This window comes from Fodinibius salipaludis, from assembly GCF_002287075.1.
Taxonomy (GTDB): Bacteria; Bacteroidota; Rhodothermia; order Balneolales; family Balneolaceae; genus Fodinibius; species Fodinibius salipaludis.
Genome location: NZ_NSKE01000001.1, coordinates 519,042 through 576,712, shown reverse-complemented (window position 1 = coordinate 576,712; position 57,671 = coordinate 519,042). Strand labels below are relative to the sequence as shown.

Below are 57,671 nucleotides of genomic sequence, written 5' to 3'. Positions count from 1 at the left end.
GTTTGATTCGTAGGGCATCACTGTTGTCATCGGACCAAAAGCCTCGACCTTATGGACGTCATCCACTTCCAAAGGCTTGTGGCACAGCAGGACTTTGGGACCGGTAAAAGCACCATCATGTTGTTGTCCATTCCCATTACTGTATACAGATTCTGTTGTTTCTAAGAGTGACGAAACCTGCTCTTCAAAACGTTCAGCTTGCGTGGCACTGGCCAGCGGACCCATTTTCGTTTCCTTTTGGGTGGGATCGCCAATAGAAGTTTTATCTAATCGTTCTTTTAGTGCGTTAATTACATTTTGGACTTGCTTTTTAGGAACTAACGTTCGGCGGATAGCCGTACATTTTTGTCCCGTTTTTACCGTCATTTCATCGGCAACTTCATCCACAAACAGATCGAATTCTTTCATATTCGGGGTGACATCAGCGCCAAGAATAGAGCAGTTTAGGGAGTCGGCCTCAAGGTTGAAGCGCACGTTGTTGGCAACAATATTGGGATGGGATTTCAGCTTTTGCCCCGTAGCAGCGGAGCCGGTAAAAGAAACAGAATCTTGGCTGGTAAGATGATCCAGCAGGTCGCCCGGCACATCAGCGGCAACAAATTGGATGGATCCTTCGGGAAGCAGATTGGACTCCAGCATATCCTTAAAAACCTTGTAGGCTAAGTACGAACCTGTGGGAGAAGGTTTTATGATAGCAGGCATCCCAGAAATGATACAAGGAGCAAGCTTTTCCAGCATTCCCCAAACCGGGAAATTAAATGCATTGATATGCACCGCTACACCGTGACGGGGCACGCAGATATGTTGACCGACAAACGTACCTTCTCGCGACAGCCGCTCGTGGTCTCCTTCAACATGATAGGGTAGATCAGAAAGCTCAATACGCGATTTACTGGAAAGAGTAAACATACTGCCGATACCTCCTTCGATATCAATCCAGGAATCCTGTCGTGTTGCACCAGTGTGGGTTGATAGCTTGTAATAATCCTCTTTTCGTTCCAGCAGATATTGAGCCAGAAACTTAATTTTGAACGCTCTTTTGTGGATGGACATTGCACGAAGTTTTGGTCCTGCTTTTTGGCGCGCATATTCACACATTCCCTTGTAGTCGAGATCTGCTTCAACTAATTGGGCAACAGGATCTCCATTTACAGCACTTGTAAGATCTGTTTCCTTTCCATCCTCAATCCATTGACCTTTTGAATAGCTTTGTACTTTCATTTCTTTTAGTGTTTTGTATTAAATTCCTTGCTTAATATGAAATTCAGGAGTCATAATCCAGAACAAGACATTCTAACTTTTAGGATTCTGAATTCTTAGCCTTTCCCCACGTTTCGTACTTTTTTGACTGGCTTGGTCGATCTTCCGGTTCCTCTCGCAGTGGTTTGCATTCTTTCAGCGAGTCATGAAGCTGTGCGGGAAGCTGCTGATACAATTCGGTCCCTTTCGTTTTCCATTTGATCATCTCGTCGGAAACATCTTTGATAATTTTTGCGGGATTGCCAACTACGAGCTTTCGCGTTGGGATTTCCATTCCTTCCTTTAAGAATGACATGGCTCCGACAATGCATTCATCTCCCAGCTCTACATTATCCATCACTACGGAATTCATGCCTACAAGACAGTTGCGTCCAATATGTCCGCCGTGAATGATAGCTCCGTGTCCGATATGGGCACTATCTTCCAGCACAACGGTTACACCCGGGAACATGTGAATAGTGCAGTTTTCCTGCACGTTACAGCCGTCTTCGATCACAATCTTACCCCAATCACCGCGAATAGCCGCTCCCGGTGCAATATAGACGTCTTTGCCAATGATAACATTGCCAGTTACAGCAGCTTGAGGGTGAACATAGGCACTTTCATCTACAACCGGTTTGTAACCTTCGAACTCGTATATGGCCATTTTGTTATTAGTTAATGGTTATTTGTTATAAGGTATCTGGGTTTGAGTCATATAAAATAGAAGGTTCCTTCGTAATGTGATTTTGCTTGGCTTTCTTTAGATAGAAAATGTAGCCATTTAGCAATTTGATACAATTGGTTATTTGTGAGTTTATATTTTCTACAGCATCGGGGGATAAATATTCTTCATCAAGAGCACAGCTTAAATGATCCAAAAGTTCATAGAGTGATCCTCTTGCTTGCCTACAGAACTGAATATTCTCTTGATAATGGAATCTTCCATATCCCTCAGCAATATTAGCGGTCACGGATCGCGAAGCACGAATCAGTTGATCCTTGAGTCTAAACTTTTCCTCTTTGGGTAAAGTCTCAACAAGATTGGAAATATGCTGTCTTATCCTTCGGCTTTCTTTCCAAACTTTTAGATCTTTGAAAGATGATATGTTTTTTGAACTACTCACTAATAACCATTAACAAATAACTAAGCTACGTTCTTTCTAAAATAACAGCCATGCCTTGTCCCACGCCCACGCAAAGTGTGCAAAGTGCATATTGTTTATCCTGTTCGTGTAATTCAATGGATGCTGTTTGCAGTAGTCGGGCGCCAGACATACCCAGCGGATGTCCCAGTGCTATAGCTCCACCATGTGGGTTCACGCGCGGATCATCATCGTCGATGCCCAGCTCACGCAAAACCGCTAAGCTTTGAGCCGCAAAAGCTTCGTTGAGTTCAATAATTCCCATATCATCGAGTGATAAGCCTGCTCGTTTCAAAACTTTCGTTGAGGCACCAACAGGACCCATTCCCATGATACGCGGCTCCACTCCAACAACGGCTGAAGCAACAATGCGTGCCATCGGCTGTAAGTCAAAATCTTGGATGGCGGAATCTCCGGCTACCAGCAACGCACATGATCCATCATTGATACCGCTTGCATTGCCCGGAGTCACGGTTCCCCCATCCCGAAAAACAGCGGGCAACTTACTTAGTACTTCAACTGTAGTCTCAGGACGGATAAACTCATCTTCTTCAAAAACTTCAGGCTCACTTTTTTTCTGTGGGATCTCCACCGGCATAATCTCCTTAGCCATGCGTCCGTTTTTTGTGGCTTTGGCTGCCTTCTGTTGCGACCAAGCCGCAAATTTATCCTGATCCTCGCGGCTTACATTAAATTTCTCTACGATATTTTCAGCTGTTTGGCCCATTGCCTCACTGCCGTACTGCTCATCCATTTTAGGATTTACAAAACGCCACCCAAAAGTAGTATCGTGCATTTCAGTGGTTCCGGAGTAGGGGGCAGATCCTTTGTCTAAGACCATCGGTCCGCGCGTCATGTGTTCCATGCCACCGGTAATAAACAGATCCCCTTCGCCCACTTTGATCGATTTGTAGGCCATCACGGCACTGCTCATGCCCGATGCACAGAGTCGATTAACCGTTTCACCGGGTACTGATACCGGAAGTCCTGCCAGCAGTGCTGCCATGCGAGCCACATTGCGGTTGTCTTCGCCTGCCTGATTAGCACATCCAATGATCACATCTTCGATACGCTCAGGATCGATGTTTGAATTTCGGTTCATCAATTCTTCGATCGTTAATGCCGCAAGATCATCGGCGCGGATAGGAGCTAATGATCCGCGATATTTTCCAATAGGAGTTCGTATTGCATCAATGATATAAGCTTCAGACATAGTTTTAGTTGTGAGTTTTGAGTAGTGAGTTCTGAGAAGGTGAGAGATTTTACTCATAACTCACCGCTCAGGACTCATAACTACTATTCAAAATGATATTCTTGTGTTCTGAAAACGGTTCCGCGAAAGAGAGCTACCTGTTCATCTTTTTGATTTATAACGCTGATATTGTACACGCCAATCCGTCGACCGATACTTAATTCCTCAGTTTCAGCAGTAAGCGTATCGCCGGGGAGGACCTTTTTCATAAATGAAATATTATTCTCCATTGCGACGGCTACCTGACCATAACTATTGGAAGCGAAGGCCAAGGCGCTGTCGGCCAGGGAAAAAGCAATTCCGCCATGAGAGACATTAAATCCGTTAGCCATTTCATCGCGGACCTCCATTTCCAGTTTAGTATAACCCGGTTTAATATCGAGGACTTCAATACCCAGCCATCGGCTAAAGGCATCATCGGTTCTCATTTTTTGAACGACCTTTTCGGCTAACTTATTTTTGTCCATGGCAACTCAGAATTCCGAATTCAGAACCCAGGAGAAATTAGAATATTAAGAATTCTGACTCCTGCATTCTGAGTTCTTCCTTTTTTTAATAAAACGTTTCTCCATTTCGCACTTTACGCTTCAACAACGGATTCGGTCGGTATCGATCTTCGCGATATTCTGTTTGCAATCTCGACATGCGGTCGAGTACTTCTTGCAGGCCAATTTCATCCGCCCATTTCAATAATCCTTTTGGATAGTTTACGCCTTTGGTCATGGCCAGATCCACATCTTCGACTGTAGCCACATTCATAAATACCGCATCAGCCGCCTCGTTGATAAGCATGGTTACAATGCGATCCACAATTTTTTGTCCCAGTTTCTCGTCTTTGGTCGGTTCGGGATTGTCAGCTTCATCGCCATATTCATAGAACCCTTTCCCGGATTTTTTACCCAGCCAGCCGGCTTCGACCAGTCTTTTCTGTGTAAAAGATGGCTTGAATCGAGGGTCATAGAAAAACTCCTTGAACACCGTTTCAGTCACTTTATAATTGACATCGTGGCCAATGAAATCCATCAGCTCAAACGGTCCCATCCGAAAGCCGCCAATCTCTTTCATTGCCCAGTCAATAGTGGGGATATCTGCGACGCCTTCTTCGTACTGACGAATGGCTTCACTGTAAAATGGTCGAGCTACGCGATTGACGATAAAGCCGGGCGTATCTTTTGCTAAGACCGTGGTTTTGTCCCAGTTGTCAATTTGCCGTCGTGCGGCTTGGGTGATTTCCTCAGAAGTAGCAATGCCCGGTACAATTTCTACCAGGGGCATAATGGGAGCAGGATTGAAAAAATGAATTCCCAGGAAACGTTTAGGCTTTTTAAGTGCCGAGGAAATAGAAGCGATCGAAAGAGAAGAGGTATTTGTAGCCAAAATGCAATTATGCGAAACAATGCCCTCCAATCGTTGAAAAACATCCTTTTTGATATCAAGATCTTCGACAACAGCTTCAATTACAAGACTGCATTCTCCAAAATTAGTTAAATCTTCTTCAAAGTGGATCCGATCCATAATACCATCCACCTCTTCTTGACTCATGCGTTCTTTTTCGACCTGTCGTTGCAGGATTTTTCGGAGGGCATGTTTAGCTTTACCGAGTTGATCGGGATAGGCGTCATATAAATACACTGTATGGTTGTTTTGGGATGCAATCTGCGCGATGCCTTGTCCCATAGTGCCAGCGCCCACTACGCCAATAATTTCATCATTCATCTTTATAATAATTATTTCAAATTATTGCACTCTGAAAATAATGATTTCAATTCCAAAACCAACTCAAGTTCGTTGGTCAGAGAACAGTATTATTTCCCCTTAAAATCCGGCTTCCGTTTTTCCAGAAACGCCTGAATCCCTTCGTGATAGTCATCCGTTTTGCCGGCTTCGGTCTGTAGGTCAGCCTCTAGTTCAAGATGCTCATCCAAACTATTTGATAAAGATTGATTAATAGCTTCTTTATAAAGCGCAAATCCTTTAGTAGGCATTTGCGCTAACTTTTGACAGATTGCTTGTGCTTCATCCATCAGCTGATCTGCTTCTACTGCTTTATAAATCAGTCCGATTTCTTCCGCTTTTTTGGGTGTTATTTTTTCATCCAGCAGGTACATTGCATTTGCTCGTTGTAGACCGACTAATCTCGGAAGAAAAAACGTGCCGCCACTATCGGGAATAAGTCCGATTTTACTGAACGATTGCACAAAAACAGCTTTGTTGGAAGCGAGAACGATATCACAAGCAAAAGCAATATTAGCACCGGCTCCCGCAGCGGTTCCGTTTACTGCGCAGATTACCGGTTTATCAAGTTCTCGAATGCCGTTGATGATGGGGTTATAGCTTTTTCGGACGGTTTCTCCAAGCTCATAATTATCACCTTTATCGACCACCTCTGGCAGATCCTGTCCAGCAGAAAATGCTTTTCCCTTTCCTGTCAATAATACACAGCGCACGTCTTCATTTCGCGTTGCATCTGTAAGTTCTTGTTGCAACTCATTTGCCATCGGTTCGATAAAGCTGTTGAGTTTGTCGGGACGATCTAAGAAGAGGGTCAGAACTTTATTATTAAGAGAGGTGGAAATATATTCACTCATAATAAGTCGTAATTTTGGTCTCTAATTTGACAGACTTAACAGGTTCGTTTTATCTGGTTGGTTCTGTGATCTATATACACTTGAAATGCTCAAAGGGTTCGTCGCAATCGTGGCAGTAATATTGCGATTTACAAGCTGTAGACCCAAATTCACTCTGCAATTCGGTGTTTGTAGAATCGCAATAGGGACAGGAAATAGTCCGGCTTGATCCCTTTATGTTTTTTAGAAAATCATCATCTTTTGCCGTCTTTCCGGGCGGAGCAATGCCATATTCTTTGAGTTTCTTTTTGGCCTCTTTCGGCATCCAGTCGGTGGTCCAGGTTTCGGAAAAATCTTTAACAACCTCAAAATTTTGAATGCCATTGACGCGAAGTGTTTTTTCAATTTCCTTCTCAATCGCACTCATTGCCGGACATCCGGAATAGGTGGGAGTAATGCGCACGGTCACTTTGTTTTCATCAACAGTAACTTCTCGCGCAATACCGAGTTCGATAATAGACAAGACCGGAATTTCAGGATCTTTTACCTCTGAAAGCAAATCCCAAATTTCATCTTTGTTATATGTGGTTGCTGTAGCCATAACATTTTACTAACGGTATTAAGTTATGGTTTATTAGCTTCGCAAATCCAATAGCTAATAACCAATAACGATAAACTACTCCCAGTCTGCATCGGGATACGAGCGACGCAGGTGCTGCATTTCAGCCAGAAGGTGTCCCAGGTGTTCAGTATGCAATCCCTGACGACTGCCTTCTACCATAAATTGATCCCAATCCGGAACATCCAGAGTTGCTTCATTTAGTGTATCGGAAACGAGGTCTTTCCAGTCGGATTTGAAGCTTACCGTATCGGCAGCCAAACCTTCATTCTGCAGTACTTCGTCAATATCATCCTGATGAAACAATTCACCAACGTAGGTCCATATATCGTCGAAAGCATCCTGAATGCGCTCGTGACTTTCTTCCGTTCCGTCACCGAGTCGGAGTACCCATTCGCGACTATGCCGCAAGTGATACTTCACTTCCTTAAAGTGCTTCTCAACCATTCCACAGAACTGCTCATCTTCAACATTCGATAATAACTGATATAAATAGTAGCTGTACGAGGAGAATAAAAACTGCCGGGCAATAGTATATCCGAAATCTCCTTTTGGCAGTTCAACCAACTTTAAGTTCTTATATTCAGGATCATTTCGAAAATAAACCAAATCGTCACGGTGCCGTCCTTCGCCTTCGATCTCTACAGCATATTCATAGAGATTGGCAGCATGACCGATATAATCCAACGCGATATTAGCAAGTGCAATATCCTCTTCAAGGATCGGACCATGTCCGCACCATTCCGAGAGGCGATGGCCTAAAATCAGGCGGTCATCCGCCAGGCGGACCAGATATTCAAAAAGTGCTTCCTGTTTTGTCAATTCTTTTGTAGCTGTACTCATGATCGTCGTTTTGAAACTCGGGGTACGCTGTAAAATTGAGGATGCCGATAGGGCTTGTCATCCGCCGGATCGAAAAACGGACCGGCATCTTCACCTTTGGATGCCACAATTTGATCGCTTGGCACCACCCAGATATTGACAGCCTCTTTTCGGCGCGCGTATACATCGCGGGCGTTCTCCAGGGCTTTTTCAGCATCGGGAGCGTGTAAGCTACCGGCATGTTCATGAGGTTTGCCATCACGGGGCTGGGTAAATACCTCCCATAGCGGCCATTGGGTGTCATTTGAATCGGTATCGTTCTTTTCGCTCATAAAAAATCTGTTTTTTTACCGTAAGGACGTATTGCAATACGTCCTTACTATAAGTTTACGATGCTTTTTCTTTACTCAATTTTTGTTTTCGGGCATATTCTTCAGCAGCTTCGCGCACCCACTTTCCATTTTCATGTGCTTCGCTACGTGCTTTCATGCGCTCCTTGTTCATAGGTCCATTGCCTTTTACCACGTTCCAGAACTCATCCCAGTCGATTTCACCAAACTCCCAGTGTCCTGTTTCTTCGTTGTATTCCATATCGGGATCAGGGATTTCAAGTCCAACTTCATGGGCTTCAGCAACATGACGGTCAACAAAACTCTGACGAAGTTCGTCGTTAGTTTTTGATTTCACGCCCCATTTGATAAGCTCGGCGCTGTTGGGAGAATCCTCATCATGTGGGCCAAACATCATGAGTGTTGGCCACCACCAGCGGTTAACCGCATCTTGAATCATATCTTGTTGCTCGGGAGTACCGTCAGCCATTGTGGCTACCATTTCGTAGCCCTGCTTTTTGTGAAAACTCTCTTCTTTACATATGCGTACCATAGCACGGGAATAGGGGCCATAAGAGCTCCGTGCCAGCATTGTTTGATTAATGATAGCAGCACCATCGACAAGCCAACCAATGACTGCAACATCGGCCCATGTTAGGGTTGGGTAATTAAAAATACTCGAATATTTGGCTTTGCCTTCCAGAAGTTGATCGATCAGTTCCTGGCGACTGGCGCCAAGTGTTTCAGTGGCACTGTAGAGATATAGGCCGTGTCCTGCTTCATCCTGTACTTTAGAAAGCAGTATCATTTTTCGACGAAGGGAGGGGGCACGTGTAATCCAATTACCTTCGGGTAACATACCTACCACTTCGGAATGCGCATGTTGGGACATCATCCGGATAAGCTGCTGTCGATAGCGGTCCGGCATGTCATCTTTTGGCTCAATTGTTTCTCCATCGTCAATACGTTCCTGGAAAGTTTTCATTGTGGTCTGGTTACTCATAATTATTGCTTTTCTGAAACCGGTTTCACTCGAACATATACATGAACATCAAATTAAACAAATACATTCAGTAAAACGCTGTCAAAGAATAAATCTTATAAGTAAAATATTGATATTATTAAATAATTTGAGACGTAAACCGCTGAATACTATATTAAATTATACAATACTTAAAAAAATCGAAGAGGTAAAAATACAAGATGGGAGCACAAGCTGATCAGACCGCTACGTTGAACCGACCTGTTGAAGAAGAATTTGATGACCATCTTGGACTTCAGGATGTTGATTTTATCGAGCATTATGTGGGGAATGCCAAACAGGCCAGTCATTTTTATCAAACAGTTTTCGGATTTGAGCTCAAAGCGTACAGTGGGCTTGAAACCGGGAATCGAGATCGAGCTTCCTATCTGTTGCAGCAGGGGAATATCCGTTTTTTAGTTACCTCATCGCTCAATAGTAATTCACCCATTGCCGACCATATCGCCAAGCATGGAGACGGTATTCGGGACATCGCCATGCATGTGGAGGATGTGGATCGTGCTTACAAAGAAACGGTCAAGCGGGGAGCCCATGGCGTTGAGAAGCCTCACGATCTTGAAGACGAGCAGGGTAGCATCCGCAAAGCCGCTATTGCTACTTATGGTGATACTATTCACACTTTAATTGATCGGACGAACTACGATGGAATATTTATGCCGGGTTTTGAATCTGCAGAATCGCCTATCGAAAAAATCGAACCGGTTGGTATCCAATATGTAGACCACTGCGTAGGAAATGTAGAAGAAGGAAGGATGAACGACTGGGTGGATTTCTACCGTGATGTAATGGGTTTTACGCAGTATATCCATTTTGATGATGAAGATATTTCGACGGAGTACTCGGCGCTGATGTCGAAAGTAATGGCGGGCGGACGCGGGATGATAAAATTCCCCATTAACGAGCCGGCGGAAGGCAAAAAGAAATCACAGATCGAGGAATTTCTGGATTTTTACGAAGGTCCCGGTGTTCAGCATATTGCACTGTTGACAGGTGATATCATTAAAACAGTGAAGGAATTGAAAGGTCGCGGACTCGAATTTCTTCATGTGCCCACGTCGTATTATGAAAAGCTTGAAAGCCGAGTGGGAAAAATTGATGAACCCATTGATCAGCTTGAGGAGTTAGGCATTCTTGTTGATCGTGATGATGAGGGATATCTGTTGCAGATCTTCAGCATACCGGTGGTGGATCGCCCTACGTTCTTTTTTGAGATTATTCAGCGAAAAGGGGCTCGAGGGTTTGGGAAAGGAAATTTTAAAGCCCTGTTTGAAGCTATCGAACGCGAGCAGGATAAACGAGGAAATTTATAAATAGTAATGAGTATTGAGAGTATCTCACTACTCAAATCTCAATACTTAAAAACTAACGAGGATTCAGCCATGATTTATCATCAGTTAGGAAAAATTCCACACAAGCGCCACACGCAATTTCGTCGACCGGATGGTGAGCTTTATCAAGAGCATCTGTTTGGTGCCGAAGGATTTCACGGAGTGTCGTCGTTGATGTATCACCATAATCCACCGACAAAAACATTTAAGGTGGAAAAGGGGAAGGAGGTAAAGATTGAAAAGTGGGATGAAGGTATGCTTCGTCATCATCACTTGCGTACCGCCAAGATTGAAGAGGGTGGTGATCCGGTCATGGGACGAAAAGTATTGCTTTATAATAATGATGTGCAGATCGGTGCTGTACGTCCTACAGAGCCCATGGATTACTTTTATAAGAATGGAGAACATGATGAGCTGCTCTTTATCCATGAGGGAGAAGGATATGTTCACACGATGTTCGGGAAGCTTGAGTTTGGTTGGGGCGATTATATCTACATCCCGCGCGGTACGATATATCAGGTTGTATTTGAAACCGAGAAAAATCGAATGCTCACGATAGATTCAACGGGACCGGTAGATATTCCTGATCGGTACCTCTCCGACAAGGGACAGTTCCTCGAAAACAGTCCATTTTGTGAGCGTGATATCCGACGTCCCGAGGGACCTATTTTTGTGAATAAGCAGGGTGAATTTGAAGTCCGCATCAAAAAGCAGGGCCGATATACCTCATATTGGTACGAGCATCATCCGTTTGATGTGGTTGGTTGGGATGGCTATTTATATCCCTGGATTTTTAATATTAAGGATTTTGAGCCGATTACCGGACGTGTTCATCAGCCGCCGCCCGTACATCAGACATTTGAGGGGAATAATTATGTGGTGTGCTCATTTTGTCCGCGCAAGTACGACTATCATCCCCAATCAATTCCGGCTCCGTATGCGCACTCTAATGTAGATTCTGATGAGGTGCTCTATTATGTGAAGGGTGATTTTATGAGTCGTAAGGGGGTAGAAGAAGCCAGTATTACACAACACCCGGGTGGTATTCCGCACGGGCCACATCCCGGAAAATATGAAGGCAGTATCGGCAAGGAGGCAACGGATGAATATGCGGTAATGATTGATACCTTTCATCCACTGCATCTGACGACCGAAGCTAAGAAACTGGATGATGAAAGTTATCCGTTTTCGTGGAATGAAGATAAAGAGAAGCCGAAAATAGAAGCAGAGGAATAGGTTTAGATAATTTACAATTTGAGTCCGGATTGGAGTTAGCGTGCTGGGCTTTTTCTCTAAATTAGGGATCCTATGTACCTTTTTAATCCAGAATACGGATTAGGATGGAAAAATCACTTGATATCTGGGGTTATCAAGGTATTTTTCATCTGCATAGTATTTCTCTATTTTAGTGTCTCAACTCTCTGCGCCCAGCTGGTACCCAACACCGATAGCCTAAAGTCACAACTGCAAGGAACACAGGGAGAACATCGTATTGAGGTATTGTGGGATTTAAGTGAGCATATCCAACGATCAAATATCGATTCCGCAATCACTTATGCACGGGAAGCATTACAAAATGCTCAGCTTCATACGAGAAAAAATATGCGAGCGGAAAGCCATCGTAGATTAGGACGATTGCTGTCAATGAATGGAGAACATCCAGAAGGATTACAGCATCTTTTGGCAGCGAAACGTATCTATAAACAATTAGGAGGGCCTCAAAGAGAGGCGGCAACACTTGAAAATATCGGGGCGTTGTATCGAAGGCAAAGTGACTATCCAAAAGCGCTCGAGTATTATTACAATGCTCTTGAGCTTCGAGAGAAACTGGCCGATCAGAAACAATTAATAAATACGCTGAAGAATATTGGGGTTATCAATGAGCGGCTGGGACAGAAGGAAAAGGCTATCCATTTTTATAAGCGGACATTATCAATTAGTGAGGAGTACGATAATGCCAGTGAGACAGCAATAAATGCAGTGCAGCTGGGTAATATTTATGCCTCATTAGGAGAAACAGACCAAGCCTTGCAATTTATGAATACGGCATTGGAAGCCTCCCGGCAGCTGCCCGGTGAGCATGCCTCAGCAACAATTTTATTAGAGATCAGTGATTTATATAAAAATGCGAAATCGTACCAACAGGCGTTGGAGGCAAACCAAGAGGCACTGAGTTTGGCCACGGGAATGGCGGGTAAAAGTTTGCAAGCCCTGGCAATGAAAAATATTGCTGTTATCTATGCTGAACAGGGAGAGTTATCTACTGCCAATTCGTATTTAATGCAGACGCTGGATTTATTCAGGGAAATTGGAAGGCTGGAGGAAGTGGTTAAAGCTCAGATCCAGATTGCCAGAAATTATCTTGAGGAGGAAGAACCGACACAATCTATTGCAGTGGCATCGAAGGCATTGGATACCGCCGAGGAAGTGCAGTCATTTGAACTCAGTCGCCAAGTGTTAGAAGTTTTGATTGAAGCGTATCGTGAAAAGCGTGAGTTCGAACAAGCATTAATAGCCCAGGAACAAATGATTGCCGTAAGGGATAGCATTTTCAATCAAACCAAATCGCGGCAGATTGCTGAAATGCAGACTCGGTATGAGACCAAAAAGAAAGAGCAGGAAATTGCTCTGCTTCAGAAAGAAAAAAAGCAGCAGGCTCTACTCAGAAATGCATTTTTAGTTGGTCTGATTCTAATAGGGATTATAGGAATATTAGTTTACAATCGTCAGCGAATAAAGATAAATAAGAATCGCACGCAACTGGAAAATAAGCGGCTCAAAGAAGAGCAGCTTGAGCAAGAACTGGATTTCAAGAATAAACAGCTGACGACCCATACTTTACATCTGGTGCAGAAAAATGAGACAATGAAGGAGTTGAAGGAGAAGATCAACGAAATGCGCCATAAGGAGAATGGCAACGTGAATAAATCGTTGCAAAAACTGCGAAATCTGGTAGATTATAGTTTTAGTCTGGATGAGGATTGGGAGCAGTTTCGTCTTTATTTTGAAGAGGTGCATGATCATTTCTTTGACACTCTCAAAAAGAAATATCCCGAGCTGACTCCCAACGAGCTACGTCTTTCCGCTCTGGCTAAATTGAACCTGTCTATTAAAGAGACGGCCACTATTATGGGGATTACTCCCAACAGCGTAAAGACGGCACGCTACCGACTCCGAAAAAAGTTGGATATTGAAACCGAAGAAAACCTGACGGAGTTTATGATGGAGATTGAAAAAGAGGGAAAGGAACTTAGTTGAAACTGGCGAAAGTATTTGTTTCCCCATTCATTTTCGGATTGTTTACCTATTGTTGACCTTCCTAAAATTGTCCTTTCCCACCGAGAGAGTTAGATTTTAAGCGTAATTGAGTTTAAGGGAAATTCCTTAACTCATAGATAATCGAGAGAGTATCTAAAAGCTCAAAATACCTATTATCGCAATAAATCAAACAAAAAATACCTCTATCATCATGTCTACAATTTTAAAACATATTACGTCCACAGCTATAATAATTTTCTTTTTAATTCCGGCAACTCTCTTAGCTCAAGAGCAACATGCTTCCTTTACCCAGAGTGCAGATGACGATAACCTTGAATGGGTTAACTGCCCCGAATTTATGCCGGAAAGCTGCAGTATTTCTGTTTTACAAGGGAATCCAAAAAAACCAAATACCGATATATTTTTTAAGCTGCAGGGTAATACAGCAGTGACTAATCACTGGCATCATTCGGCTGAACGTATGGTGTTGGTATCAGGAGAGATGAATGTGAATTATGAGGGACAGGATCCCGCTGTCATTACCCCGGGCATGTATGCCTATGGACCGCCCGAATTACCACATACAGCTTCATGTGAATCTGATGAACCTTGTGTGCTTTTTATTGCGTTTGAGGAGCCTATCGATGCTTTTGCAGCTAAGTAAACTGTTTCGGATAAAAGGAGGCATCTATATTGCTAAATCCAATGACAAATCTTACATATAATGAAAAAATTAATCGCATTCATCTATGGAGCTATCTGTTATTTGATTTTTTTCGTGAGTTTTTTATGGTTGATACTTTTTCTTAGAAATTTTGGAGCCTATGTCGCCACAACGGTGAACTCAGGGGCAGCCGGACCAATACTCCAATCGTTGCTTATCAATTTAGGATTGATTGCCCTGTTTAGGATTCAGCACACAGTAATGGCGCGGAAATCTTTCAAAGATTGGTGGACGAAATTGGTGCCTAAGCCGGTAGAGCGAAGCACTTATGTATTGTTCTCGTCCATTGCATTAATATTACTTCTTTGGTTCTGGCAACCGTTGCCCGAAACGGTCTGGCAAGTCGAAACAGCGTGGGCTTCGTTGGTACTGCAGTGGGGATTCTGGCTGGGATGGATGATTGTATTCCTTTCAACCTGGATGATTGATCATTTTAATCTTTTTGGATTGAAACAGGTCTGGAATTACATGAGGGATCGTAAACAAAACCCGCCGCAATTCATGGAACCGGGGTTTTACAAATACTTTCGCCATCCGCTTATGCTCGGATTTTTAATCGCATTTTGGTCTATCTCACATATGACGGTAGGGCATCTTATTTTTTCCTGTGGGATGACGCTCTATATCGTAATAGGTGTTTACTACGAAGAAAGAGCGATAGTTCGACGATTCGGAGGTAAATATGAGGATTATCGAAAACGTGTGCCCAAATTTTTTCCAGGATTGAGTATCAAGGAAAAAGAATATAAGCAAGAGGAACTTGCCTAACCATTATTGACTAAAAGTTAAAACAGGGTAGTCGTGCAATTTTTCAGATTGCTCTTAAAATTGATTGAAAAACGAGGAGAGAATTATGAAAAAGAAAATACTTATATGTTTATACGCATTAGGATTGATGATGGTCGTACCTATTCAGGAGATGAACGCCCAGTCTCAGCAGCATGGGAAAGTTGATTTTAATATTTCGTGCAATGAGCAAGTTCAGGATGATTTTAATCATGCCTTGGCCTTGATGCATCATATGATGTACGAGCAGGCTCGGGATAGGTTTAATAAAGTCGCCGAACAGGATACCGGGTGCGCAATGGCGCAGTGGGGTATTGCCATGAGCTATATCCACCCACTTTGGGGACAGCGACCATCGGATGCCGATTTTGAAGCGGGCAGTAAAGCCTTAGCAAAGGCAAAAGAGATGGAGAATCTTAATGATCGAGAAATGGCATATATCAATGCGGTGGAGCCATTTTTTGAAAATTGGGAGGCCACCTCATATGGCGATCAGCTTGTTGTCTTTGAGGAGGGATATCGCACTTTGCACGAGCAGTATCCTGATGATGAAGATGCAGCCGCATTTTACGCGCTGGGACATCTGGCTACGGCACCGCCCGATGACGAGTCGCTAAGCCATCAGCAAAAAGCGGGCGCTATGCTTGAAGAATTACATGAGCAACATCCCGAGCATCCGGGACTGTTTCATTACATTATCCACGCTTATGATAATCCAAAGTTGGCAGAGCGGGCTGTTGATGTAGCTCGGGCCTACGATAAAGTGGCTCCCGATGTGCCGCATGCCCTGCACATGCCGAGCCATATTTTTGTTCGCCAGGGTATCTGGGCGGATGTTATAAATTGGAATAAGCGTTCGGCAGAGACGGCATTGCGGCAGTCATCAGAAGATGAGATTTCGATGCATTATGTCCATGCGTTGGACTACCTGACCTATGCTCATCTGCAACGGGGAGAAGATAAAAAAGCGAAAGAAGTGGCTCAGAAAACGATTGAGGTTAGAAATCTGCAAGATCATTTAGGATCTGCCTACGCCGTTGCCGCTGCACAAGCACGCTACAATTTGGAACGTGAAGAATGGGATAAAGCGGCCCAAATTGATTTGCAGTCACCCAATACTTTTTCGCTTGAAAAATATCCCGTCGCGCAATCGATGATTTATTTTACTCGCGGTATTGGTGCAGCGCGTTCCGGTGATTTGGATGAGGCTCGTAAAGCAGTGGATTCGCTAAACAATCTGTATCAAAAGTTGAAAGAAAAAGAGAAAAGTTACTGGGCTGTACTGACCGATGCCCAACGTAAGGCCGTTGAGTCGTGGATGATTTTTGAGCAGGGTGATCAAGAAGAAGCTCTTACTCTTATGAAGGAAGCCGCTGATACCGAGGATTCCGTTGACAAGCATCCCATCACACCGGGGCATATTTTACCAGCGCGCGAACTGCTGGGAGATATGCTTTTGAAGATGGATCGGCCTGAAGAAGCCTTAACAGCATATGAGAAAAGCTTAGAGATATCTGCCAATCGATTTAGAAGTCTTTATGGTGCGGGACGTGCTGCCGAGCTGGCAGGAAATAGGAATAAAGCCAAAGAACACTACAAGGCGCTGGTTGCCACCGCATCACCCGAAGAAGTGGAGCGACCAATGTTTAAAAAGGTGCGCAATTTTCTTGCTACCAATTGAGTGAAACTAACTGTAAAAAAAAGCAATTATGGCTGATCCAAAAATGATTAAAGAAGCCTTTGAACGAAACAAAAAGGCGTTACAGATGCGTCCGTCAAAAGCGAAGAGTACGACTACAACAAAAGTGCGATTGTTTGACGGAACGACCTGTGAGGTGGAGCATAAACACTGGAAATTCAAGGTGGATATCGGCGAAGCCGAGGGAGGAAATGACGCAGGGCCGGGACCCGGAATTTTAGAACGTGGTGCCTTAGGCAGTTGCCTGGCAATTGCTTATTCGCAGCGAGCTGCCGTGCTGGGAATCCCGATAGATAACATCGAAATTGATGTCGAGTCGGATTTTGATGCTCGGGGCATGTTGCATATTACAGATGATCCGCCCGGATTTGAGGCCATTCGATACAGAGTTTACATCGAAAGTCCGGCTACGAAAGATCAAATAATGAAGATGATCGAAGATGCAGATAAACACAGTCCGGTGTTAGATGATTTTAGTCGAGCTATTCCGGTTGAGCGGGAAGTGATCATCAAATCAAAAGAGAAGGAGGCAACGTGACGCCAACTATTCTGCAAAAACTTCAAAATTATTTCAGACCTGATCCCGATCCGAAAACTATAGCCCAACAACTCCGTCAACCTTCGGGAGACTTAGCTGAAGAAGTTGGTTTTAAAATGAACGAGGCCAATAAACCTCTTTATGATGTGATGATTGATCTGATAGAGCCAAAGGATAACGACCGGATACTGGAAATAGGGTTTGGCAACGGTAAGTTTTTCGACAAGCTGTTTTCAAATGTTAACGGACTGGAAGTTGCCGGAATAGATTATTCCAAAGAAATGGTTGAGACTGCAAAGGAAAATAACAGCGCACCTATTACTTCCGGCAGGTTGGATCTTCAGTGGGGATGTAGTGATGCGCTTCCGTATGACGATCAATTCTTTGATAAAGTATTTTGCAATATGGTAATCTATTTTTGGGATGATCCTGAGCCTCATCTGCAAGAAATTCACCGTGTACTCAAGTCGGGAGGCAGATTTTATACAGGGATGAGGACCAGGGAAAGCATGCTCAATTTTCCATTCGTACAGTTTGGATTCAATCTGTATAAAGTTGAAGAATGGAAAGAAATACTAATTGAGAATGGGTTTTCCCTGCTGGAAACAACGTCAAGATTAGATCCAAAAATGGAATTTAACGGTAGTGAGCTTAGGCTTGAGTCTTGCTGCGTAGTTGCTATAAAAAATTAAAATTCAATCAACACTTAGTTCAACAATTATGAAACCGGAACTACAACGTAGAGTACAGCGATATGGATGGGATTATTCTTCCCCGCATTATGATGCAGGTTGGCAGCACCAGCTTAGTCCGGCCCAGGAGCGGCTGCTTAAAAAGTCGAACCTTCAAAAAGGAGCGAAGGTGTTAGATATATCCTGCGGTACGGGATTAGTGACGATTCCTATCGCCCGGGCCGTAGGATCGGAGGGCGAAGTTGTGGGGATCGATCTTTCCGAAGGTATGATTCAAAAAGCGGCTGAGGAAACAGAAAAGAAAGGATTTTCACATATCACTTTTGAACATATGGATGCTGAAGATCTTGATCTGCCGGATTCGTTGTTTGATATTGCTATCAACTCGCTGGGATTGATGTATTATCCAAATCCGGATAATGCGATAAAGGAAATGTATCGGGTGGTAAAACCGGGTGGACGAGCTACGGCTTTGGTTTGGGGTCGTCGCAGTGCTTGTGGATGGACAGAACTTTTTCCTATCGTAGACCGTCGGGTAGAGTCAGATGTATGTCCACTCTTTTTCCAGTTGGGAACGGGAGAGAATTTGCACAAAACATTTCAAAAAGCTGGCTTTGAAGATCTGAGGTCTGATCGATTTGATATGACACTACATTTCGATTCGGATGAACAGGCTATTACTGCCGCTTTCCTGGGAGGAGCCGTAGCCTTGGCATATCGCAAGTTTGATGAAAAAACCAAAAATGAGGTTCATGCCGAATATATAGAATCCATCAAGTCTTACAGTAATGGGTCTGGATATGAAATTCCGGGAGAATTTGTGATAGTGTCGGGTAGAAAATCCGGATAAAACATATCTAAAGAAGAAAAAGGGTTAGCAAGTTGATTCTAATTATTTAGTGGGATAGTTATATCGTTTTTAGGATAGGCATATCTATTTTTAGTTTCATCAGAGAATTTTCAAAAATGTAATCTGTAATTTTCGGAGATGCTTGGAATTCCTTTTACTTTTTTTTGTGTTTAGATGAAGCTAAATCAAAATAAAAAGAAGATAAGAAGAGATTAGAATAAGGCTATGAGCAATATTTTAATCACTGAACTGAAAAACCAAGGTCCGGGCGATATTCTTGGCGCCATTGGCGGTGAAACAGATATAGATCCGGGCATTATTGGCAATATTGATATCAACGGATCAAGAGCTCTTATAGAAGTAAATAATGGTAAGGCAGAAGAGTTGGCAACTCAATTGAATGGAAAAAAAGTGGATCATTCCAGGGTATCGGTCCGGAATATAGAAGAGGAAGATTTTAAGGATATTGAAACCATTTATGGCTATGTAGACCGGTTCAAACAACTGGTTGAGCTGGAACGCAAGGAGGAAATGCGGGAGCATGAAGAGAGTATTCGTACTCTTTCCGGCCAACAGCGGGAGGCTGAAGGAAAAGCTATTCTTCATTTAAGAGGACGTGACGAAGGCAATGCGCTCGAAGGTAAGCTGGTAAAATTTATGCGACAGCATAAAGGAGAGCCGCTCCCGGAGACTGAAATAGCTGTTGGCGATCTGGTGATGATTTCGCGCAGAGATCCGTTGCTCAGCGATAATCCCACGGGTACGGTTGTGCAGAAAACTAACTATTCTATTACTGTTGCTTTTGATCAGCCCCGGAGCTTTATATTTGACAAAGGATTGCGGATGGATCTATATGTCAATGATATTACCTACCAGCGTATGAAGGATGCATTGACAAGGGTAGAGGAAGCAACCGGACGATTGGCCGATCTTCGGAATATTATAGTAGGGTTGCGTTCACCTGAGGAACCAGAAAAAGCAGAGGTAGATAAGTGGTTCAACAAAGAGCTGAATGAATCCCAAAAAGAGGCGGTAGCCCACAGTTTGGGTGCTGAAGATGTGCATCTTATTCACGGTCCGCCGGGTACCGGTAAGACAACAACAGTTATTGAGGTGATTGAACAAGCAGTAGCCAACGGACAGAAAGTGCTCGCTACGGCTGCATCAAATATTGCTGTTGATAATATGCTGGATTTCCTGCTGGATCGTGGAGTAAAAGCCGTTCGGGTAGGACATCCGGCACGAGTAACGCCACAGCTTCAGAATCATACCCTGGACAGCCTGATCGAGGAAAATGACCAGTATCGTAAGTCGGAAGAGTTACGAGCCCAGGCATTTGAGAAGAAAGAGGAGCAGGAAAAGTTCCCCCATCCATCCGGTAAATATCGACGAGGTATGAGTAATACCAAAATAAAAGAGCTTGCTGAAGAGGGGCGCGGTTCGCGCGGGGTATCCGAAGATAAAATTCAGGAGATGGCCCGCTGGATTGAGCTGCAGAATAAGATCGAGGAGCTTTTTGAGGAAGCGGACCAGCTTCGGGAGGAAGCCGTTAATGAAATTCTGGAGACCAAGCAGGTTATTTGTACCACCAACAGCACCGCCGGCAGTGAACTGATGGAAAACCGGGAGTTTGATCTCGTCGTGATTGATGAGGCTACACAGTCGACTGAGCCGAGCTGTTTGATACCTATTACTCGTGCTAAAAAGGTGGTAATGGCCGGAGATCATCGGCAGCTGCCTCCTACGGTGAAGAATCGAAAAGCTGCTGACAAAGGATTGGAAGACACGCTTTTTGAACGACTGGCTGAAAAGCATTCTGATATCAAAAATATGCTGGATGTACAGTATCGCATGCATGAGAACATTATGGCATTTTCAAATAAGCAATTCTATGATGGGATTTTATCTGCCAATGAAAGTGTAAAAGAGTATACCCTTGAAGATTTCCAGTTGGATATCAATTTATTTGATAACAATTTGACGGAGATTCTTGATCCACGTGAACCGGTTATATTTGTAGATACGGCCGGACGCGATGCTGCAGAGCGGACCAAGCAGGGATCAACATCCAAAGAAAATCCCGAGGAAGCTCTTCTGGTAGCAAAGATGGCGGATAATTTACTGCGATCAGGGGTACAGCCGGAAGATATTGCTGTTATCAGTCCGTATAAAGATCAGGTTGATTTGCTGGACCGTAAAATTGATACGGAAAACCTGGAAACAAAATCGGTGGATGGTTTTCAGGGACGAGAGAAAGAAGTAGTTATTATATCACTGACCCGAAGCAATAAAAATGGAAACATAGGTTTTCTCGAGGATGTTAGAAGACTCAATGTATCACTGACTCGCGCAAAACGGAAGCTTATTATGGTTGGAGATAGCTCTACCGTATCATCCCATGAAGTTTACGCTGACTTTATTGATTATGTACGAGAAAAGGGAAGAGTGATTGAACTATAACTTTTCTTATAATTATTTCTTACTCATCTGCTCTGCTGCCCATAGGGCTTTATATACATTTACTACACCATCAGAAACAGATAATTTTGCAAAGGCGGTCTGTTCGGCTTCCTCGGGATTTCCCTCGCTCGGTACATTTACTTGCTGATCGGGATATTGAGTGGTGTTTTCGAGAATAACTTGCCGAACTTGCTGGGCCGATAATTCCGGATAATAAGCCATAATAAGAGCAGTAACACCCGCTACAACCGGCGATGCCATACTGGTTCCTTCCTGAAACTTGTATTCATTGTCAGGCATGGTGGAGTAAATATCCACTCCGGGAGCAAATAGGTCAACCGTTTGGTCGCCATAGTTGCTGAAGTTAGCGACAAATTTCTGGTTTGGTTTCCAGCTTGTGGCTCCCACACTAAGCCAAAGAGTGGCAGCAGAATCACTTATGGCACTGCTATATTTGTCAGTGGGATAGTTTGCCGTTGTATCAGTATTTTGAGCACTGTTACCCGCTCCGTGCACCATCAGTACATTGTTTTTGTTGGCTTGTGCCACGGCTTTGTCAACAACTTCCTTGTGGGGAGAATAGCTTTTACCAAAACTCATATTGATGATATCCGCCCCGTTATCTACGGCATAGCGGATGGCGTTGGCCACGTCTTTGTCGCGCTCATCGCCATTGGGCACGGCGCGAATGGCCATAATTTCAACATTGTTTGCCACACCATTTATCCCAACCCCATTATTGCGTTCTGCTCCAATAATTCCGGCTACATGTGTTCCGTGAGAAGGATCGGGACCCGCTACATCGTTATTACCGTAATATCGCTCCGATTTATCTTCATAGTCATCGCCCACTATATCGCGTGGATTGAAATCAGGATTGTAACCGTATTTTGCAAACTCGTAAATCTGTTTTTTCTGATCAGCAATAAGTGTAGAGTCGATATCATTTTCCATCACATACAGCATTACATTTTTGGCAAAGTTAAGATCCTGGCTGGTAGGCTGTAGATTTTGGAGATCTTTATAGGAGTAAGACGAGTCGGCAAAATGGTTATTTAAAATATTTTCAGCTTCTGCCTTACTCTGTTCTATATTTTGAATATTTTTATACTGTTGATTGATCTCTCGGATTTTGTCTTCATAATCCGATTTAATTTCCCGGTAATAGAGATATTCTTCTCTTTCTTCGTCCGTTAAAGCAGATGATTTCATTTGCCCATATTTCTCTGTCAGCTTTTGATAAAGACGGGTTAGTTCAAAGGTATCGTGATTTATATTTTCTCCGTCCGCACCGCCAATAAAATTCCAGCCATTTACATCATCCACATAGCCATTATTGTCATCATCCTTGCCATTATTTGGAACCTCATCTTCATTGATCCACATAATATCATCGAGATCTTCATGGTCAGTATCTACTCCACCGTCTATAACGGCAACTGTAACTGTTTTTTGTGGGGATCTATCAGCCAGTAACTCAAAATAAGCTTTGTCGCTGCTAATACCGCGGAATCGAGTAACTTCCTCATCCCAATGGTGCCATCCCTCAGGGGGTTCCAGCATCGTTTCAAAATTTACAGAGTCCGGAGCTTCTTCTTGCTCATATTGTTCAGTAACTCCATCATCAGACGTTGTTTGTTGTGTTGTAGAGCAGCTGTACAATGAAACAGCAAAAGCCAGAATAATTAAAAAACGCTTTTTCATATAGGTAATGGGTATAAATTGATTACAACTAAATGTGATATTGATTTACAACGACTCAACGTTGGTGATAAATCGATCAGAAGCTTCCTGAAAAGCAGTATGAATAGCTTCATTCAGGGATTCCTTAAATTCAGTTCCCGCTTCGGTAGCATAAAAATCAGCATATTTTTTGAGTTGTTCATCTTCCAGTCCGTGGTACATGACCAAGTAATTGTTGACTAACTCATTTTCTAACTGCATCTGCAGGCGGTTCTTAAAATTGTTGAGAACACCGTCAATCTGTGTCTCACTTAAGCTAAGCTTACTGCTGATTGCATCAGTACCAATAACCAAAGAGCGAAATAGGATAGTTTGAGATTCTATTTCAGATTCTTTTGTAGACCTTTGATCAATAATGTCTTTGACAATAGAAATCCGTTCTTGGGACGGTTCATCTTGTTCCAGCTCATATTTTGTGACAATCTGCTTACGGATGCCCTGAACGGTATAAAAATCGGCCTCAGTATTTAGAATAGGTTTGATTGCTTCTGAATCGAGGATGCTAAGAACGGAGTCGGAATAGCTGGGGTCAAAGTTCTCTTTAAAGTTTTTGTGAGCGATCTTGGAAAGAGAGTCAGCGTTATATGCTTCGTTGAATAGTTCTATTAGCTGCTCATTTTTTGAAGCGGATATACCAAATGGATTTTGTGTGAATTGTTGCTCCAGATCCTTTGGAATATCATTTAAAGTTTGTTGGATTGGGACTAATTCCAAAAGCTGATCTATATTATTTCCCTTATTACTACTTGAAGATTCTTGGGCAAAACCCAGAAAAGGAAGTAGGAGAAAACAAATAAAGATCGTTGACCGCGTATATTTCATGATTTATGATATTAATGGAAATAGAAAAGATGAAAAATAATCTAACGATTATTTCCAATGGTCAAAAGCTTCAAATGGTGTATTGATTATTAGTTTTTTTTAATTAGAGAGCTGATTTTTTGTATTCATAAAAACTTATAGTAGAATCAAAATAGACTGATTATTACGTATGCAAAGACAAATTCGATAGAGATGTTTTGAGGAGGATATAATAATCAAAAGGAGTTTAAAAAGAGGGGCAGAACTTGGCTAACCCTAAAAATTGGAACGTATTATTAAGATGAAGAACGAAAAAAAGAGTGCAAGGGGGCAAGATAGAGGGTATTGGCGCCCGCTGCCGTTAGGGTATTTGCTGGAAGAGTATGGGTTGTTTAGTAAAAAGGTAGTGCTGCTACTGGGCTTATGGCTTGTCTTATTTATTATTAGTTTCCTCTCCGTTATTTACTGGATACCGTCAGACTGGGATACGCTGGCAAGTACGAGACAAGCAATTTCGTTGTTTTTGTTGTTTTATCCCCCGCTATTAATATCAAACTTATTACTGTTTTGGTTGGGATTTGAATGGGGATTTATTCCTGCATATCTCTCTACATTTATGGTGGCGCTGGCTTTTAATATGCCCATGCAATGGTCTATACTATTTGGTATAGCAGTTGTTTTAGGGATGGGGATTTTTGCAGTTGTATATTACAGCACTCATTTTAATTACACATTAAACAGTGTTACGCATTTTGCGTTTTTTGTAGGTGTTGCATTGGTAGCGTCGATGGCTTCTTCTCTGGGATCCTTGATATGGAGCCATGTTCATGGTCTGACAATTGAAGAGACACTTATTGCCTGGCAAAGTTGGTGGACCGGCACCTTTCTTCAGCTCGTTTTTATTAATGCTCCCATTCTTTTTGTTGTGGGCAATAGGATAGAGCGTCTTAAGGACAAATATTTTGATGTCCCTGAACGACCTGAAATTTCACTGGGATGGGTGTATAGTGCTATTATATCCGTAGTAACCGTACTGGTGATTTTTATACTCTCTGCCGAACAATTGGGAACCCTGCGGATAGAAGAGGCATTAAGGAATACACCGTCAGATCTTGCAAATGAGATTTTAAGTGCTTCACAAACGTTTGAGTTAACTGCTTGGATTGCTATTGTGATTTTGCTTGCTGCCGGATTGGGAGGTATTCGATTGGTAGAAAGCTGGAATAAGGCGTTAAAAGAACAGGTTCGTATTAAAAGGTCACTGATAGCTGAAATCCATCATCGGGTCAAAAATAATATGCAGTTAGTATCCGGACTTATTGAGCTCCAGCTTCAAAATACAGAAAACAAGCTCGTAGAAGATGAATTGCGAAAAAGTCATTCCCGTATTTATTCTATGGGTAAAGTACATGAGCAGACCTACCAGCACGAAGATGCTGCCGATGTTAATGTAGATGTATATATAGAGAGCGTGATAAAGCAGATAAAAGGTAATTTTGGAGAGATAGATGATGTCCGGATTAAATTGTTTTGCTCCCCTTTTAAACTGACGATCAATCAGGCCGTAACATATGGATTGTTACTTAATGAGCTGTTGACTCTTATTTGTAGGTATGAGGGTAATAATTCCAATGGTACTACCAAAATTTCTATTCTTGTAGAAGAAGGAGATGAGAGTATTAAAACTGTATTTCAGGGCATTTCATCACCATTTGAAATTGCAGGCTCTGGATCTCTGGACGAAACATTAATTAATAAACTTACTAAACAGCTAAATACTGAATTAAATCAGATACAAGGTCAGGGAGAAGGTATAGTTTTAGAATTTACGTTTGATAAAAAAGATTCTCCCTCGCATTTCGGTTCCTGGGAACCTGCCAAGTAACGGTCAAAGAAAGATATAGAATACTATTGAAAAAGAATTACTGTTTTTGACTTTTGCCAGTCATTGGAACAAATCGAACCGGCATTTTTTGTTCTCTGGTTATTTCACCGTCTTTTGTTTTGGTGATTTTTGTTAAGACCTGGTTCTCGTTGACGTTACCAACCGGCGCTACTAACACCCCTTCAGGAGCCAGCTGATCAATTAAAGGCTGAGGGATATCTTCAGGTGCCGCCGTTAAAATTATTGCCTCGAAGGGGGCATGTTTGGGCCATCCCTTGTAGCCATCACCAATTTTGGTTTGGATGGTATCATATCCCAGTATTTCAAATCGCTTGATTGCCTGATCTCCCAATGGTTTTACAATTTCTATGGTATAAACATGTGGGGTAAGTTCAGATAAAACCGCCGCCTGGTAGCCGCTGCCCGTGCCAATTTCCAGTACTTTTTCACCAGATTCAATATCCAGAAGGTCGGTCATGTAGGCGACAATTAAAGGTTGAGAAATCGTTTGGTCATAACCGATTGGCAGGGGACGATTATCGTAGGCATATTCCTGATGGTTTTTGGGCACAAAAAAATGCCGTGGCACATGACGCATGGCATCCAGTACTTTTTGGTCATCTATAATACCGCGGTTTTCAATACCTTGCTCGACCATTTTGCGGCGTTCACTTTTTCGCTGATCAAAACGAGGTCGTTCCCATTCTACGGTATCTGCTGCAACAGTATCTTTAAATTGTGGTGATGGTAAATTGTCAGTCGGCAAAGGGGCAGGATCGTCGAAAGCAAGCCATATTCCGGCAGCTGCTATAATTAAAATGAGAAAACTATTCAGCGTTTTCATGAAAAATGATATTCTTTCGTGTGTATTTTAAAAACATAGTTTCTACAACAGTTCGTTCAAAATAGGGAAGTCATTTGCCTTTCCGCCCTTCAAAACCTAAAATTGAACACAGATCAATGGGGAATAAATAGGTGCTTTATGGATTTTAAAGAACTTCGGCAAAAAATTGAATACGCGCGAAATACTTCTGAACAGTTACCTCCTTTGCCTGTTAATGATATCCCAGAGTTGTTACAACAACGCTCGGATAATAAAGGTAATTATTTGACCTACATTGATGAAAATGAGAACCGGACCGAGGTTAGTTATACCGTATTTTATCAGCATGTAATAAACTGCGCGCGGTTAATGCAGAACCATGGACTAAGTCACGGTGATCGTATTGCTACGATCTCATATAATCACTGGCATACCGTTGTGCAATATTTTGCAGCCTGGCTCTTGGGATTAGTGGTTGTGCCAATCAATTTGGGGGAAGATGATGAGCGTATTGCCTACATCTTGGAGAACGGGGAAGTGGAACTGGCGTTCGTACGTACCGAATACCGGGAGCGATTTCGGGGGATTCTGGAATCCCACAAGTATTTGAAAAATGTGGAGTGGATTGTTTGTGAAGGAGAGATTGAAAATTTCACTCATGAAAAGGGAGATCTTGAACTCCCTGATGATGTATTGGATGATTCAGAAGCCCTGATTGTCTTTACATCAGGCACCACAGGTGCCCCCAAAGGAGTAGCACTAAGTCAGCGTAATTTACTTGAAGATGCCCGGAGCATTGCTGATTGGCATAATATCGATAATCAAACGCGAATGATGTGCGTGCTCCCCATCCATCATGTCAATGGGACCGTAGTTACTTTGATGACCCCATTTTTTGCGGGCGGATCCACGGTGCTCAATCAAAAGTTTAGAACCAGTCGCTTTTTCCCCATTATTAAAGAAGAGGGGGTTCACATCGTTAGTGTTGTGCCTACGTTACTGCAGTATCTCAATAATTATTATTCAGAAAAAGAGACGTCTGATACCTCAACCTTAAAGCACATAATTTGTGGGGCAGGGCCGTTAACCGTCAAAGTGGCAACGACCTTTGAAGAGCGCTTTGATATCCCAATCATCCATGGTTACGGACTTTCGGAGACGACCTGCTACTCATGTTTTCTTCCTGTCGATCTGGACGAAGAAGAACACAAAAAGTGGATTGCTGATTACGGCTATCCCAGTATTGGGGTACCTATTCCGGCAAATGAGATGGCGATCCACGACGAAGATGGTAACGAGCTGGAAGAAGAGGAGCGCGGCGAAATTGTAATCCGCGGGGTAAATGTGATGTTGAAGTATTATAACAACCGGGAAGCAAACGAAAAGACGTTTAAACACGGTTGGTTTCGCAGTGGAGATGAGGGATTCTATGTTAATGATGAGGAAGGGCGTCCGTATTTTTTTATTACCGGCCGGTTAAAGGAACTGATTATCCGGGGGGGAGTAAATCTGGCCCCCCTCGAAATTGATGAGGTGATTAATAAGGCGCCGGGTGTTCAAGCCGGTATAGCCGTCGGATTTGAAAATGATTGGTATGGGGAAGAGGTGGGCGCCTATGTCCAACTTAAAGAAGGCGCAGAGGAAGATGAGGAAGCTATTCTGGAGTATTGCAGAGAGTATTTGCCATTTTCGAAGTCCCCGAAGGTTGTTGTTTTTGGGGATCAGATTCCGGTGACCTCTACAGGAAAGTATCAGCGACGAAAAGTAACGCATCATTTCGAGCAGTGGAAAGATGTGCAGTTTCGGGATGAATAATGGCATGGGGTACGGTGCATAGAGAGTGGAGTGTGGGTGACCGATAAATATATTCTAAAATTTAAATTAAGAGAGAGGAAAGCTATGAGTCAATTTCGATTCCAGGATTTTACTCTCTGCCCGATGCCCCAAGCTCCTGGCCACCGTTTAAACAATAAAACTTGCTCCTCTCTTCGTTATTAATTAAAGTTGAAAAAAGGATATCATCTTCACTACGGTACAAAGGCAGGAGGTCACTATGGCTCATTCACTCGATCTTGATCTTTTTACACACCTTCAATCTGATTTTGAATCTCAGCAGTACAAAATATTGGCGGGACTCAAATCGATTTCTGATGATTTTCAGATGAACAAGATTTATCCGCACTTAAGTCATCTGGTAGAGCTTTATACAACCCTGGATGATATATTAAGTCGACTTCGGGATTTGCGGGATGAGTTTCCCAAACGGATCAAAAAGATCGATTTTGTAAATGAAGTTATTGAGCACGAAGTTGTTTTTGTAGATGGATCCGATCTGTCAAAAGTTGAAGATCTAATTGAGTGGGGATTACCATTGATTAAAGCAAAAATCGAAGAGGGTAAAACGATTTATGAATTTGTGAACGATGAAATCAAGCTCGAAGAAGTCGGTATTATTCCTAATTATACGGATGAGGGATATTTTTTTGTGCCTGATAACGAGGAATCGAAATTGTTACTTTTCCAGTATGAGCTCACTGTTTTTGAAAGTTCACAGGATAGATATCGATCACTGAAAACGGCTTTTCTGAAAGGATTAGAGCAGGACGGAGCTTATCGGTCTCCAAATGCTATTAAACTTAATCTCATCGATGAAAATAAGGACTTACCTAACCCGGCAACTTTTGCGTTTAACACTGATCTGGATTTCCCATTTCGGGAGACGATTTTTCCGGTTACCAAACGAAAATTATTGCAGCAGCTGTATGAGTAGAGTAGTATTGGGTGATGAGTCTTGAGTAGTGAGTATTGAGATTGTTTGGTAGTATTTTTCTATGCAGGAGTTAATTTCTTGGAGAAAGTGAAAATCATCTTTTGAAGTTGATTAATCTCACTCAATAGGATTTTGCCAGCTTTGGAAGGCAGTATATCTAAATTTTTTGCAATGATCAGTTGCGTTTCTAATTCACAGGAAGATGCGTATGCAATACTTAAGAAGCGTTTGAAATCCTTATTAGTATTTCGTCCTGCTCCTTCAGCAATATTTGATCCAATTGATACAACACATCTTCGTAGTTGAGATACTAATCCATATTTTTCTTCAGCCGGAAAGTTTGTAGTTACCTCATAAATATCAGTTGCTAAGGAGATTGATCGTTTCCAGATATCTAACTTTTTGTATCGGTGCATAATAGAAGTTTTTTAATTACTATTTAGCTTGTTAGTATGACCGAATAGTCAGACTATCCTTACAGATTATTTTATAAGAAATTGCACTGAAGTCTCATATCTCAATACTCACAACTAAACATCTACCACAGCCAGCGTACACCTTGATATACAAACCAACTTCTCATCCTCATTAAAAATTTTGGTTTCCCACACCTGGGTTTGACGTCCTTTGTGGATGGGTTTAGAAACGCCGTGCACCGTTTCTCCTTTACGGGCAGCACGTACATGATTGGCATTGATCTCAACACCCACTGCTGTTTTTCCTTCTTCCTCGATATTGAGCCAGGCCCCGACAGATGCCAAGGTTTCAGCAAGAGCAACAGAAGCTCCTCCATGGAGTAATCCGAAGGGTTGTACGGTATTTTTATTGACGGGCATAGTGGCTTTTACTTCGTCAGATTTGAAGGAAGTGAATTCGATGCCAAGAGCATCTCCCATGTTTTTTTCTGAAATAGAAAGAAATTTTTCAACACGTTTTTTAATATTAGGTTGGATATACATAAATGATTCTGTTACAATTGATTAGTGGATGCAGGTTAATTACCAAAATGGAAGATAAATTTAAATAGACTTTTAAATCATCCGCAATCGTTTAAATTATTGGTAAAGATTGTCATCAACAATTAAATATAGTACTGCTATGGCTTACGATCCGACTACTATTGTTTCAGAGATTGAAAAGGGGATACAAAAGCATGACAAAGATGTATTCATTTCTACAAAACGGAATGGAGAATGGGTTGAAACGAGTAAGGAGGAGTTCCAGGAGAAAGTTCGTAATTTTGCCCTTGGGTTGTACGAGCTCGGTGTACGAGCCGGTGATACAGTAAGCCTGCATTCTGAAAACAGCGCTGAATGGGTGATTTGCGATCAGGCAATTCTTTCATTAAGTGCGGTAAACGTTCCTATTTATACTACGCAGCCGGCAGAGCAGATTAAGTACATTTTGGAGAACTCTGAGGCAAAAGTGCACATTGTTTCTAATGATGAGCTTTTTGCCGAAACGAAGCCAATTATTAAAGAGATAGAGAATGTTAAAGCTATAATTTCCATATTTGGCTCCAAGCACGGTAAACTCAAAGAGTTTGATGACATCCTCGAAATGGGAGCAAAAAAGCATGAAGAGAATCCGGATCTGTTTGAAGAATTGCGATCAAAGGTAGGGCCGGATGATCTCGCTTCGCTTATCTATACATCGGGCACAACCGGCGATCCCAAAGGGGTAATGCTCACACACAATAACATTGCTTCGAACTTGCTGGCATCGTTGGAGCGTGTTCCGTTTGATGAAACCGTCCGAGAGCATGAAAAGATGCTATCCTATCTGCCGCTTTCGCATGTTTTTGAGCGAATGATTACCTATATGTATCTGAGTATGGGATATCCTATTTATTATATCGAGGAAGTAGATGAAATTCGTGATGACTTTGAATATGTAAAACCCTATTACTTTGCAACAGTGCCTCGACTTCTGGAAAAAATTCATACCGGAATTAAGGTAAAGGGACAGGAGATGAGCGGACTCAAAAAGCAGCTCTATTACTGGGCTATAAATCGGGCTGAGGAATATGATCCCGAAAATCCCCCCAGCGGATTGGATGCCATTAAGCATAAGATTGCGGATAAACTGGTGTATTCAAAAATCCGTGAACTTTTCGGAGGCAACCTGTTGGGAATGGTAAGTGGTGGTGCCGCTCTTTCGCCTAATTTATTCCGATTTATGAATGCCTTGGGACTCATTTGTATGCAGGGATACGGACTTACAGAGACATCGCCTGTGTTGTCCGTTAATGACAAAGATCATATGCGTGTAGGTAGTTCCGGGAGACCGCTTTCGAATGTAGATATTAAAATTGCCGATGATGGAGAGATTCTTGCAAAAGGGCCCAATGTAATGGAAGGATACTATAATAATCCAGAAAAAACGGACGAAGTATTTAACGATGACGGCTGGTTTATGACTGGTGATGTAGGTAAGCTTGAAGATGATTACTTGTATATTACTGATCGAAAAAAATCGGTATTTAAGTTATCTACCGGTAAATATGTTGCTCCACAGACTATTGAAAACTTACTCAGCGAAAGTGGATTTATTGATCAGGCTATGGTGATTGGCTATCAGCGAAAATTCTGCTCGGCCTTGATCGTACCGGATTATGGAAATGCCAAAAAGTGGTTGAAGGGACGTGGTAAGTCTGTTTCGGATCCTGCAAATGAAGACCCGGAAGTTCAAAGACTTATACAGCGTGAAGTCGATAAAGTGAATAAGCAACTTTCCCCTTGGGAAACGGTCAAAAAGTTTGTGTTGCTGGAAACTCCTTTCTCTATCGAATCCGGTGAACTTACGCCCACACTGAAAGTTAAACGCCCGGTCGTTAAAGAACGTTATGAAGATGAAATCGAATCGATTTACCAGGAAGAGGAGCCAAAGGCAAATAATTAAATACTTTTAGTGTCTTGGGGCCTTCGTGATTTTGCGTGGTTAATTTAGCAATTAATAACTTATTACATAGAACATAGATATTTATGTCCACAAGCAAATATGATATTCAGAAAGTAGCGGTACTTGGATCAGGAACGATGGGTAGCCAAATTGCGGCACATTGTGTTAATGCCGGAATGCAGGTATGGCTCCTTGATCTCAAGGATGAGGAGAGTGAGAATCCCAATCAGACGGTTTTAGATAATATAAAAAAACTCAAAAAGATGAATCCGTCGCCGCTGGGATTGCCGGAATACGCGGACCGCATCGAGCCCGGAAATTTTACCGATGATCTGGATATCATCAAGGAAGTTGATTGGGTTTGCGAGGCCATCATCGAAAAAATGGATATCAAAAAAGATATGATGTCTCAAATTGAAGATGTTCGAACTGAGGGGACGATCGTGAGTTCGAATACCTCCGGTTTGCCAATTGGAGATATTAGTGAGGATTGTTCGGATGAATTTAAAGAGCATTTTCTGGGCACACATTTTTTCAATCCGCCCCGGTATATGAAACTGTTGGAGCTTATTCCCACCGAATCCACTGCTGATGAAGTCGTAGAATATATGAGTCGTTTTTGTGAGCGTGATTTGGGTAAGGGTGTGGTGAAGTGTAAGGATACGCCCAATTTTATTGCCAATCGCATCGGAATCTTCTCGATGGCCAGTATCATGCCGCACTTTTTTAACGGGAATTTCCGTGCCGAGGAGATTGATTATCTGTTGGGAACACTTACCGGCTACTCTAAAGCAGCAACCTTTAGAACTGCCGATATGTCCGGCTTGGATGTAATTCATCACGTGGCAACGAATTTGTATCCAGCTATTCCAGATGACGAACGGCGCAAAGTGTTCGATCTGCCTGATACTTTTGAGCAGATGGTAGAAGATGGGAAACACGGCAACAAAGCGGGAGAAGGGTTTTACAAAAAGGTGCGCACCGATTCGGGCAAGGAATATAAAGTCATCAATCCCGAAACGGGGAAATACGAATCGCAGATTGAGCCTGAATTTGAAAGCGCAACCGAGGCTAAGAAAAAGTTTAAAACTTCCGAGGAACGATTGAAATTTTTAGTCAATCAGGATGACGAAGTAGGACAGTTTTTATGGAAAGTACACTGCGATTTGCTGCTGTATTCAGCTAATCGTATTCCTGAAATAACAGACTCAGTGGAAGCCATTGACCGCGCTATGAAATGGGGCTTCAACTGGGAATTGGGGCCGTTTGAGCGCTGGGATGCTATTGGTGTTAAGGAATCAGTCGAGCGTATGCAGGATGAAGGACTGGATGTGCCTCACAATGTTCTGGCTATGCTCGACAGCGGACGAGATCACTTTTATGACAAGGAAGAGGGAACGGTCTATAATTTGGCAACCGGAGACGTTGAGAAGCTGAGTCCGCCAGCAAAGGGAGCTATTCAGGTTGCTACACTTAAATCTAATAATAAAGAGGTTTTTGGCAACGACAGCGCCGGGTTGTACGATTTAGGTGATGGCATTGCACTTTTTGAATTTCGAACTAAGCAGTACACGCTGGGCTTTGAGCTCGTCCAATCACTGAAGAAAGCCTGTGATATAGTTGAGGAACAATTTGATGGACTGGTTATTAGTCATGATGGCAATAATTTTACCTATGGTGCCAACTTGATGGAGGCGATGGGGGCCTGGCAGAAAGGAGAGAAAGAACAGGTCAGGCAAGCGGCAAAGAATTTCCAGGATGTGGCCGTGGGATTACGGTATCGTCCGTTTCCTGTAGTCGTAGCACCTTTTGGCCGGTCACTTGGCGGCGGAGTGGAATTTATTCTCCATGCTGATAAGGTGGTAGCGCATCATGAATTGTATGCCGGCTTGGTGGAAGTGGGCGTTGGATTACTCCCGGCCGGAGGGGGAACAAAGGAAGTACTGCTGCGAACGATGCAAGGTTTGTTAGAAGATGAACAAGTTGATCCCATGCCGAATATTAAAGAGAAGTTTAAGACGATTGGGATGGCTAAAGTGTCTGACGGCGCGCCCAAGGCCAGAGAATATGGGTATTTGCGCGATTCGGATTCCATCATTATGAATCGGGATCTACTGATAGCCAATGCCAAAGCAGAGGCCAAACAAATGGCAGATGCTGGGTACTACCCACCAAAAAAACCAATGGTTAAAGTGCTTGGAAATGAGGCGTTAAGTTCATTGAAGATGATGCTTCATATCATGCAGGAGGCAAATTTTATTACGGATTATGACAAGGTGGTGGCTGAGAAGGTAGCCTATGTAATGAGTGGTGGTGATTTGAGCGAGCCGCAAGAGGTGCCTGAAGATTATATCTTGCGTCTTGAACGTGAGGCCTTTTTAGAACTCTTGGAAGATGAACGAACCCAAGCCCGAATAGAGCACATGCTCAAGAAAGGTAAACCACTGAGGAATTAAGAATTCTGAACTCAGAATATAGAAGAAGTTTTTCTGTGTTCTGACTCCTGAATTCTTTGATAATTTGATGAAGAAACTCCCTAAAACTTTCTACTTAATACTTTGACTTATGACTACCAAAGAAGCTGTAATTGTTGCTGCTGCGCGAACGCCAACTGGAAAAGCGAATAAGGGATCACTGCGTTTTACTGCACCTGATACGCTGGGTGGAGAAGTGATCAAGAATTTACTACAACGGGCACCAAATCTGCAACCCGAACAGGTCGATGACGTAATCATGGGTTGTGCATTTCCTGAAGCGGCACAGGGATTGAATATTGCCCGTCAAGCTGCTGCTTTAGGTGGACTTCCGCCTTCTGTTCCGGCTGCCACGATGAATCGGTTCTGTTCATCCGGATTACAAACGATAGCTCAAGCCGCTGAGCGTATCATGGTGGGAGGTGCGGACGTAATCATTGCCGGAGGCGTAGAATCGATGTCGCTTGTGCCCATGGGGGGATATGTTTCACGCTTAAATGCCGATTTGGTGGACAATTATCCCGAAATATATATCAATATGGGATTGACGGCCGAAAATGTGGCAGATAAGTATGATGTGAGTCGTGAAGACCAGGACGCTTTTGCCTATCGCAGTCACCAGCGTGCCTTGAAGGCTTGGGATGAAGGCTATTTTGAGGATCAGATTGTACCCATCGAAGTGAAAGAAAAGAAAGTAACGGCTGATGGTGAAGTAGAGGAGACCGAATTTATTTTTGATACGGATGAAGGTCCGCGGAGCGACACCTCCGAAGAAATTCTGGCTAAGCTAAATCCCGCTTTTAAGCAAGGGGGATCGGTAACGGCAGGAAATTCATCACAAATGAATGATGCTGCGGCAGCGGTAATTGTGATGAGTAGAGAAAAAGCAGATGAACTGGGACTAAAGCCCATCGCGAAGTACCACGGTTTTTCAGTAGCCGGTGTGCCGCCAGAAATTATGGGAATCGGTCCGGTTGAGGCAGTGCCAAAAGTGCTTAAGCAAACCGGATTTGATTTGGAGAATATCGATTTAATAGAGTTAAATGAAGCGTTTGCGGCACAGTCTTTAGCTGTAATTCGTGAACTCGGGTTGGATGAAGAAATCGTCAATATTAATGGCGGTGCTATTGCTATGGGACATCCGCTTGGCTGTACCGGTGCAAAGCTTACGACACAAATTCTACACGACCTTCAGCGACTGGATAAACAGTTCGGTATGGTGACTATGTGTGTGGGGGGAGGTATGGGTGCTGCCGGTATTTTTGAGAATTTAAATTAACTTTGCAATGCAAGGGCTTACTGCGATAAGCCCTTGCAAAATCTATCCTTTATGTTTACATCAGATACGTTAGCAGATCAAACGATTTTAATTACAGGCGGTGGAAGTGGATTAGGATTAGCGATGGCCAAGAAATTTGCTTCACTTGGCAGTAATATTGCTATTTGCGGTCGGACGGAGGAGAAGCTCCAAAAGGCCGTCGAGGAAATTGAAGAAGTCAGCAGTGACAGCACAGCAAAATACTATGTGGCTGATGTGCGCAATTATGATCGCATCGAAGAGATGATTGGAGAAATTGTATCCGACTTTGGCAATATGACCGGTCTTGTTAATAATGCGGCCGGTAACTTTTTGTCGGCTTCCGAGGATCTTTCGCCCGGAGGTTTTAAAGCCGTAGTTGATATCGTATTGCATGGCTCGTTTAACTGTACACACGTATTTGGCAACTATCTAATTGACGAAGATCGTAAAGGCAATATCTTGAATATGGTGACCACCTATTCTGAGGATACCGGATCGGCGTTTGTATTGCCTTCTGCATGTGGAAAAGCGGGTGTGTTGGCTATGACACGGTCGCTGGCCTATGAGTGGGCAACGTACGATATTCGATTAAATGCTATTGCTCCGGGGCCATTTCCCACCAAGGGCGCTTGGGAGCGATTGGTTCCCGATGAAAGTGCTGAGCAAAAATTCTTGTCTAAAATTCCCGCCGGACGATATGGAGATAAAGAAGAACTGGCTAACCTTGCAACGTTCTTAATGTCGGATATGGCTCCGTATATTACCGGAGAATGTGTGGTCATTGATGGAGGGGAACGTCTTTCCGCAGGACAGTTTAATTTTATTGATAAGCTTGGATCGCGCGAAGAGTTGAAGGGATTTTTTAAGATGATGCACAAAAAAGAAGGCTAAACGCGGGTCAGCCTTTTTTTAATCTTATCGATTGTTTTGTTTAACTCCCAAAGATGGTAGGCATTGTAAATGGTCTCACGATTAAACTGGATAGCTTTCAGAAAGCTCAACGCTGCTAATTCAGCTGCTTTGCTGGCATCGAACGATTTACTGTTGAAGAACAAGTGCCCATCTCTATTTTCCTCTCCCAACCGCACGGACTGTTCTAACACATCGCAATCTAAAATAAAATGATTGTTTGCGGCAAGCCGATGATGTCGGGAGTTCGTTGCTGTTACGTTGACATAAATATTGGCCGTTGCCCCGCTTTCAAAGCGTAATAGTATATGTAGTGCGTACAAATGCTGTTTTGATAGTTCGACTGTTTTTAAATCTATGTGATGTACTGATCCGTTTATCCATCGCAGGCAAAACGCAAGCTCATCAATCCAGTAATACTCAAAAGGATGATCCGACTCTACAAATTCGGAATAATTCAGCTCACGGTTAACTTGCAGAAATGAGGGTTTTGCAATCTTTTTTGACATCCATTTTGAAGCGGGAGCAAGAGTAGGCCAGTGTGAAAACTGAACAAGAACATTTGATTCTTCAGCAGCGTGATAAACTTTTTCAATCTGCTTAGTCTGGGTGGGGATGGGGGCAATCAAAAAGGTATGATATCCAGCTTTAACTGCTGCAAGTAAGCGATCCAGGTTTTTGGAGTAGTTATCCATCAGAAGGCATGCATTAACTTCACCAATTTCTGACAGCTTGCCGGCGATAACCACCTCTGAGACGGTGCGATGGGGACGCAAATGTTTTTCCCATGCAACTGCTCTGTCGGCAGGACCAACGATGCCTATTCTCATAACTATGTTTTTCGTTAAGATGGATAACTATCCATAGTTATGAAATAGGGCTATAATTTCAAAACTGATTACACCGTTCGGGAGAGAGTTATTCCGGCATTACCAAAGCGAGGATAAAATAGAGGAGAACGGGGCTACCCCATCCAAGAAAAGTGGTCACCACAAAAATAATTCTGACGATTGTGGGATCCCATCCCAAATATTCAGCAATGCCACCACAGACACCGGTAATCATTTTATCAGTTCGAGACTTTTTTAAACGAGCTCCCATAAGCAATATCAGTTAGTGGTTTTGTTGGTCTTTGTAGAAATAATACGGAAGAGTTAGTGGGATGTTTCGGGTGATTTAATATTAACAAAAAAGGAGAGTCCGAAGTAGTAGAACGGAAATAAAAAGGAACTGTAAATTAACCACGACGGAGACTGATCAAAATAATACAGTAATATAGAAAGTTGAAGTATAAACACTCCACCGAGGACTAAAGTAAAAAGACGCAAATATTCTGTTCGGGATGGATAAACAAACTTGACAGGCAAGAATGTTACGATTGCAAACATCAATAAAATTGCAGAAGCAAAAGTAATAGGCAGGTCAAGTAGAAAAATGTAGAATACTACAATGTTCCAATAGGATGGAAAACCCAGGAAAAAATGGTCATCCGTTTTAGCTTTGGTATTAGAAAACCCAAAGATGCTTGCTATGGCACAAATCACCAGTACCCACGTAGGGATGTTCATTGTTGCAAAAATCCATAGTAGGGGAGCAATAGTCCAGGTCATAAAATCAACGATGTTGTCCATTAGGGCACCGTCAATTGCTGGGGCATGTTCTTTTGTTTGAGTAAGTCGTGCGAGTGCCCCATCAACAGAATCGATGATGGCGGCCACAGCAAGTATCCAAACTGTTTCTTTATAAAACCCGTTATATGTTAAAATAAGTGCCCACAAGCCAAGTCCTGCCCCTAAAGCAGTGAGTAAATGGACTCCGTACGCTGCTGTTTTTTTCACAAACAGATTATGTTATTAATGTAATCCTTCTTTTAACCACCCTTAATAAAATAAAAAAAGCGGAACCTATGAAGTCCCGCTTTTAATCGATCAGAAAAATGTAATCTTTTTACATCTGTGAAAATGTTGGGTTATGATTCCTCATCATCTGTTGAAAGTTGAAAGCTGATAGGTAATGAGTACTGAACTCGAACCGGTTCGCCTTTAACTTTGCCGGGGGTAAAATCTGCCTGTTTGACAACACGCAATGCCTCTTGATCTAAGCTTTCATGAACCCCCTTAATGATTGTTGGATTTTCAACATTGCCGTCTTTGTCAATGATGAATTGTACGATTACACGTCCTTCGGCTCCCGCTTCGCTTGCCTCTTCGGGATAATTGATCATTTTTTGTAATGAGCTTAGTCCACCGACCAATTCCGGCATGTCTTCCACAGCAACGTAATAATTTCCGTCATTTGCCTTTGATGGTGGAGGAGGCGGCGATAGAGCCTCATCCTTAAGATCAGTAAAGGCTTTATCCGGATTATTTACGTTCATTTGAATAACACCGTTCTTGCCTTTGTCACCATATTTGTTTGTTGCTTTTTCTCCCTTCAGTACATCAACAGATTTTATATACTTTGGCTTAAGGCGAGTTAACTTGTTTTTGTTTTCTTCCGTTCTATCCCACTCTTCTCCGTTGATAACATATAAAGGGAAGTTATCAGAAGAATTGTTACTCATTTGTGCCTGTGTTTTTTCTACATCACTTTTTGTAATGTTATCGTCAGCCATATCCGTACAGGAAATAGTGACAGTTAAAAGAGCGGCAGCAAATAATGTGATTAAAAAGCTGGATCGAAAATTCATAGTGGTGAGGTTTTGGTTAGACATAATTTGGATACGTTTTTTTAATGACGATTTATTAACGGCCATAGATAAAGCTAATCGTTGATGGCAATCTCGCTTTGCAAGCTCAAAAAGCAGGGAAGCATATTTTTTCTTTGAAAACTGATTGGTAGCTAAAACTTGGCTGTCGCATAAAATTTCGCGGTATTCTTCACGCGATGAATGGAGATAGTAAACCAGTGGATGGAACCAGAAAAGACTTTTTATTGATACTAATAAACTGTTAAGTAAAAAGTCGTGATTCTTAATATGAACCAGCTCGTGCTGAACGGCCATAGCAAGTGATTCAGGGTTCCGTTTCAAATCAGTTGGTAATACGATTTTGGTATTTAGCCAACCGAAGGTGTAGGGGATAGCAGTATCTTCGGAATATGCAATTTGCGTATTTTTATATTGGTCACTGCTGCCCGGTAGAGTGTTTAACAGCTCTTTTTCATTCGAAAGGGGGCTAAAGTTTAGCTTATTCCCTGTTGCCCGGAGTTGGGCAAAATCAAACATTAGCTTTAGCAATAGTAATACAGCACCAAGAAGAAGTATCAGGCTGATAGCACCGGTCAAAAATTGAGGGGTCATTATTGCATTTAGTATAGACGGATCAGAGCTTGAGGCTGAAACTGGTATTGGATTTTGTATTATGATGGATATTCCTGCCACAACCGATTCTGTACTGCTGTTTATTTTGTCTGTGAGGTATGTTCCCAAAAGACCCAGGGGAAGAACCAGCAGAAGAGCGGTTCGAATGTGGTAATGGTAGATAGCATTGCGCAATTCATATTTGGATAATGCCCATGCGACGGGTGCAGCTACCAGTGTCCAGATAATGACCGGGAGCCATAAATACTCGATCAATTGATCGCCAAATGATTGAAATAGGTTTACGAATTCCATTATTGATTATCCTCCATATTATCAATCATAGATTTAATTTCATTAAGGTCCTCCGACGTTAAATCATCACTGTTAACCAGGGCCTGCACCAATTCTTTGGGAGAACCTTTAAAAGCCTTTTTCATTAAATTGGTGATAATGTTAGAGCGCACGGATTCCGGTTTTTGCGCAGGACTGTAGACATAGGTTACGCCGTCTTTACGATATTTAAGCAGATCTTTGTCGGCCAGGTTTTTCATGACGGTCATAATGGTGGTATACGCTACTTCCCGGTCTTCTAAAATCCGTTTACGTACCTGTTTTACCGTAGCTTCACCCATGTCCCAAACATGATTAAGCACTTCCATTTCTGTTTCGCCCAAAGATGTGAGTGACTTTTTCATGGTAGATAGATTTATTTAGATATTATCCTTTTAGTCTTAATCAGTTAGTACTAATATAATAGTATTATTGATTTTGTCAAACTTGGAAGGATAATCATCTAAATAACTGGACGAATAAGGTCAATAGCATCTTGTGGAAAAGGCGTGAATTGGGTTTAGGATAGGCAGCACATCCAAAAGTTTTTTCAGATTTTTTTAATGTATTAATTAGAACTATGGGTTATTAGCTTTTAGAGCCAGTATCATTTCTGAGGTAGTTCCGGCACCTGTGCCGCGTGTGACGACCACATCAGATGAAAGCAATGTTGATATGATTTTGTGTGCCTCTCATCCTGATATAAATAGGTATATCTATAAATTAAGACATCCCGTTTTTGTTTTCGAGAGGGAGGATGCCGATAATTAACCGTCCAATTTTTTAGCACTTCTTGAAAGGGTGTCTAATGCACCTACGTTTCGCCCGCCGGTAAGTAAGACCCAGTTTTGTTCTGTAATTAGCCGATCAAGCTTATAAGCATTTTCAGTATCTTGTTTTGTTGCTCCATCGCCGGGCCCCATCACTCCAATAATTAGCTCTGATCTAAGCCCTTCAATTTAGGAAAATGAATGGTCTAAGACACTTAACCTGTGATAGTAAAAATGCAATCAATGAGACAGATCAGACTATCATTACTTCAACTATTTTTAGTGAAGAAAATCAGCATGATAAAATGCTGAAATTTGAAGATCTGACAGATTAATTAAAAAAAGATTAACACAGTGTTAAGAATAAATTAAGAACAGATTTAACCTAAATAGCCCAAAATTTTTTTGTAGTTCCATTATTATAGATAGGACCAACCGGCATGTACTGCGGTTCTAATTTTTGTGCAATTCTTATAAAAAAAGTCCTCTTACACGTTCTTAGGTAATATATTATTCAATAATAAGATTATCGAAAAGCTATAATAATTGTAAATTTTACACTTAAAACATTCTTTATTTTTAGATTTATCTGTTTGGTTGCATCTAATTCTGAGAATAGTTAAAAATAGGAGTGGTGATATAAAGTGTATAAAATACACTTCGTAACATTCTTGGTCTGACCTAAGAAGTAAGGCCAGTTTTTAACGCTATCATGTTAACCAAATTAGGGATTTATGAAATCACATTTACATATTAAAATTGTGTCAATGTTGGCAGTATTTATCGTCTTTTTTTCGGTGGATACTTTAGCTCAGCATGAAGTTTCAGGGATGGTGATAGATGCAAGCACTTCGGAGCCACTTCCGGCAGTAAATATACTTGTGAAGGGGACCACTCGAGGTACTACATCAGATACTAACGGACAGTATGAATTACCAGTTGAATCCTCTACCGATACACTGGTTTTTTCATATGTTGGATATGAGTCACAAGAAGTGCCGATACAGGGACGCTCGGAAATAAATGTTTCTTTACAAGCCAAGGCTTTTGTTGGTGAAGATCTTGTAGTGGTGGGTTATGGAACTCAACAACGCGAAGATGTAACCGGTTCCATTTCTCAGGTGAGTTCAGAAGAAATTGAAAAGTATAGTACTACAGATCCGTCTGGGGTGCTGCGTGGGAGGGTACCCGGTTTACAGGTAAAATCTGACGGAGAACCCGGAGCAGCGCCTAATATTCAAATTCGTGGAGTGGGTACTTTTGGAAACAGCCAACCCCTTTATGTTATTGATGGTGTTCCGGTTGGGACGAGTATACGAGATTTTAATCCTAATAATATTGCCTCAATAGAGGTATTGAAGGATGCATCTGCTGCTGCTATTTATGGTTCTCGTGCTGCTAACGGTGTTGTACTGATTACCACAGAAACAGGAACAAAAGACACGCCTCTGCAGGTAAATTATAGTGGTACATTCGGGGTAAGTGAGATTTGGCAGGATATTCCCGTTACGGAGAGAGAGAATTATCAGATGTTAAGCAACGAAGGCCAAATTAATGCTGGAGAAACGTTAAATCCTGGCAACGACCCCAATCATCCAAATTTTGTTGATGATGTAAATACAGATTGGCAAGAGGAGGGGCTAAAAACTGGTCAACGGATGAATCATACCCTTAAATTTTCTGGCGGTGGAGATTATACCACTTATAATGTTTCGCTTGATTATGTGGATGATCGGGGAACATTAGTTGGCCACGGTCCCGATTATAAGCGGTATTCGGCTCGGCTTAATACAACCATGGAAAAAGGGATATTCGAATTCGGCCAGAATTTTTATTACACCCATACCGATGAAAAAGCATTGAATTACAATACCAATGTGCTTACGGGTGGGCGTCCTCCGATGATTGTAGATTTGAATATCGCTGTACCTACGCTTAAAGTATACGACGAATCTAATATCGGTGGATGTGCTGGTACAAAATCAGATGTTCACAATGTAATTGTGTTGAATGTGCCTTGTACAAACCAATTGCTTGAAGGAGTTACCAATGTTGATCGTTCATTTGCATCAGGATACGCGCAAGCTAACATCCTGGATCAGGATGACCAGGCATTGACTTATAAGTTAAATGTAAGTTACGACCGTACGAATGTTCGTAACTTTAACTGGGTTCCTGAATTTGAAATGGGTTTCTTCTTTAACAATACGAGTGCCCGCCTTAATGATGGTCAGGATATTTATACAACGGCCGTTGTTGAGAATACATTAACTTATGAAAAGGTTTTTGCTGATCGCCATGATGTAACCGCTCTTATCGGACAGACCTATCAAAAGGGATCATCCGTATTGCGAAATGGATATTCGGAGGCTTATGGACAACCATACTTTCCCGTGCTTGATAACGGCTCAAACAAAACAGCATCTGGAGAAGAGTATGAAAATGCCCTGGCCTCATATTTCAGTCGCCTGAACTATAATTATGATGACCGGTACCTATTAACAGCGACCATTCGTCGGGATGGATCATCTCGATTTGCACCCGAAAACAGGTACGGTAACTTTCCGTCTGCTTCTGTAGGATGGAATTTACATAACGAAGAGTTTATTCCTTTGCCTGACTTCATTTCTGAACTCAAGTTGCGTGCAAGTTATGGAAAGTTAGGTAATCAGAATATTGACGATTACTTGTATTCCAGCACGGTAAATCCTGGTGTTGTGTATAACTTTGATGGGTCTAAGGTTATTGGAAGTATTCAAACTCAAATTACTGACTCCGGTATTAAATGGGAAACGAAGACAACCAAAAATATAGGTGTTGATGCTTCTTTCTTGGATAGAACAATTGACTTTTCTGCTGAATACTATGAAAGTGTAACTTCCGATATTTTAGTGGGTGTACCCATTCCTTTATCAGTAGGAGCTAATAACGACCCGACTGTGAATGCCGGTGAGCTTCAAAATACAGGGTTGGAATTTTCCGCAACCTACCGCAAGAGCCGTGGAGATTTTACCTTTGAAATTACGGCGAACCTAAGTACCCTCAGAAATGAAGTATTGGCACTCGGGGGGAATGACGAACCCATTAGTGGGGTCGGAACACGTACCGAAGTGGGCGGTGAGGTAGGACGCCATTATGGATATGTAGCAGATGGCATTTTCCAATCTCAGGATGAGATTGATGATCATGCTTTCCAAAATGCAGGAACCGCTCCAGGAGATCTTAGATTCAAAGATCTAAACGATGATGGGATAATTAATGATGAGGACAGAACCTATCTTGGAAGTGGATTACCGAGTATCAACTATGGGCTGAACTTTGCCGGGGAATACAAAAACTTCGACTTCACCATATTTGCCTCGGGTATGGGGGACTATCTGATCCACAGCCGCATGTATCGGACACTTATGGCTACCAGCGACTACATGAACTATCACACTGATATGTTAGATCGGTGGACACCGGAAAATACCAATACGGATGTTCCACGTAGAATTGTGGGTGATCCGAATAATAACAACCGAAATTCTGATCGTGCAGGATGGTTGCAAGATGGTACTCATCTTCGGATAAATACCTTGCAATTAGGATATACCCTCCCAGAGAACCTGATAGATTATTTGTCGATCAGGAATGCCCGGATTTATGTAAATGCACAAAACGTGTACACATTCACGGCTTATAAAGGATACAATCCTGATTTTACATCCGGTGTGTTTGAGCCTGGCTATAACAATGGATCCTATCCAGTGCCAAGAACATTAACCGTAGGTGTCGATATTGGATTCTAATTCTAAAACCACACTGATTTTTATTGTCAAATATCAAATTTAATGACTAAGACCATGAAGAAACTAATATTTATAACAATTGCACTTGTGATGTTTATGGGTTGCGATGATCAGTTGGATTTAACTAATCCCAATGAGCCCACTGCTGAAACATTCTGGGAAACAGAATCTGATGCGGTAAGAGCCAGTTATGCCATGTATAACGGTTTGATTATGGACGGTACGTATATGCGTATGATACCGGCTTTAACAGACGGACGGAGTGACGGCTTCAAGGCCGATACACCCTGGCCCGATTTGTGGCAGACAGCTGCTTTTAACGTTCCGGCAACGTCGGGTCCTGTTGAGTGGGTCTGGCGTGAACATTATGTTCTTATATACCGGACCAATCAAGTTTTGGAATATGTGCCGGAAATGGAAATTGATGAAGCATTGAAAGAGCGGGTAATTGGACAGGCTCACTTTTTGAGAGGATTGGCTTACTTTAATCTGGCCAATAATTTCCATAGAGTGCCAATCTCCGATGCGCTTCCGGAACCGGAAGAGTTTAATGAACCAACCGCATCCGAAGAAGATTTGTGGCAACAAATCATTGATGACTTTAGTGCTGCCAAAGATCGTCTTCCTGTATCATATGAAAACGTGGATGGTCCTGATCAAGGGCAAGTAGGGAGAGCTACCGCTGGTGCTGCAACCGGTATGTTAGGTAAAGCCTATCTGTACCGTGAGCAATGGCAAGATGCTGCTGACGAATTTGAACTTCTTATGGATGGAAACAGTCCAATGGCTATTTATAGCCTCGTGGATGATTATCGGCATAATTTTAATGTCAATAATGAAAATAACGAAGAGTCACTGTTTGAAGTGCAGTTTGCCAGTCCTGACGAGGTCGGTGGATCAGATATGAATTATTGCTGTGAGCCTAACAGCAATTGGATGCAAGTTTCATCCCAAGCCTATACTTATGCAGCTGAAGGGTACGGATATTCCGACTTTTTACCTACCCAATGGCTGTATGATGAATTTAATAAAGAGCAGACTGTTAGTGGTAACAAAGATCCGCGGTTGATTGATACTATCGTATCCTATGAACCATCTGAAAACTCAACAACAGTGTACGGTGATCCCTGGCCTTATGGACAGGATGAAATATATCCTCGTAAATATACCAATGAAGGACTCCCACAACCCGAATTAAGAGAACAGTCGGGGATCAATTACCGAGTGTTACGTTTTGCTGATATTTACTTGATGTACGCTGAAGCGCAAAATGAGCTTAACGATCAGGCTACGGCGGCGCAGTATATGCAACGGGTTCGCGACCGTGCTAATTTGCCTGACAGGGTTGCAGAATTTTCTGGTTATACCCAGGAAGAAATGCGGGAACAGATTGTTCATGAACGAGCACTCGAATTTGCAATCGAAGGGCAGCGCATCCACGACATGATTCGCTGGGGTTGGTTTGATGAAAGTAGTCCTCGCTATAAGGTTCCTGAGCTACGGCAGCGTGATTCGGAATTTGACAGTTGGGATACCGGGGATGAATATTTGCCGATTCCACAGCGTGAACTTGATGTGAATCCAAATCTTGAGCCTAATCCTGCTAACAATTAATTCAATTAATTACTGTTCTGTCGGGGATATAATTCTCCGGCAGAGTTTTTTAACCGAAGGTAATACCATCGATGCGATAAAATAATTTATGTGATTATCGCATCGATAGTGTTACTAAATACCAATGGCCGAGCGAAATTAGATGGTAGGGAAAGAAATGCTTTTTAATTTTCATTTATATCAGCTTTTAAAGTACCGATGGCTCAGGGTTTTACTTGTAGCTGCAATTATTATGGTGAGTGCTGATGTTTCTAAAGGGCAAAACAGTAATGAGCCAGTTAAGTTGAATACTTTTTCGCTTGGTGATGTACAGTTGCTGGATAGTCCTTTCAAGAAAGCGATGGAACTCGATGGAAGATATTTGTTAAAACTTGAGGCTGACCGGCTATTGGCTCCGTATTTGAAAGAAGCTGGGCTGGATCCCAAGGGTGAAAGCTATGGCGGTTGGGAGAAACAGGGCGAAATAGGAGAGGGGCTCGATGGTCATTCGCTTGGTCATTATTTATCGGCCTTGTCAATGATATATGCTTCTACCGGGCGTCAGGTTTATGGGGATCGATTGAATTATGTAGTGGATGAATTAGAACGAGTCCAAAAAGCTAACCCGACAGACTATATTGGAGGGGTACCCAATGGAGAAAAAATATTGAATGAAGTTCAATCGGGTGATATCAAAGCCGAACCGTTTGCGCTCAACGGTAGTTGGGTTCCGTGGTACAATTTGCATAAACTCTTTGCAGGATTGCGCGATGCCTATCGTCATGCCGAAAATCAACAAGCGTTGGATGTTCTAATTAAGCTCTCTGACTGGACCGTTGAGTGGGCAAATGATCTTTCTGATGAGCAATTCCAGGAAATGTTGCAGACTGAGCATGGTGGTATGAAAGAGGTAATGGCTGATTTATATGCGATTACGAATGACCGGAAATACCTCAACCTGTCAGAGCGATTTACACATTACGCTATTGAAGATCCGTTGGCTAAAAAACAAGATCAGCTCGAGGGATTACATGCAAATACCCAAATCCCCAAAATAATTGGCGCAGCGCGTCATTACGAGGTTTCCGGGAACGAAAAGATGCGAGATATCTCTACCTTTTTTTGGGAGATAGTAGTAAATAATCGGACCTACGCCAATGGAGGCAATAGTGATCACGAGCACTTTGGATCTAAAGAAGGTATTATTTCGGAAGAATTATCACAGGCCAGCTCTGAAACATGCAATACCTATAACATGCTTAAGCTCACGCGTCACTTGAGTCAGTGGAAAGCAGACTCTCGATATGCTGATTACTATGAGCGTGCCCTGTATAATCATATTCTGGCTTCTCAGGACCCTCAAACCGGGATGTTTGCCTATTATATTAATATGGAACCGGGCTTTTATAAGACATTTAGCAAGCCCTTTGATTCGTTTTGGTGTTGTGTGGGTAGTGGGATGGAAAACCATACTAAGTACGGTCGCTATATTTATATGCATAGTAATGATGATCTTTATGTGAATTTATTTATTCCCTCGGAATTGGATTGGAAGGCTCAGGGCGTGACGATACAGCAGGAGACAGATTTTCCGGAGTCAGAGAAGAGTTCATTTACTATTAGCACCGAGACACCCCAAAAATTTAACATGAAAATCCGCCGTCCATATTGGACTAAAGATGGCGTTGAAATTCATGTTAACGGAAACAAAGTAAAAACATCGGAGCAATCCGGATATATTGGAATTGAAAAAACATGGAAGAATGGTGATGAATTAACAATAAGTCTGCCAATGGAATTACATACCGAGTCTTTAAGCGGTGATGATCAGGTTACATTTTTATATGGACCTATTTTATTAGCTGGTATCGTTGGTGAAGAAGTTCCGATTCAGGGACAATATGCCGGGAGTGAACAATACGAATTCTTTGACTTACCTACGGTAGATGTACCAACGTTGAATCCAAAAAATGAGGAAGTACAGGAATGGGTTAAATCCGAAGAAAAACCGTTACAGTTTGAATTAACTGGTGTTGGTGAAGCATCTGGGATTCAGCTTGCACCATTTTACGAAGTAAACCACGATTACTATACCATCTATTGGAATCTGAACAAAAATTCGGTTGAATGACAGGTTTATCAGCTTATAAACAACCTGTATCCACTGCAAATATTAATAAGAGATCAAATATTATGAAAAGGTTGAACTATATAGTTGTTGCTGGGCTGGGACTATTTATTTTTGCTGTAATGACACAGCCGATGAAGGCGCAAAATGCACGTATTAAAATTGATGTGGACCGTATTGTTGGAGAAGTTGATTCTCTAATCTATGGTAATTTCCTGGAGCATTTGGGACGAGCGGTTTATAGCGGCGCATATGATCCGGATTCTCCTCTTGCTGATGAGGATGGGTTCCGTAAAGATGTGATTCAGGCGGCGAAAGATCTCAATGTAACACAGTTGCGCTATCCGGGCGGTAATTTTGTTTCTAACTATCATTGGCAGGATGGGGTGGGTTCCGACCGAGTTCCCCGAATGGAGTTGGCCTGGGGACGATTGGAAAGCAATGAGTTTGGGACGAATGAATTTATGCAGTTTACGAATAAAATTGGGGCTAAGCCCTATTTCGCGGTGAATATGGGAACCGGAACAATGACTGAAGCCCAACGCTGGGTGGAATACACGAATGTTGAAGAGGGACCGTATTATGCGGAACTCCGCAAGAAACATGGTTACGAAGAACCCTGGAATATCAAATATTGGAGCTTGGGTAATGAGATGGACGGTTTTTGGCAGATTGGTCACCTTAATGCCGAAGATTATGCCAAAAAAGCCCGTGAGACAGCCAAAGTGATGCAGCTGACTGACCCAGCTATTAGTTTGATTGCTGCCGGTGCATCTAACTTTCGTCCTGATGCCAATCCTATGCACTGGAACCGTGTAGTGCTCGAAGAATTAAAGAATGTTGTTGATTACCTCGCGCTGCATATTTACGTCGGTAATCCCGATAATAATTACTATAACTTTTTGTCCACTCCATTGGTGCTCGAAGAGCGTACAGAACTTGTAGAGGGACTTATTCGTGAAATCATGAGTCGTGCTGATCGCGGTGATCGCCCTTCGATCAAAATTGCGTGGGATGAATGGAATGTCTGGTATCGCGCGCGGGCCGGAGAATCGATGAGTGGTGAACGTGCGCTTGAGGAGCGGTATAATCTTGAGGATGCGCTGGTTGTTGCTGGATTTTTGAATGCTTTTGTCCGTAATGCTGATATCGTCAAGATGGCCAACATGGCTCAGTTAGTGAATGTGATTGCGCCCATGTACACCAATGAAAATGACATGTTTAAGCAGACGATTTATTATCCGCTACAACTTTTTTCCGAACATACCTATGGTACGGCACTGGATGTGTATGTGGATTCCGAGACCTACGACACCGAGCGATTTTTTGTTGGCCTGGGTGAATCCCAAACACAGCAGAGTGATGTTCCATACTTAGATGTATCGGCCTCATATAAAGATAATGGCGAAGTGATTATCAACGTGGTAAACCGACATAAGGATAAGGCAATTACCACTGATATTATTTCTCAGAAAGGAAAATTCACCGGTGGTTTTAAAGTGTACGAAGTGAATGGACCAGATGTGAAAGCGCAAAATAACTTTGAGGAAACGAATGTAGAGACCGAAGAAAAATCCTCTATTCAGGCCGATGGTTCAAAGGTGACCTATTCTTTTCCGGCTCACTCCTACACGTTAATCAAAGGAAAAATAACAACCGATTAAATTAGTATGGAATGGATATTAAAGTCGAACCCCTATTCGAACGTCGAAACTTGAGATAATTCATTGACTAAATGTGCAAGAAAATGAAATTTCTTAAATTGGCTCTTATTGGATTATGCTCGCTCAGTCTATTGACAGGATGTGGCGATAATTCAACGGGAGTAGAAAATGGTGGAGAGGATAATGGTGAATCAGAAGAAGAAACAGAATCTTTTGATGGGCCGACTTATTCGGATGATTATACCTCCCGATCTACATGGTCGGATCGCGACGAGTGGAATCTCGCAAATGTACATGATCCCACGGTAGTAAAGGATGGGGACTATTTTTATATGTATCAAACGAACGCATCGTATGGGGATGTCCATCAGGGACATGGGAACTACCCATACCGTCGTTCAAAAGATTTAGTGAACTGGGAGTATCAAGGAGCAGCATTTTCGGAAGTACATTCGTGGGTAAAAGATTCGTTGAACAATATACGGGCTGATATGGAGCGGCCTCCCATTGAAAATCCAAATTATGGGTTTTGGGCACCTCATATCACAAAAGTGGAGGATACTTTTCGAATGTATTACAGCGTAATTATTGATAATCCTATTGAAGGAGATGATCCGAGCGCATCGTGGACAGAGCGGGCATTTATAGGATTGGCAGAATCCAAAGATCTTTCTTCCAATAACTGGGAGGACAAAGGCATGGTTATCCATTCTATTGCTGATGGTGAAGAAACTTATGATCGTGATGGAGAGGATGATTGGAGTGCTTATTTTAAGTTTAATGCCATCGATCCTTCGTATGTGACTACACCTGAAGGAGAACATTGGTTGATTTACGGATCATGGCACTCAGGCATAGCCGCGGTTCAAGTTGATCCGGAAACCGGTAAGCCGTACGCACTTAATGAGGTGGATGACTATGGGATAAGAATAGCGGGGCGTGGAAATGTGAGTACTAACAGGTGGCAAGCTCTCGAAGCCGCGGAAATTATCTACAACGAAAAAACCGGTTATTACTATTTATTCTTGGCTTATGATGAATTATCAGTAGCCTATAATACCCGTGTAGTAAGATCAGAAAATATTACAGGCCCTTATTATGGTATTGATGGAAATAATATAACTAATGGTGCCGAAGCATGGCCAATAGTAACACATCCGTATAAATTTGACGGGCATTATGGATGGGTAGGAATTTCTCACCCTTCAATATTCCAAGATCCTGAATCCGGGAAGTGGTTTTATTCCTCACAGGGTCGTTTGCCTCCCAATATATCTGGTATCAATGCTTCCAATGCTGTAATGATGGGACACGTTCGCGAAATATACTGGACAGAAGAAGGTTGGCCTGTGGTTGCACCAGAACGTTATGCCGATGTGCCCGAAAGTAATATTACGAAGGAAGATATTGTGGGAACCTGGGAGGAGATTAATCTGGAATATCAATATCAAACGATGCAAAGCTCTTATGATGTAATTTTTAATGAAGATAATACGCTGGGAGGTGGATTGGAAGGCACTTGGTCGTATGATGAAGAGTCCAATACACTGACAGTCAATGATACTCAACTTAATGTTGATAATGCCTGGGATTGGGAAGCCTCCCCACGGGTTACAACCATAACCTATGCTGGTTTGTCTTCTAACGGACGCTCAATTTGGGGCAAAAAAGTTTCGGATAATTAATAATGAATATGAATGTGATAAGATTTTATAGCCGTAAATACTTATTTCTACTGGTTATTACTTCAGTTGTGATCTCTTGCACGAATGGAGATCAAGCAGTACAGAGTCCAGATTCAAATATTGAAATCAAATTTGAACTTACTGAAGAAGGTCAGCCAACTTATTCTATTTGGCACCAAGGGGCAGAAGTTTTAGGTCGATCCCAATTAGGGATGATTCGTGAAGATATCGACTTTTCTCGCAATATGAGCTTGAAATCGGTATCGGATCCGGCAGAAGTTACGGAAACCTATTCATTGCTTCACGGTAAGCAAAAAGAAATTACTTACGAAGCAACAGAGCAAACTTATCACTTGCAACATCAATCCGGGGCCCCTTTGGATATTACCTTTCGTGTTTCTGATGACGGCGTGGCGTTTCGCTATCACTTTCCAGGAACGAGCGAAGAAATCCATCACATAACAGAAGAAAAGACCTCTTTTAATTTCCCGGATAACAGCCGGGCATGGTTCGAACCGCTGGCAAATGTAAATACCGGTTTTGCTGAGACTAATCCCTCGTACGAAGAATATTACGTACAAGATGTGGAAGTGGGAACATCTGCTCCCGATAGTGCAGGCTGGGCCTATCCGGCGCTGTTTAAAACGGGGGAAACCTGGATGCTGGTTTCTGAGTCGGGTATAAATGGTAGCTATCCGGCTACGCGATTACAGCCGGAATCTCCTCAAGGGATCTATCAAGTTGGCTTTCCGCAGGAGGGAGAACAATTTCCGGGCAAAGCCCTTGGTCCTCAATCTGCGCTTCCGTGGACTACACCTTGGCGTATCATTGCAATCGGTGATTTAAAAACCATTACAGAATCTACATTGGGAACAGATTTAGCAAATGACTCTCAAATAGCAGATACTTCCTGGATTGAACCGGGAAGTGCCTCATGGAGTTGGGCTAAACTCAAGGATGAGTCCGTTAATTATGAGGATCAAAAACGTTTTATCGATTATGCCGCGGATATGGGTTGGAAATACACATTGGTGGATGTGAACTGGGATCAAAATATTGGCTATGATAAGATGGTGGATCTTGTTGACTACGCCGATAGCAAAAATGTTGAACTTTTTCTCTGGTATAATTCATCGGGAAGCTGGAACACGACCGATTTTGCGCCTAAAAGTCAATTACTTACCCATGAAGATCGTGTTGAAGAATTTAGCAGAATTCGTGAGATGGGTATTGCTGGAATTAAGGTCGATTTCTTTGCTGGTGATGGTCAGTCGATGATGCAGTATTATATCGATATTTTTAAAGATGCGGCTGATCACAATTTGCTGGTTAATACGCATGGCACTACTTTGCCCCGTGGCTGGCACCGAACATGGCCTAATCTTATGACTATGGAATCGGTTAGGGGATTTGAATTCATCACTTTTGAGCAGGAAAATGCTGATAAAACTGCTAACCACAATGCTATGCTACCGTTTACACGCAATGTTTTTAGTCCGATGGATTATACGCCCATGAGTTTGACTGAATTATTTAATGTGGAACGTAAAACTACAAGTGCTCATGAGTTGGCGCTGCCTGTGCTGTTTACTTCTGGTGTTCAGCATTATGCCGAAACTGCACGTGGAATGGAGAAAATACCAACTTATGTCAAGGAATTTGTTAAGCAAATTCCTGTGGCATGGGATGAAATGCATTTTATCGAAGGTTTTCCCGGTGAATATGTTGTTATTGCCCGCAGATCGGGCAATAAGTGGTTTGTAGCAGGAATAAACGGGGAGGAAACCCCTAAAGAAATAACCGCAGATTTGTCCTTTATTGCTGAAAAATTTAATGGGGGTATGATTAAAGACGGGGCCTCTCAGTTTACGTTTTCACGAAAAGAAGTGGCGCCTTCTGATGACCTAAAAATAACAATGAAAGGCAATGGGGGGTTTGTTGCCTTATTCACTCAAGAAAATAAAACTAATAACTAATCTACTATACAAATGACTACAACATTATTTTATCAACAGGAGATGATCTCACTCTTTAGCCTGATATTTTCCATCAGTTTACTGTCGGTGCTGGTAGCAGGTTGCTCAAGTCCACAGACAGAAACAGTCGAAAAGGTAACTATCGAGGAGGAACCGTTTGGTACACTCGATGATGGAAGGAAGGTTTCTCTTTTTACCTTAACCAATGCCAAAGATATGGAAGTTGAGATCACCAATTACGGAGGAATTGTGACAGCTATTAATACTCCAGATAAAGACGGTAATATAGATAATGTAGTGCTGGGATTTGAGACACTTGATAAATACCTCGAAGGAACCCCTTATTTTGGAGCTATTGTGGGACGTTACGGTAATCGTATAGAGGATGGCACTTTCACAATTGACGGTACTGAGTATAAACTGGCTACCAATGATGGCGATAATCACTTGCATGGTGGAGAAGAGGGATTTGATAAAAAACTCTGGGATGCTGATATGCAGGATGATGGCTCGCTTCGGTTAACCTATTTGAGTGAGGATGGCGAAGAAGTTTATCCGGGAAATTTGGAAGTGGAAGTGGTGTATTCATTGACAAATGATAATGAGTTAAAAATAGAATATGAGGCAACGACCGATAAGGCAACGCCAGTGAACTTGACGAATCATAGCTATTTTAATCTTAGCAGTCAGCCAGATAGCACTATTCTGGACCATAACTTGATGATTAATGCTGATCAATACACACCAGTTAATGATGAATTGATACCCACCGGCGAATTAGCAGAAGTAGAAGGTACGCCATTTAATTTTACGAGTCCGCACGAGATTGGGGCACGAATCAATGAAGTAGAAGGGGGATACGATCATAACTGGGTATTGAATCGTTCTGAAGGTGATTCTTTATTCCATGCCGCCACGCTTTTTCATAAAGAGAGTGGTCGAGAAATGAAAGTGTTTACCGAAGAGCCGGGCATACAATTTTATTCCGGAAATTTTCTGGATGGTAGTTTAGAAGGGCCTGAAGGTACATCATATATACAACATGCAGCACTTTGTCTGGAGACTCAGCATTTTCCGAATTCTCCCAATGAACCGGAATTTCCCTCAACAATAATAGAACCTGGTGAAACCTATAAGACCACAACCGTTTATCAGTTTTCAACCCGATAACTTATTAATTTAAAAATAAATTTATAATGAAATTACTTGATATGAAAAAGCTATTGTTAATGTTATCCATGGCTTTGTTGGTGGGTTGTTTTACAGCTGAAGCCCAAAACAGTATGGTTATTACAGCTGATCAACCACAGAGTACAATTAGTGAACACATTTATGGTCAATTTTCCGAACATTTGGGCACGGGAATGTATGGCGGTTTATGGGTTGGTGAGGACTCTGATATCCCCAACACCGATGGTTTTCGGGATGATGTAATAGAAGCTCTAAAAGAATTACAAATCCCCAATATTCGCTGGCCCGGCGGTTGTTTTGCTGACGAATACCATTGGAGAGATGGTATTGGTCCCCGAGATGAACGTCCCGTTCGTATTAACACGCACTGGGGCATGGTTGAGGAAAAAAATCAGGTAGGGATCCATGAGTTTATGCGCCTCACCGAATTGATTGACAGTGAGCCTTATATTTCTGCCAATGTGGGCAGTGGCACGCCTAAAGAAATGGCAAACTGGATTGAATATATGACTTATGACGGTAATAGCACGCTGGCCAATATGCGTCGCGAAAATGGTCAGGAAGAGGCCTGGGAAGTAAAATTCTGGGGCATTGGCAACGAAAGCTGGGGTTGTGGTGGAAATATGCAGGCTGATTATTATGCCGACCTATACCGCCGATATGCAACCTTTGCCAAAGATTACAGTGGCAATGAGCTCTTTAAAATTGCCAGTGGTTTTTCTGATGACAGGTATGAGTGGACCGAAACAGTTGTAGAGGAGGCCGGTTACCAGATGGATGCCATTTCTCTCCATTATTATACCTTGCCAACCGGTGAGTGGCAGAAAAAGGGTCCTTCGAAAGACTTCGGTGAAGATATGTATTTTTCTACCCTCAAACAGGGACTTATGATGGATGAATATGTGACTCGTCATTCCACTCGCATGGATAAATATGATCCTGAAAAGCGTATTACTTTGGCTGTGGATGAATGGGGCGTTTGGACTGATCCGATTGAAGGTAGTAACCCCGGATTTTTGCAGCAGCAGAATTCTATTAGGGATGCCTTAGTGGCTTCGACCACACTCGATATTTTGAATAAGCACAGCGATCGGGTACGTATTGCTAACATTGCTCAAACCGTAAATGTGCTGCAGGCGATGGTACTTACTGATGGTGATCAAATGTTGAAAACACCGACCTATCACGTTTTTGATTTTTATACCGTACATCATAATACGAAACTTTTGCCGCTGCACCTGAATGCCGAGCAGTACGAATATGAAAGCGAAAGCATTCCGACGGTAAGTGCCACAGCTTCTAAAAGTGATGATGGGACGGTAAATCTTACGGTCACTAATTTGCATGCTTCCGAATTGCAGGAGGTTACAGCTGATATCCGAGGTATTGATTTGTCATCGGTAAGTGAGGCCCGTATTCTTACTGCGGATGCAGTTGATGCGATTAATACTTTTGACAATCCCGATAACGTATCACCGCAGGACTACACAGATTATGATCTCAAAGAAGGTGAGTTGACGTTGCGCATTCCCTCAAAATCTGTTATCGTCTTACGCATCCGATAAAATTAAAGTTTAAGGCGTTGCGGGAATACGCCTGCAACGCTGTAATCAAGTGTTTTTTCATGGGAAATTATTATAAAGATCACGACCGAATACTTGTAGCACTGGATTGTATAATTTTTGGATTTGATCGTAATGGACTTAAGCTGTTGCTTATTAAAAGAGATTTCGAACCCGAGAAGGGTAGCTGGTCGCTTATGGGCGGGTTTTTAAACCGGGATGAGAGTCTCGAAGATGCCGCCGATCGTATTCTTCATAAACTAACGGGACTTGAAAATGTTTATCTTGAACAACTCTATGGCTTTGGAGAAGTGGATCGTGATCCTGTTGAGCGAACGGTTTCCATTGCGTATTACGCACTGATTAATATTCATGAGCATGACAAGGAGTTGATGGATAAATATAGTGCCCGTTGGTTCCCGATTGATGATTTACCGGATCTTATTTTTGACCATAACGAAATGGTTGAAGCCGCTAAATCACGGCTTCGGTATAGGGCCTCTCATGAGCCGGTAGGTTTTGAGCTATTACCCGAAAAATTTACCATGCCCGAGCTACAGATTTTGTATGAAGGCATTTATGAAACCGAGCTCGATAAACGAAATTTTCGTCGTCGTATTTTATCTATGAATATTTTGACAAAAACCGACGAGAAACAGAAGAAATATTCCAAGAAGGGAGCCTATTTTTATAGGTTCAACGAAGATAAATACGAGGAAAA

At 42.3% G+C, this 57,671-nt stretch carries 48 protein-coding genes (2 of these 48 cut by a window edge); 26 read left to right on the top strand and 22 right to left on the bottom strand.

All coding sequences use genetic code 11. The annotated features are described in order from the left end of the window. The 11 genes from paaZ to paaA all read right to left on the bottom strand — a co-directional run. Positions 1-1,221, bottom strand: partial view of a phenylacetic acid degradation bifunctional protein PaaZ gene (gene paaZ / locus CK503_RS02310; protein ID WP_095605153.1) — the 5' portion only. Its footprint begins 834 nt before the window's first position; 1,221 of the gene's 2,055 nt are visible here — the first part of the coding sequence; its start codon is at positions 1,219-1,221; its stop codon lies off the left edge, out of view. Positions 1,222-1,300: 79 nt separating this feature from the next. After that, on the bottom strand, positions 1,301-1,906 hold the full coding sequence (locus tag CK503_RS02305) for an acyltransferase (RefSeq protein WP_095605152.1): 606 nt from the start codon (positions 1,904-1,906) through the stop codon (positions 1,301-1,303). Positions 1,907-1,931: 25 nt separating this feature from the next. After that, positions 1,932-2,366, bottom strand: a complete 435-nt coding sequence (locus CK503_RS02300) for a four helix bundle protein (protein ID WP_217988304.1) — start codon at positions 2,364-2,366, stop codon at positions 1,932-1,934. A 25-nt stretch (positions 2,367-2,391) separates the two neighbouring features. Next, positions 2,392-3,597: a 3-oxoadipyl-CoA thiolase gene (pcaF, locus tag CK503_RS02295; RefSeq protein WP_095605151.1), complete on the bottom strand. Its 1,206-nt coding sequence runs from the start codon at positions 3,595-3,597 to the stop codon at positions 2,392-2,394. An 83-nt stretch (positions 3,598-3,680) separates the two neighbouring features. Further along, positions 3,681-4,103 carry a hydroxyphenylacetyl-CoA thioesterase PaaI gene (paaI, locus tag CK503_RS02290; protein WP_095605150.1) on the bottom strand — a complete coding sequence of 141 codons (423 nt, stop codon included), beginning with the start codon at positions 4,101-4,103 and terminating at the stop codon, positions 3,681-3,683. A gap of 85 nt (positions 4,104-4,188) precedes the next feature. Further along, a complete protein-coding gene (locus CK503_RS02285) occupies positions 4,189-5,352 on the bottom strand; it encodes a 3-hydroxyacyl-CoA dehydrogenase NAD-binding domain-containing protein (protein ID WP_095605149.1) in 1,164 nt (387 codons plus the stop codon). Positions 5,353-5,441: 89 nt separating this feature from the next. Further along, positions 5,442-6,224, bottom strand: coding sequence for an enoyl-CoA hydratase-related protein (locus tag CK503_RS02280; protein ID WP_095605148.1), 783 nt, complete (start codon positions 6,222-6,224; stop codon positions 5,442-5,444). A 70-nt stretch (positions 6,225-6,294) separates the two neighbouring features. Next, a complete protein-coding gene (paaD, locus tag CK503_RS02275; protein ID WP_095605147.1) occupies positions 6,295-6,804 on the bottom strand; it encodes a 1,2-phenylacetyl-CoA epoxidase subunit PaaD in 510 nt (169 codons plus the stop codon). 75 nt (positions 6,805-6,879) lie between these two features. After that, entirely contained in the window at positions 6,880-7,665 is a 786-nt protein-coding gene (gene paaC, locus CK503_RS02270) for a 1,2-phenylacetyl-CoA epoxidase subunit PaaC (protein ID WP_095605146.1), read from the bottom strand. After that, a complete protein-coding gene (gene paaB, locus CK503_RS02265) occupies positions 7,662-7,976 on the bottom strand; it encodes a 1,2-phenylacetyl-CoA epoxidase subunit PaaB (protein WP_095605145.1) in 315 nt (104 codons plus the stop codon). Before paaB ends, paaC begins: the two co-directional genes overlap by 4 nt. Positions 7,977-8,031: 55 nt before the next feature. After that, positions 8,032-8,976, bottom strand: a complete 945-nt coding sequence (gene paaA / locus CK503_RS02260; RefSeq protein ID WP_095605144.1) for a 1,2-phenylacetyl-CoA epoxidase subunit PaaA — start codon at positions 8,974-8,976, stop codon at positions 8,032-8,034. 200 nt (positions 8,977-9,176) lie between these two features. On the opposite strand from paaA, the gene hppD reads away from it, so the two are divergent. From hppD to CK503_RS02210, 10 genes are all read left to right on the top strand, one after another. Beyond that, on the top strand, positions 9,177-10,325 hold the full coding sequence (gene hppD / locus CK503_RS02255) for a 4-hydroxyphenylpyruvate dioxygenase (protein ID WP_095605143.1): 1,149 nt from the start codon (positions 9,177-9,179) through the stop codon (positions 10,323-10,325). 69 nt (positions 10,326-10,394) lie between these two features. Beyond that, the gene (locus CK503_RS02250) at positions 10,395-11,579 is read left to right on the top strand and encodes a homogentisate 1,2-dioxygenase (protein ID WP_095605191.1); all 1,185 of its coding nucleotides are present in this window, start codon (positions 10,395-10,397) and stop codon (positions 11,577-11,579) included. A 72-nt stretch (positions 11,580-11,651) separates the two neighbouring features. Then, the gene (locus CK503_RS02245) at positions 11,652-13,601 is read left to right on the top strand and encodes a tetratricopeptide repeat protein (RefSeq protein ID WP_095605142.1); all 1,950 of its coding nucleotides are present in this window, start codon (positions 11,652-11,654) and stop codon (positions 13,599-13,601) included. Positions 13,602-13,812: 211 nt separating this feature from the next. After that, positions 13,813-14,265, top strand: coding sequence for a cupin domain-containing protein (locus CK503_RS02240; protein ID WP_095605141.1), 453 nt, complete (start codon positions 13,813-13,815; stop codon positions 14,263-14,265). A 60-nt stretch (positions 14,266-14,325) separates the two neighbouring features. Further along, complete coding sequence (mddA, locus tag CK503_RS02235) at positions 14,326-15,093, top strand: methanethiol S-methyltransferase (protein WP_095605140.1); 768 nt, start codon at positions 14,326-14,328, stop codon at positions 15,091-15,093. 85 nt (positions 15,094-15,178) lie between these two features. Next, entirely contained in the window at positions 15,179-16,792 is a 1,614-nt protein-coding gene (locus CK503_RS02230; RefSeq protein ID WP_217988303.1) for a tetratricopeptide repeat protein, read from the top strand. A 28-nt stretch (positions 16,793-16,820) separates the two neighbouring features. Further along, a complete protein-coding gene (locus tag CK503_RS02225) occupies positions 16,821-17,348 on the top strand; it encodes an OsmC family protein (protein ID WP_095605139.1) in 528 nt (175 codons plus the stop codon). Further along, a complete protein-coding gene (locus CK503_RS02220; RefSeq protein WP_095605138.1) occupies positions 17,345-18,040 on the top strand; it encodes a class I SAM-dependent methyltransferase in 696 nt (231 codons plus the stop codon). Before CK503_RS02225 ends, CK503_RS02220 begins: the two co-directional genes overlap by 4 nt. Positions 18,041-18,068: 28 nt before the next feature. Continuing rightward, positions 18,069-18,890, top strand: coding sequence for a class I SAM-dependent methyltransferase (locus CK503_RS02215; RefSeq protein ID WP_095605137.1), 822 nt, complete (start codon positions 18,069-18,071; stop codon positions 18,888-18,890). Between the two features lie 225 nt (positions 18,891-19,115). Continuing rightward, complete coding sequence (locus CK503_RS02210) at positions 19,116-21,350, top strand: IGHMBP2 family helicase (protein ID WP_095605136.1); 2,235 nt, start codon at positions 19,116-19,118, stop codon at positions 21,348-21,350. 12 nt (positions 21,351-21,362) lie between these two features. Here CK503_RS02210 and CK503_RS02205 read toward each other — a convergent pair whose 3' ends face one another. Together CK503_RS02205 and CK503_RS02200 are read right to left on the bottom strand one after the other, a co-directional pair. Continuing rightward, positions 21,363-23,054, bottom strand: a complete 1,692-nt coding sequence (locus CK503_RS02205; protein ID WP_095605135.1) for a S8 family peptidase — start codon at positions 23,052-23,054, stop codon at positions 21,363-21,365. Between the two features lie 45 nt (positions 23,055-23,099). Then, complete coding sequence (locus CK503_RS02200) at positions 23,100-23,915, bottom strand: hypothetical protein (RefSeq protein ID WP_095605134.1); 816 nt, start codon at positions 23,913-23,915, stop codon at positions 23,100-23,102. Positions 23,916-24,195: 280 nt separating this feature from the next. On the opposite strand from CK503_RS02200, the gene CK503_RS02195 reads away from it, so the two are divergent. Next, a complete protein-coding gene (locus tag CK503_RS02195; protein WP_141239861.1) occupies positions 24,196-25,779 on the top strand; it encodes a sensor histidine kinase in 1,584 nt (527 codons plus the stop codon). Positions 25,780-25,816: 37 nt separating this feature from the next. On the opposite strand, the gene CK503_RS02190 is transcribed toward CK503_RS02195, so the two are convergent. After that, on the bottom strand, positions 25,817-26,623 hold the full coding sequence (locus CK503_RS02190) for a protein-L-isoaspartate(D-aspartate) O-methyltransferase (RefSeq protein ID WP_095605132.1): 807 nt from the start codon (positions 26,621-26,623) through the stop codon (positions 25,817-25,819). A gap of 138 nt (positions 26,624-26,761) precedes the next feature. On the opposite strand from CK503_RS02190, the gene CK503_RS02185 reads away from it, so the two are divergent. Further along, positions 26,762-28,417, top strand: a complete 1,656-nt coding sequence (locus CK503_RS02185; protein ID WP_095605131.1) for a class I adenylate-forming enzyme family protein — start codon at positions 26,762-26,764, stop codon at positions 28,415-28,417. A gap of 238 nt (positions 28,418-28,655) precedes the next feature. Beyond that, positions 28,656-29,372, top strand: coding sequence for a hypothetical protein (locus CK503_RS02180; protein ID WP_095605130.1), 717 nt, complete (start codon positions 28,656-28,658; stop codon positions 29,370-29,372). Between the two features lie 59 nt (positions 29,373-29,431). Here the strand turns inward: CK503_RS02180 and CK503_RS02175 are convergent, their stop codons facing one another. Together CK503_RS02175 and CK503_RS02170 are read right to left on the bottom strand one after the other, a co-directional pair. Continuing rightward, positions 29,432-29,788 (bottom strand): four helix bundle protein, encoded by a 357-nt coding sequence (locus CK503_RS02175; RefSeq protein ID WP_095605129.1) that lies wholly within the window; start codon positions 29,786-29,788, stop codon positions 29,432-29,434. A gap of 114 nt (positions 29,789-29,902) precedes the next feature. After that, complete coding sequence (locus CK503_RS02170) at positions 29,903-30,331, bottom strand: hotdog fold thioesterase (RefSeq protein WP_095605128.1); 429 nt, start codon at positions 30,329-30,331, stop codon at positions 29,903-29,905. A gap of 139 nt (positions 30,332-30,470) precedes the next feature. Here CK503_RS02170 and CK503_RS02165 point away from each other — a divergent pair, with 139 nt between their 5' ends. The 4 genes from CK503_RS02165 (at position 30,471) to CK503_RS02150 (ending at position 36,938) form a co-directional block, all read left to right on the top strand. After that, on the top strand, positions 30,471-32,273 hold the full coding sequence (locus CK503_RS02165; protein ID WP_095605127.1) for an AMP-dependent synthetase/ligase: 1,803 nt from the start codon (positions 30,471-30,473) through the stop codon (positions 32,271-32,273). Positions 32,274-32,356: 83 nt separating this feature from the next. Next, positions 32,357-34,729, top strand: a complete 2,373-nt coding sequence (locus tag CK503_RS02160; RefSeq protein WP_095605126.1) for a 3-hydroxyacyl-CoA dehydrogenase/enoyl-CoA hydratase family protein — start codon at positions 32,357-32,359, stop codon at positions 34,727-34,729. A 109-nt stretch (positions 34,730-34,838) separates the two neighbouring features. Beyond that, complete coding sequence (locus tag CK503_RS02155; RefSeq protein WP_095605125.1) at positions 34,839-36,026, top strand: acetyl-CoA C-acyltransferase; 1,188 nt, start codon at positions 34,839-34,841, stop codon at positions 36,024-36,026. 51 nt (positions 36,027-36,077) lie between these two features. After that, positions 36,078-36,938 carry an SDR family oxidoreductase gene (locus CK503_RS02150; protein WP_095605124.1) on the top strand — a complete coding sequence of 287 codons (861 nt, stop codon included), beginning with the start codon at positions 36,078-36,080 and terminating at the stop codon, positions 36,936-36,938. Here the strand turns inward: CK503_RS02150 and CK503_RS02145 are convergent. The 6 genes from CK503_RS02145 to CK503_RS16030 form a co-directional block, all read right to left on the bottom strand. Beyond that, complete coding sequence (locus CK503_RS02145) at positions 36,935-37,786, bottom strand: Gfo/Idh/MocA family oxidoreductase (protein WP_095605123.1); 852 nt, start codon at positions 37,784-37,786, stop codon at positions 36,935-36,937. The genes CK503_RS02150 and CK503_RS02145 overlap by 4 nt on opposite strands. A gap of 88 nt (positions 37,787-37,874) precedes the next feature. Beyond that, on the bottom strand, positions 37,875-38,057 hold the full coding sequence (locus CK503_RS02140; RefSeq protein WP_095605122.1) for a PspC domain-containing protein: 183 nt from the start codon (positions 38,055-38,057) through the stop codon (positions 37,875-37,877). 53 nt (positions 38,058-38,110) lie between these two features. Then, positions 38,111-38,794: a CDP-alcohol phosphatidyltransferase family protein gene (locus tag CK503_RS02135; RefSeq protein WP_095605121.1), complete on the bottom strand. Its 684-nt coding sequence runs from the start codon at positions 38,792-38,794 to the stop codon at positions 38,111-38,113. Between the two features lie 131 nt (positions 38,795-38,925). Beyond that, on the bottom strand, positions 38,926-40,572 hold the full coding sequence (locus CK503_RS02130) for a M56 family metallopeptidase (RefSeq protein WP_095605120.1): 1,647 nt from the start codon (positions 40,570-40,572) through the stop codon (positions 38,926-38,928). After that, entirely contained in the window at positions 40,572-40,955 is a 384-nt protein-coding gene (locus CK503_RS02125) for a BlaI/MecI/CopY family transcriptional regulator (RefSeq protein ID WP_095605119.1), read from the bottom strand. The genes CK503_RS02130 and CK503_RS02125 overlap by 1 nt, the downstream gene beginning before the upstream one ends. 402 nt (positions 40,956-41,357) lie before the next feature. Beyond that, entirely contained in the window at positions 41,358-41,516 is a 159-nt protein-coding gene (locus CK503_RS16030) for an SLOG cluster 4 domain-containing protein (RefSeq protein WP_255233304.1), read from the bottom strand. A gap of 578 nt (positions 41,517-42,094) precedes the next feature. Between CK503_RS16030 and CK503_RS02120 the strand changes: the two genes are divergently transcribed. The 9 genes from CK503_RS02120 to CK503_RS02080 form a co-directional block, all read left to right on the top strand. Beyond that, complete coding sequence (locus CK503_RS02120; protein WP_095605118.1) at positions 42,095-45,151, top strand: SusC/RagA family TonB-linked outer membrane protein; 3,057 nt, start codon at positions 42,095-42,097, stop codon at positions 45,149-45,151. Between the two features lie 54 nt (positions 45,152-45,205). After that, positions 45,206-46,765 carry a RagB/SusD family nutrient uptake outer membrane protein gene (locus tag CK503_RS02115; protein ID WP_095605117.1) on the top strand — a complete coding sequence of 520 codons (1,560 nt, stop codon included), beginning with the start codon at positions 45,206-45,208 and terminating at the stop codon, positions 46,763-46,765. Between the two features lie 142 nt (positions 46,766-46,907). Next, positions 46,908-48,875 (top strand): glycoside hydrolase family 127 protein, encoded by a 1,968-nt coding sequence (locus CK503_RS02110; protein ID WP_095605116.1) that lies wholly within the window; start codon positions 46,908-46,910, stop codon positions 48,873-48,875. 62 nt (positions 48,876-48,937) lie between these two features. Continuing rightward, the gene (locus CK503_RS02105) at positions 48,938-50,536 is read left to right on the top strand and encodes an alpha-N-arabinofuranosidase (protein ID WP_176466183.1); all 1,599 of its coding nucleotides are present in this window, start codon (positions 48,938-48,940) and stop codon (positions 50,534-50,536) included. A gap of 83 nt (positions 50,537-50,619) precedes the next feature. Next, positions 50,620-52,221 (top strand): arabinan endo-1,5-alpha-L-arabinosidase, encoded by a 1,602-nt coding sequence (locus CK503_RS02100; RefSeq protein WP_095605115.1) that lies wholly within the window; start codon positions 50,620-50,622, stop codon positions 52,219-52,221. Between the two features lie 8 nt (positions 52,222-52,229). Next, positions 52,230-54,197, top strand: a complete 1,968-nt coding sequence (locus CK503_RS02095) for a glycoside hydrolase family 97 protein (protein ID WP_095605188.1) — start codon at positions 52,230-52,232, stop codon at positions 54,195-54,197. 12 nt (positions 54,198-54,209) lie between these two features. Beyond that, positions 54,210-55,367, top strand: a complete 1,158-nt coding sequence (locus tag CK503_RS02090) for an aldose epimerase family protein (protein ID WP_217988302.1) — start codon at positions 54,210-54,212, stop codon at positions 55,365-55,367. Between the two features lie 41 nt (positions 55,368-55,408). Further along, positions 55,409-56,953 (top strand): alpha-N-arabinofuranosidase, encoded by a 1,545-nt coding sequence (locus tag CK503_RS02085; protein WP_095605186.1) that lies wholly within the window; start codon positions 55,409-55,411, stop codon positions 56,951-56,953. Positions 56,954-57,012: 59 nt separating this feature from the next. Further along, on the top strand, positions 57,013-57,671 hold the 5' portion of the coding sequence (locus CK503_RS02080) for an NUDIX hydrolase (RefSeq protein ID WP_095605114.1). Its footprint extends 46 nt past the window's final position; the window shows 659 of its 705 coding nt (coding positions 1-659); its start codon is at positions 57,013-57,015; its stop codon lies off the right edge, out of view.

Bases quoted from the DNA above. Each gene is read 5' to 3' on its own strand.
- CK503_RS02125 (WP_095605119.1), bottom strand. From the start codon at position 40,955: ATGAAAAAGTCACTCACATCTTTGGGCGAAACAGAAATGGAAGTGCTT.
- CK503_RS02160 (WP_095605126.1), top strand. From the start codon at position 32,357: ATGTCCACAAGCAAATATGATATTCAGAAAGTAGCGGTACTTGGATCA.
- CK503_RS02250 (WP_095605191.1), top strand. From the start codon at position 10,395: ATGATTTATCATCAGTTAGGAAAAATTCCACACAAGCGCCACACGCAA.
- CK503_RS02105 (WP_176466183.1), top strand. From the start codon at position 48,938: ATGAAAAGGTTGAACTATATAGTTGTTGCTGGGCTGGGACTATTTATT.
- CK503_RS02285 (WP_095605149.1), bottom strand. From the start codon at position 5,352: ATGAATGATGAAATTATTGGCGTAGTGGGCGCTGGCACTATGGGACAA.
- CK503_RS02240 (WP_095605141.1), top strand. From the start codon at position 13,813: ATGTCTACAATTTTAAAACATATTACGTCCACAGCTATAATAATTTTC.
- CK503_RS02175 (WP_095605129.1), bottom strand. From the start codon at position 29,788: ATGCACCGATACAAAAAGTTAGATATCTGGAAACGATCAATCTCCTTA.
- mddA (WP_095605140.1), top strand. From the start codon at position 14,326: ATGAAAAAATTAATCGCATTCATCTATGGAGCTATCTGTTATTTGATT.
- CK503_RS02145 (WP_095605123.1), bottom strand. From the start codon at position 37,786: ATGAGAATAGGCATCGTTGGTCCTGCCGACAGAGCAGTTGCATGGGAA.
- CK503_RS02230 (WP_217988303.1), top strand. From the start codon at position 15,179: ATGAAAAAGAAAATACTTATATGTTTATACGCATTAGGATTGATGATG.
- CK503_RS02095 (WP_095605188.1), top strand. From the start codon at position 52,230: ATGAATGTGATAAGATTTTATAGCCGTAAATACTTATTTCTACTGGTT.
- CK503_RS02190 (WP_095605132.1), bottom strand. From the start codon at position 26,623: ATGAAAACGCTGAATAGTTTTCTCATTTTAATTATAGCAGCTGCCGGA.
- paaI (WP_095605150.1), bottom strand. From the start codon at position 4,103: ATGGACAAAAATAAGTTAGCCGAAAAGGTCGTTCAAAAAATGAGAACC.
- hppD (WP_095605143.1), top strand. From the start codon at position 9,177: ATGGGAGCACAAGCTGATCAGACCGCTACGTTGAACCGACCTGTTGAA.
- CK503_RS02130 (WP_095605120.1), bottom strand. From the start codon at position 40,572: ATGGAATTCGTAAACCTATTTCAATCATTTGGCGATCAATTGATCGAG.
- paaB (WP_095605145.1), bottom strand. From the start codon at position 7,976: ATGAGCGAAAAGAACGATACCGATTCAAATGACACCCAATGGCCGCTA.
- CK503_RS02280 (WP_095605148.1), bottom strand. From the start codon at position 6,224: ATGAGTGAATATATTTCCACCTCTCTTAATAATAAAGTTCTGACCCTC.
- CK503_RS02185 (WP_095605131.1), top strand. From the start codon at position 26,762: ATGGATTTTAAAGAACTTCGGCAAAAAATTGAATACGCGCGAAATACT.
- CK503_RS02090 (WP_217988302.1), top strand. From the start codon at position 54,210: ATGACTACAACATTATTTTATCAACAGGAGATGATCTCACTCTTTAGC.
- CK503_RS02225 (WP_095605139.1), top strand. From the start codon at position 16,821: ATGGCTGATCCAAAAATGATTAAAGAAGCCTTTGAACGAAACAAAAAG.
- CK503_RS02205 (WP_095605135.1), bottom strand. From the start codon at position 23,054: ATGAAAAAGCGTTTTTTAATTATTCTGGCTTTTGCTGTTTCATTGTAC.
- CK503_RS02155 (WP_095605125.1), top strand. From the start codon at position 34,839: ATGACTACCAAAGAAGCTGTAATTGTTGCTGCTGCGCGAACGCCAACT.
- CK503_RS02165 (WP_095605127.1), top strand. From the start codon at position 30,471: ATGGCTTACGATCCGACTACTATTGTTTCAGAGATTGAAAAGGGGATA.
- paaD (WP_095605147.1), bottom strand. From the start codon at position 6,804: ATGGCTACAGCAACCACATATAACAAAGATGAAATTTGGGATTTGCTT.
- CK503_RS02195 (WP_141239861.1), top strand. From the start codon at position 24,196: ATGAAGAACGAAAAAAAGAGTGCAAGGGGGCAAGATAGAGGGTATTGG.
- paaA (WP_095605144.1), bottom strand. From the start codon at position 8,976: ATGAGTAACCAGACCACAATGAAAACTTTCCAGGAACGTATTGACGAT.
- CK503_RS02100 (WP_095605115.1), top strand. From the start codon at position 50,620: ATGAAATTTCTTAAATTGGCTCTTATTGGATTATGCTCGCTCAGTCTA.
- CK503_RS02215 (WP_095605137.1), top strand. From the start codon at position 18,069: ATGAAACCGGAACTACAACGTAGAGTACAGCGATATGGATGGGATTAT.
- CK503_RS02150 (WP_095605124.1), top strand. From the start codon at position 36,078: ATGTTTACATCAGATACGTTAGCAGATCAAACGATTTTAATTACAGGC.
- CK503_RS02115 (WP_095605117.1), top strand. From the start codon at position 45,206: ATGAAGAAACTAATATTTATAACAATTGCACTTGTGATGTTTATGGGT.
- CK503_RS02180 (WP_095605130.1), top strand. From the start codon at position 28,656: ATGGCTCATTCACTCGATCTTGATCTTTTTACACACCTTCAATCTGAT.
- CK503_RS02140 (WP_095605122.1), bottom strand. From the start codon at position 38,057: ATGGGAGCTCGTTTAAAAAAGTCTCGAACTGATAAAATGATTACCGGT.
- CK503_RS02085 (WP_095605186.1), top strand. From the start codon at position 55,409: ATGAAAAAGCTATTGTTAATGTTATCCATGGCTTTGTTGGTGGGTTGT.
- paaC (WP_095605146.1), bottom strand. From the start codon at position 7,665: ATGAGTACAGCTACAAAAGAATTGACAAAACAGGAAGCACTTTTTGAA.
- CK503_RS02200 (WP_095605134.1), bottom strand. From the start codon at position 23,915: ATGAAATATACGCGGTCAACGATCTTTATTTGTTTTCTCCTACTTCCT.
- CK503_RS02305 (WP_095605152.1), bottom strand. From the start codon at position 1,906: ATGGCCATATACGAGTTCGAAGGTTACAAACCGGTTGTAGATGAAAGT.
- CK503_RS02170 (WP_095605128.1), bottom strand. From the start codon at position 30,331: ATGTATATCCAACCTAATATTAAAAAACGTGTTGAAAAATTTCTTTCT.
- CK503_RS02120 (WP_095605118.1), top strand. From the start codon at position 42,095: ATGAAATCACATTTACATATTAAAATTGTGTCAATGTTGGCAGTATTT.
- pcaF (WP_095605151.1), bottom strand. From the start codon at position 3,597: ATGTCTGAAGCTTATATCATTGATGCAATACGAACTCCTATTGGAAAA.
- CK503_RS02110 (WP_095605116.1), top strand. From the start codon at position 46,908: ATGGTAGGGAAAGAAATGCTTTTTAATTTTCATTTATATCAGCTTTTA.
- CK503_RS02245 (WP_095605142.1), top strand. From the start codon at position 11,652: ATGTACCTTTTTAATCCAGAATACGGATTAGGATGGAAAAATCACTTG.
- CK503_RS02210 (WP_095605136.1), top strand. From the start codon at position 19,116: ATGAGCAATATTTTAATCACTGAACTGAAAAACCAAGGTCCGGGCGAT.